The 57671-nt window shown below is 52.2% G+C and carries 52 protein-coding genes (1 of these 52 cut by a window edge); all 52 read left to right on the top strand.

Going from position 1 to position 57671, the window contains the following annotated elements; translation table 11 throughout:
* On the top strand, nt 1-4246 hold the 3' portion of the coding sequence (locus HMPREF1207_RS03425; protein ID WP_016423452.1) for a PolC-type DNA polymerase III. 59 nt of this gene lie to the left of the window's left edge; 4246 of the gene's 4305 nt are visible here — the last part of the coding sequence; its start codon lies beyond the left edge, outside the window; it ends in the stop codon at nt 4244-4246.
* Nucleotides 4247-4449: 203 nt separating this feature from the next.
* Nucleotides 4450-4908 carry a ribosome maturation factor RimP gene (gene rimP / locus HMPREF1207_RS03420; RefSeq protein WP_009672012.1) on the top strand — a complete coding sequence of 153 codons (459 nt, stop codon included), beginning with the start codon at nt 4450-4452 and terminating at the stop codon, nt 4906-4908.
* A gap of 48 nt (nt 4909-4956) precedes the next feature.
* Nucleotides 4957-6054 (top strand): transcription termination factor NusA, encoded by a 1098-nt coding sequence (gene nusA, locus HMPREF1207_RS03415; RefSeq protein WP_009672008.1) that lies wholly within the window; start codon nt 4957-4959, stop codon nt 6052-6054.
* A 26-nt stretch (nt 6055-6080) separates the two neighbouring features.
* Nucleotides 6081-6392 (top strand): RNase P modulator RnpM, encoded by a 312-nt coding sequence (rnpM, locus tag HMPREF1207_RS03410; RefSeq protein ID WP_009672016.1) that lies wholly within the window; start codon nt 6081-6083, stop codon nt 6390-6392.
* Entirely contained in the window at nt 6358-6684 is a 327-nt protein-coding gene (locus HMPREF1207_RS03405; protein WP_016423451.1) for a YlxQ family RNA-binding protein, read from the top strand. Before rnpM ends, HMPREF1207_RS03405 begins: the two co-directional genes overlap by 35 nt.
* A gap of 82 nt (nt 6685-6766) precedes the next feature.
* Entirely contained in the window at nt 6767-9442 is a 2676-nt protein-coding gene (gene infB, locus HMPREF1207_RS03400; RefSeq protein ID WP_442950131.1) for a translation initiation factor IF-2, read from the top strand.
* 6 nt (nt 9443-9448) lie between these two features.
* Complete coding sequence (gene rbfA / locus HMPREF1207_RS03395) at nt 9449-9805, top strand: 30S ribosome-binding factor RbfA (protein ID WP_009672009.1); 357 nt, start codon at nt 9449-9451, stop codon at nt 9803-9805.
* Nucleotides 9802-10815, top strand: coding sequence for a DHH family phosphoesterase (locus HMPREF1207_RS03390; protein WP_009672010.1), 1014 nt, complete (start codon nt 9802-9804; stop codon nt 10813-10815). Before rbfA ends, HMPREF1207_RS03390 begins: the two co-directional genes overlap by 4 nt.
* Nucleotides 10812-11747, top strand: a complete 936-nt coding sequence (gene truB / locus HMPREF1207_RS03385) for a tRNA pseudouridine(55) synthase TruB (RefSeq protein ID WP_009672013.1) — start codon at nt 10812-10814, stop codon at nt 11745-11747. Before HMPREF1207_RS03390 ends, truB begins: the two co-directional genes overlap by 4 nt.
* Nucleotides 11748-11833: 86 nt before the next feature.
* Nucleotides 11834-12778: a bifunctional riboflavin kinase/FAD synthetase gene (locus HMPREF1207_RS03380; protein WP_016423449.1), complete on the top strand. Its 945-nt coding sequence runs from the start codon at nt 11834-11836 to the stop codon at nt 12776-12778.
* 153 nt (nt 12779-12931) lie between these two features.
* Nucleotides 12932-13201 (top strand): 30S ribosomal protein S15, encoded by a 270-nt coding sequence (gene rpsO / locus HMPREF1207_RS03375; protein ID WP_009674959.1) that lies wholly within the window; start codon nt 12932-12934, stop codon nt 13199-13201.
* Between the two features lie 251 nt (nt 13202-13452).
* Entirely contained in the window at nt 13453-15558 is a 2106-nt protein-coding gene (gene pnp / locus HMPREF1207_RS03370) for a polyribonucleotide nucleotidyltransferase (RefSeq protein ID WP_009674966.1), read from the top strand.
* Nucleotides 15559-15717: 159 nt separating this feature from the next.
* Entirely contained in the window at nt 15718-16779 is a 1062-nt protein-coding gene (locus HMPREF1207_RS03365) for a polysaccharide deacetylase family protein (RefSeq protein ID WP_009674937.1), read from the top strand.
* Between the two features lie 90 nt (nt 16780-16869).
* Complete coding sequence (locus HMPREF1207_RS03360) at nt 16870-18126, top strand: M16 family metallopeptidase (protein ID WP_016423448.1); 1257 nt, start codon at nt 16870-16872, stop codon at nt 18124-18126.
* A complete protein-coding gene (gene dut / locus HMPREF1207_RS03355) occupies nt 18116-18595 on the top strand; it encodes a dUTP diphosphatase (RefSeq protein WP_009674949.1) in 480 nt (159 codons plus the stop codon). The genes HMPREF1207_RS03360 and dut overlap by 11 nt, the downstream gene beginning before the upstream one ends.
* A 310-nt stretch (nt 18596-18905) precedes the next feature.
* Complete coding sequence (dpsA, locus tag HMPREF1207_RS03350; RefSeq protein WP_009674976.1) at nt 18906-19805, top strand: dipicolinate synthase subunit DpsA; 900 nt, start codon at nt 18906-18908, stop codon at nt 19803-19805.
* A complete protein-coding gene (locus HMPREF1207_RS03345) occupies nt 19802-20398 on the top strand; it encodes a dipicolinate synthase subunit B (protein WP_009674970.1) in 597 nt (198 codons plus the stop codon). The genes dpsA and HMPREF1207_RS03345 overlap by 4 nt, the downstream gene beginning before the upstream one ends.
* A 35-nt stretch (nt 20399-20433) precedes the next feature.
* Entirely contained in the window at nt 20434-21471 is a 1038-nt protein-coding gene (locus HMPREF1207_RS03340) for an aspartate-semialdehyde dehydrogenase (protein ID WP_009674947.1), read from the top strand.
* A gap of 94 nt (nt 21472-21565) precedes the next feature.
* Nucleotides 21566-22783 (top strand): aspartate kinase, encoded by a 1218-nt coding sequence (gene dapG / locus HMPREF1207_RS03335; RefSeq protein WP_009674950.1) that lies wholly within the window; start codon nt 21566-21568, stop codon nt 22781-22783.
* A gap of 29 nt (nt 22784-22812) precedes the next feature.
* Nucleotides 22813-23673 carry a 4-hydroxy-tetrahydrodipicolinate synthase gene (gene dapA, locus HMPREF1207_RS03330; protein ID WP_009674957.1) on the top strand — a complete coding sequence of 287 codons (861 nt, stop codon included), beginning with the start codon at nt 22813-22815 and terminating at the stop codon, nt 23671-23673.
* Nucleotides 23674-23862: 189 nt separating this feature from the next.
* Nucleotides 23863-25539, top strand: a complete 1677-nt coding sequence (locus tag HMPREF1207_RS03325) for a ribonuclease J (RefSeq protein ID WP_009674953.1) — start codon at nt 23863-23865, stop codon at nt 25537-25539.
* A 528-nt stretch (nt 25540-26067) separates the two neighbouring features.
* Entirely contained in the window at nt 26068-26916 is an 849-nt protein-coding gene (locus HMPREF1207_RS29630) for a ClpP family protease (protein WP_442950130.1), read from the top strand.
* Nucleotides 26913-27143, top strand: coding sequence for a YlzJ-like family protein (locus HMPREF1207_RS03315; protein ID WP_009674972.1), 231 nt, complete (start codon nt 26913-26915; stop codon nt 27141-27143). Before HMPREF1207_RS29630 ends, HMPREF1207_RS03315 begins: the two co-directional genes overlap by 4 nt.
* 64 nt (nt 27144-27207) lie before the next feature.
* Entirely contained in the window at nt 27208-29805 is a 2598-nt protein-coding gene (locus HMPREF1207_RS03310) for an FtsK/SpoIIIE family DNA translocase (protein ID WP_009674952.1), read from the top strand.
* Between the two features lie 135 nt (nt 29806-29940).
* Nucleotides 29941-30729, top strand: a complete 789-nt coding sequence (gene sleB, locus HMPREF1207_RS03305; RefSeq protein ID WP_009674938.1) for a spore cortex-lytic enzyme — start codon at nt 29941-29943, stop codon at nt 30727-30729.
* 135 nt (nt 30730-30864) lie between these two features.
* Complete coding sequence (gene yfmF, locus HMPREF1207_RS03300) at nt 30865-32151, top strand: EF-P 5-aminopentanol modification-associated protein YfmF (RefSeq protein WP_009674967.1); 1287 nt, start codon at nt 30865-30867, stop codon at nt 32149-32151.
* On the top strand, nt 32148-33434 hold the full coding sequence (gene yfmH / locus HMPREF1207_RS03295) for an EF-P 5-aminopentanol modification-associated protein YfmH (protein ID WP_009674944.1): 1287 nt from the start codon (nt 32148-32150) through the stop codon (nt 33432-33434). Before yfmF ends, yfmH begins: the two co-directional genes overlap by 4 nt.
* Nucleotides 33431-34186, top strand: coding sequence for an elongation factor P 5-aminopentanone reductase (gene ymfI / locus HMPREF1207_RS03290; RefSeq protein WP_009674962.1), 756 nt, complete (start codon nt 33431-33433; stop codon nt 34184-34186). Before yfmH ends, ymfI begins: the two co-directional genes overlap by 4 nt.
* Nucleotides 34187-34311: 125 nt before the next feature.
* Nucleotides 34312-34563 (top strand): DUF3243 domain-containing protein, encoded by a 252-nt coding sequence (locus HMPREF1207_RS03285; RefSeq protein ID WP_009674942.1) that lies wholly within the window; start codon nt 34312-34314, stop codon nt 34561-34563.
* An 80-nt stretch (nt 34564-34643) separates the two neighbouring features.
* Complete coding sequence (locus tag HMPREF1207_RS03280) at nt 34644-35510, top strand: hypothetical protein (RefSeq protein ID WP_009674961.1); 867 nt, start codon at nt 34644-34646, stop codon at nt 35508-35510.
* Between the two features lie 91 nt (nt 35511-35601).
* Complete coding sequence (locus tag HMPREF1207_RS03275; RefSeq protein ID WP_009674943.1) at nt 35602-36366, top strand: DUF3388 domain-containing protein; 765 nt, start codon at nt 35602-35604, stop codon at nt 36364-36366.
* Nucleotides 36367-36418: 52 nt separating this feature from the next.
* Nucleotides 36419-37303 carry a helix-turn-helix domain-containing protein gene (locus tag HMPREF1207_RS03270; protein WP_009674965.1) on the top strand — a complete coding sequence of 295 codons (885 nt, stop codon included), beginning with the start codon at nt 36419-36421 and terminating at the stop codon, nt 37301-37303.
* A 45-nt stretch (nt 37304-37348) separates the two neighbouring features.
* Entirely contained in the window at nt 37349-37840 is a 492-nt protein-coding gene (locus HMPREF1207_RS03265) for a YajQ family cyclic di-GMP-binding protein (protein ID WP_009674974.1), read from the top strand.
* 128 nt (nt 37841-37968) lie between these two features.
* Complete coding sequence (rimO, locus tag HMPREF1207_RS03260) at nt 37969-39297, top strand: 30S ribosomal protein S12 methylthiotransferase RimO (protein ID WP_009674951.1); 1329 nt, start codon at nt 37969-37971, stop codon at nt 39295-39297.
* Nucleotides 39297-39884: a CDP-diacylglycerol--glycerol-3-phosphate 3-phosphatidyltransferase gene (gene pgsA / locus HMPREF1207_RS03255; RefSeq protein WP_009674945.1), complete on the top strand. Its 588-nt coding sequence runs from the start codon at nt 39297-39299 to the stop codon at nt 39882-39884. Before rimO ends, pgsA begins: the two co-directional genes overlap by 1 nt.
* Nucleotides 39885-40127: 243 nt before the next feature.
* A complete protein-coding gene (locus tag HMPREF1207_RS03250) occupies nt 40128-41381 on the top strand; it encodes a competence/damage-inducible protein A (RefSeq protein WP_009674935.1) in 1254 nt (417 codons plus the stop codon).
* Nucleotides 41382-41668: 287 nt separating this feature from the next.
* A complete protein-coding gene (recA, locus tag HMPREF1207_RS03245) occupies nt 41669-42730 on the top strand; it encodes a recombinase RecA (RefSeq protein WP_016423447.1) in 1062 nt (353 codons plus the stop codon).
* A 108-nt stretch (nt 42731-42838) separates the two neighbouring features.
* Nucleotides 42839-43498: a RecX family transcriptional regulator gene (locus HMPREF1207_RS03240; protein ID WP_009674954.1), complete on the top strand. Its 660-nt coding sequence runs from the start codon at nt 42839-42841 to the stop codon at nt 43496-43498.
* A gap of 312 nt (nt 43499-43810) precedes the next feature.
* Nucleotides 43811-45355, top strand: a complete 1545-nt coding sequence (gene rny / locus HMPREF1207_RS03235) for a ribonuclease Y (RefSeq protein WP_009674960.1) — start codon at nt 43811-43813, stop codon at nt 45353-45355.
* Between the two features lie 84 nt (nt 45356-45439).
* The gene (locus HMPREF1207_RS03230; protein WP_036739441.1) at nt 45440-46234 is read left to right on the top strand and encodes a TIGR00282 family metallophosphoesterase; all 795 of its coding nucleotides are present in this window, start codon (nt 45440-45442) and stop codon (nt 46232-46234) included.
* A 153-nt stretch (nt 46235-46387) separates the two neighbouring features.
* Nucleotides 46388-46648, top strand: coding sequence for a stage V sporulation protein S (locus tag HMPREF1207_RS03225; protein WP_005550495.1), 261 nt, complete (start codon nt 46388-46390; stop codon nt 46646-46648).
* 120 nt (nt 46649-46768) lie between these two features.
* Complete coding sequence (locus HMPREF1207_RS03220) at nt 46769-47707, top strand: dipeptidase (protein WP_009674973.1); 939 nt, start codon at nt 46769-46771, stop codon at nt 47705-47707.
* A gap of 223 nt (nt 47708-47930) precedes the next feature.
* Nucleotides 47931-49682: a 2-oxoacid:acceptor oxidoreductase subunit alpha gene (locus HMPREF1207_RS03215; RefSeq protein WP_009674955.1), complete on the top strand. Its 1752-nt coding sequence runs from the start codon at nt 47931-47933 to the stop codon at nt 49680-49682.
* Nucleotides 49670-50536: a 2-oxoacid:ferredoxin oxidoreductase subunit beta gene (locus HMPREF1207_RS03210; RefSeq protein WP_009674956.1), complete on the top strand. Its 867-nt coding sequence runs from the start codon at nt 49670-49672 to the stop codon at nt 50534-50536. The genes HMPREF1207_RS03215 and HMPREF1207_RS03210 overlap by 13 nt, the downstream gene beginning before the upstream one ends.
* Nucleotides 50537-50657: 121 nt before the next feature.
* A complete protein-coding gene (gene pduL / locus HMPREF1207_RS03205; protein ID WP_009674971.1) occupies nt 50658-51227 on the top strand; it encodes a phosphate propanoyltransferase in 570 nt (189 codons plus the stop codon).
* 154 nt (nt 51228-51381) lie between these two features.
* Nucleotides 51382-52866 (top strand): tRNA (N6-isopentenyl adenosine(37)-C2)-methylthiotransferase MiaB, encoded by a 1485-nt coding sequence (gene miaB, locus HMPREF1207_RS03200; RefSeq protein WP_009674948.1) that lies wholly within the window; start codon nt 51382-51384, stop codon nt 52864-52866.
* Nucleotides 52867-52898: 32 nt separating this feature from the next.
* On the top strand, nt 52899-53315 hold the full coding sequence (locus HMPREF1207_RS03195) for a RicAFT regulatory complex protein RicA family protein (RefSeq protein WP_009674934.1): 417 nt from the start codon (nt 52899-52901) through the stop codon (nt 53313-53315).
* Nucleotides 53316-53456: 141 nt separating this feature from the next.
* Nucleotides 53457-54227: a DUF2087 domain-containing protein gene (locus HMPREF1207_RS03190; RefSeq protein ID WP_016423445.1), complete on the top strand. Its 771-nt coding sequence runs from the start codon at nt 53457-53459 to the stop codon at nt 54225-54227.
* A gap of 88 nt (nt 54228-54315) precedes the next feature.
* The gene (locus HMPREF1207_RS03185) at nt 54316-54669 is read left to right on the top strand and encodes a four-helix bundle copper-binding protein (protein ID WP_009674940.1); all 354 of its coding nucleotides are present in this window, start codon (nt 54316-54318) and stop codon (nt 54667-54669) included.
* A 289-nt stretch (nt 54670-54958) separates the two neighbouring features.
* Nucleotides 54959-55741: a glycosyltransferase family 2 protein gene (locus HMPREF1207_RS03180; protein ID WP_009674958.1), complete on the top strand. Its 783-nt coding sequence runs from the start codon at nt 54959-54961 to the stop codon at nt 55739-55741.
* A complete protein-coding gene (locus tag HMPREF1207_RS03175; protein WP_009674964.1) occupies nt 55738-56100 on the top strand; it encodes an SMR family transporter in 363 nt (120 codons plus the stop codon). The genes HMPREF1207_RS03180 and HMPREF1207_RS03175 overlap by 4 nt, the downstream gene beginning before the upstream one ends.
* Before the next feature lie 10 nt (nt 56101-56110).
* On the top strand, nt 56111-57538 hold the full coding sequence (locus tag HMPREF1207_RS03170) for an ArnT family glycosyltransferase (protein WP_009674969.1): 1428 nt from the start codon (nt 56111-56113) through the stop codon (nt 57536-57538).
* The last annotated feature ends 133 nt before the right edge of the window (nt 57539-57671 follow it).

The raw sequence follows: 57671 nt of genomic DNA, 5'->3' as shown, positions 1-57671 counted from the left end.
ACCGCACGAGATGTCAACGGTTCATTTTGCGGACGGGTATATCGACAAAGTAGAAATCAGCCGGAAAAACCGGGAGTGGACCTTCCATCTGGTAAAGCAGGAGTTGGTCCCGCAGGACGTGTACCGTTCTTTCTGCCGGAACGTGCAAGAAAAGTTCGCTCATATCGCCAAGACGCGATTTGTCATACACATGGAGAATGCCGAGCCGGGCAGGCTCGTGGAAGAATATTGGAGCCTTTTTCTGGAGTGGGTACAGCGCGAAGCCGTTACGGTAAACGGGTGGCTGAGCAAAGCCAAAACCGAAGTGCAGGGAAATCAGCTGACTTTGATTCTGCTGGATCAGATCGGTTTTGAGCTCGCGAAGAAAAAGAACATGGATAACTGGGTGAAATCCTTCTTCCAGGATTATTTTAAAACCGAGTTTACCGTGAAGTATGCGCTCAACGAGAAAAGCACCGAGGAATTCGAACGGTTTGCCCAGCAGATCGTCGAAGAGGAGAAGCTCGTTACACAGGAGATTATGCAGTCCATCGAGCAGGAGCTCCAGGCTTCGGCGATCCCGGATGCGGATGTCCGGCTCATGGTCGGCTACGATATTAAAGATGCGCCCGTGCCGATTCAGGATATTGTGGAAGAGGAGAAGAAGGTTACCATTCAAGGGGCCGTCTTCAATCTGGAAGTGAAAGAGCTGCGGAACGGCAGCACCCTTTATTCGTTTAACGTTACCGACTACACCGATTCCATTATGCTGAAATCGTTCGGGAAGACGAAGGAAGACGTGCGCATTCTCAATCTGCTCTCCAACGGCTGCTGGATCCGTGCGCGCGGACGCGTGGAATACGATCGTTTCATGATGGTGCCCGAGCTTGTCATGATCCCGTCGGATATCAACGAAGTACTGCCGCCCAAGGGAAGAATGGATGACGCCGAAGAGAAACGCGTGGAATTCCACCTGCATACGACGATGAGTACGATGGACGGAATCACTCCGGTGGACCAGTACATCAAGACGGCTGCAAAATGGGGCCACAAAGCGATCGCCATCACAGATCACAGCGGGGTTCAAAGCTACCCGGATGCGAACAAGGCGGGCAAGAAAAACGGCATCAAGGTGATTTACGGCGTTGAAGCGAATGTGGTGAACGATTCCGTTCCGATCGTCTTAAACCCGATTGATGCGGATTTGAAGCAGGCCACTTACGTCGTGTTTGATATCGAGACCACCGGGCTGTCCGTTCTGAATAATAAAATTATCGAGATTGCCGGCGTGAAGGTACAGGAAGGCAAAGAAATCGACCGTTATTCTACGTTTATCCAGCCGCATGAAAAAATTCCTTATCACATCCAGCAACTCACCAATATCACCGATGAGATGGTAAAAGACGCGCCGGAGCTCGCGGACGAGCTCCCCAAGTTTATCGACTTTATCGGCGATTCCGTGCTTGTCGCTCATAACGCGCGGTTCGATATCGGCTTTATTCAGGCCAACTTGAAAAGATTGGGCCACCCGCAGATGACGAATGCGGTTCTCGATACGCTGGAAATGGCCAGACTGCTTTTCCCTTCCATGAAAAACCACAGGCTGAACACCTTGTCGGACAAATTTAAAGTAAGTCTGGAAAACCATCACAGGGCGATTGACGATACGATTGCGCTGGGACATGTTCTCCAGCATTTGATTAACGAGGCCTACGACCGGAATATCACGAATCTTGGACGTATGAATGATTTTGTCGGGAAAGACTTGTCGAATCAGCGTCCGTTCCACTGCTGCATTTATGCGACGAATGCGATCGGAAAGAAAAATCTGTTCAAACTGATTTCCATTTCCCATACGGAGTACTTCAACAAAGTGGCGACGATTCCGAAAAGCAGGCTCATCGAGCTTAGGGAAGGGCTGCTTATTGCTTCGGGCTGCGAGAAAGGCGAGTTTTTCGAGACGGTTCTTAACAAATCGCAGGAAGAGGCCGAGCAGGTATCCGAGTTTTACGATGTGCTGGAAATCCAGCCCGTCAGTTACAACATGCATCTGGTGGATAGAGGACTGGTCGGCAGCCGAGCGGATCTGGAAGACGCGGTGAAGCGGATTGTCGCCATCGGCGCAAAACAGGGGAAACCCGTTATTGCGACGGGGAACGTCCATTACCTGGAGCCCCGGGACAAAGTCGCGCGGGATATTACGATCAATGGCATCACCGGCTTCAGTCCTCTCAAAGACATGAAGAAGCCGGACGCTCATTTCCGCACGACACGCGAGATGCTGGAAGAATTCCGTTTCCTCGGTCAGGAAAAGGCCCATGAAGTCGTGGTGCGCAATACAAACGATCTGGCCGACCGCTTTGAAGAAATCGAGCTGTTTCCGACCAAGCTGTTCACGCCGATCATTGAAGGAGCGGACGACGAAATCCGCAACAAATGCTATGAGACGGCCCGTCAGATTTACGGGGATGAAGTTCCAGAAATTGTCGTGCAGCGGCTTGAAAAAGAACTGGTGCCGATCATCAAATACGGGTTCTCGGCCAACTATCTCATTTCGGAACGGCTCGTTAAAAAATCCAACGAAGACGGCTATCTCGTCGGTTCCCGGGGATCGGTCGGCTCCTCCGTAGTCGCCACATTCCTGGGCATTTCGGAAGTTAACCCTCTCCCGCCGCATTATATTTGCCGCTCGTGCAAATTCAGCGAATGGTTTACGGACGGAAGCATTCCGAGCGGGTTCGACCTGCCGGATAAGACCTGCCCGACCTGTGGCGACAAGCTTAAAGGCGAGGGCCAGGACATTCCGTTCGAAACGTTCCTCGGATTTAAAGGGGACAAGGTTCCCGATATCGACTTGAACTTTTCCGGGGAGTACCAGCCGGTCGCTCATAACTACACCAAGGTTCTTTTCGGCGAAAAAAGCGTGTTCCGCGCAGGCACCATCGGTACCATTGCGGATAAGACAGCCTTCGGTTATGTGAAAAAGTATGAGGAAGGCCAGGGCAAAAAATGGCGGAACGCCGAAATTGTAAGGCTGGCCTCCGGATGTACCGGCGTTAAGCGAAGTACCGGACAGCATCCCGGCGGTATTGTCGTCGTGCCGGATTATATGGAAGTGGACGATATCACTCCCGTTCAATTCCCGGCCGATGATAAGAATTCCGAGTGGAAAACGACGCATTTCGACTATCACGCGTTTGACGCCAACCTGCTCAAGCTCGATATTCTGGGGCACGACGATCCGACCATGATGCGTATGCTTCAGGATTTGACCGGCATTGATCCGACGACGATTCCGATGAACGATCCTAAAGTGATGAGCATTTTTCATTCGACGGATGCGCTCGGAGTTCCGCCTGAAAAAATCCGGACGCCTGTGGCCACCTATGGAGTTCCCGAGATGGGAACGAAGTTTGTCCGGCAGATGCTTCAGGAAACTCATCCGAGCAGCTTTGCCGATCTGCTGCAAATTTCCGGGCTCTCCCACGGAACCGGCGTATGGCTGGGCAATGCGCAGGAACTGATCAAGAAGGGCATTTGCAACATTAAGACCGTAATCGGCTGCCGGGACGATATTATGCTCTATCTCATTTATAAAGCCGGCATGGATGCGGGCCTGGCCTTCAAAATCACGGAGAGCGTACGTAAAGGGAAAGGCCTTACCGATGAGTGGAAGGAAGACATGAAGAAGCACAATGTGCCTGCCTGGTACATTGAATCCTGCGAGCGGATCGAATATATGTTCCCGAAAGCCCACGCCGCCGCTTACGTTATTTCCGCGGTGCGTACGGCTTACTTCAAGGTTTACCACCCGATCGCGTACTATGCGACCTATTTTACGGTCCGTGCGGAGGACTTTGATCTGGAACTGCTCTGCCAGGGCTACGATGCGATCATGAAAAAGCTGATCGAAATCGAGGAGAAAGGGTTCCAGGCTCTTCCGAAGGAAAAAGCGATGATTTCCATTCTCGAGATGGCGCTGGAAATGACCGCACGCGGATTCAGCTTCAAGCCCATCGACTTATATCGCTCCGACGCCACGAAGTTTATTATTGACGGGGATTCGCTTATTCCGCCGTTCTCGGCCGTACCGGGAATCGGGGAGAATGCGGCCCGAAACATTGCCGCTTCCAAGGAAAGCGGGGACTTTCTTTCGATCGAAGATTTCCAAAATCGTTCGAAGGCTTCGAAGACGGTCGTCGAACTGTTGAACGGCATGGGCTGCTTCCGGGGACTGCCGGAATCCAATCAGCTGTCCTTGTTTTAGCGGGCGCGAAGCGTAGGGGTGACAAGGTGAGTAACTTTTTCTTACTATTGTCAACCTTTAGACGGTTATGGTATAATTTTTCTTGGCAATAATGAGGATATCGACTGTGAACCGGAGAGTGGGGAAACCCACTCTTTACATTTTGCTAAGACTTTTTGGCAGGTTCACCGGGAAGGTCATACAGGAGGGTAGAGAGAAAACATATGAATTCACCAATTAAATCCGTCGTGGAAGATATGCTGCTGGATTATTTCAACGAGCAAGGCTTTGAGCTTGTCGACATCGAATACGTCAAGGAAGGAAGCAACTGGTTTCTCCGTGTATTCGTAGACAAAGAAGGCGGCATTGATATCGACGATTGCGGCCGCATCAGCGAATTCTTAAGCTCGAAACTTGATGAGAACGATCCGATTCCGACGGCTTATTTCCTGGAAGTCTCTTCACCGGGTGCCGAGAGGCCGCTAAAAAAACCGGAAGACATTAAGAAGGCTGTTGGCAAACATGTATTTGTAACTACATACGAGCCAATTGACAATAGCAAGGAATTCGAAGGTGAGCTTCTGTCGTTCGACGACGAGGAGCTTGTTGTGCAAACCCCGAAGAAACGCAGCGCCATTCCATACAGCAAAGTGGCCAGCGCGAGGCTTGCCATCGTATTCTGACGCGGTTAACCGCGTCTGCGAACCATTGAAAGGGGGAACTCGGTTCAAATGAACATGGATTTTATCGAAGCGTTGGCTGAAATCGAAAGAGAGAAAGGCATTTCCAAGGATCTGCTGATTGATGCGATTGAAGCCGCGATGATTTCCAGCTATAAACGCAACTTTAACACAGCACAGAATGTGCGCGTGGATATTAATCGGCAAACCGGCACCATCCGCGTCTACGCACGCAAAACCGTCGTGGAGGATGTGCTGGACCCGAGGCTGGAAATCACGCTGCATGCTGCGCGGGAAATCAACCAGAATTATACGATGGACGATATTGTAGAGATTGAGGTTACACCGCGAGACTTCGGACGCATTGCGGCTCAGACCGCCAAGCAGGTTGTGACGCAGCGTATCCGCGAAGCCGAGCGTGGACTTATTTACAATGCTTTTATCGAGAAAGAAGAAGACATCGTTACGGGCATCGTACAGCGTCAGGATCAGCGCCACTATTATATCGATCTTGGCAAGGTGGAAGCGGTTCTGCCTCTCACCGAGGTCATGCCCAACGAGAAATTCAAGCAAGGCGAGCGTGTTAAAGCGTATATTACCAAAGTGGAAAACACGACAAAAGGTCCTCAAATCATTTTGTCCCGTACACATCCGGGGCTTCTCAAGCGCCTTTTCGAGCTGGAAGTTCCAGAGATCTACGAAGGCGTCGTAGAAATCAAGTCCGTTGCCAGGGAAGCCGGCTTCCGTTCCAAGATCGCCGTGCACTCCCGCAATACCGAAGTGGACCCTGTCGGTTCCTGCGTAGGTCCCAAAGGACTGCGTGTCCAGACGATCGTCGGCGAACTCCGCGGCGAGAAGATCGACATCGTACGCTGGATGGAGAGCGTGGAAGAGTACGTCGCTAACGCGCTCAGCCCTTCGAAGGTATTGGAAGTCAACGTGTTCGAGAATGAGAAGATGGCCCGCGTCATCGTTCCGGATTATCAGCTTTCGCTGGCAATCGGGATCAAGGGTCAGAACGCGCGTTTGGCCGCCAAGCTTACCGGCTGGAAAATCGACATCAAGAGCGAGGCGCAGGCGGAGCAGGAATACGGCCGTCCGAGATCGCAGATCGAGGAAATGCATCAAGATTCCGTCAGCTTTGACTGACGCCGGCGGGGCGAGGTGAGGATGACGTGAAACAGCGGAAAATACCTCTGCGCAAATGTGTGGCCTGCCAGGAAATGATGCCGAAGAAAGAATTGATTCGGGTCGTTCGTACCCCCGAAGGGGAGATCCAAATCGATCTGAAAGGCAAAAAATCGGGCAGAGGCGCTTATTTGTGCGGCAAAGTGGCTTGCTTCAGGCTTGCCAAAAAATCCAAAGCGCTGGACCGTGCGTTGAAGCAATCGGTGGGCGCTCCCATTTATGATCAGCTTGAACAGGATTTTATCCAGGTGGAAGAAGAATTCCATGCGGGCAAAGATGGGATGGACGATGACGAATAAAAATTATTTTTCAAACTTAGGTCTCGCCATGAGAGCAGGCAAGCTTGTCACCGGAGAAGAGAGCGTGCTGAAGGCTATCCGCTCGGGTGATGCGAAGCTGGTCATTATGGCGGAAGATGCGGCTGACAATACAAGCAAGAAGTTTCAGGACAAATGCCGTTCATACGACGTACCTTTGCTGGTCCTGGGCAACCGTGAGGAACTTGGTTCCAGCATAGGGAAGGAAGCTCGAGTCACGATTGCCGTCGTTGACGACGGCTTCGCCAGGATGCTGAAAAAGTATCGGGTATAACCTCCGGAGGTGAATGGGTTTGACAAATAAACAAGATCCTAAGGATAAACTTCGGGTTTATGAATATGCCAAATCTTTGAATATGAGCAGCAAGGAAATTATAACGATCCTGAAGCGTTTGAATATCCCCGTGAACAACCACATGAGCGTTATGGAAAACAATGCGGTCAGCAGCGTAGAAAAGTTTTTCCGTGACATTAAAGCGAATGCGGCTGCCAAACGGGCAGGGTCAGATGGAGGTAACGTGAGTCCAAATTCAAATCAACCCAAACAAGACAATCAGTCCAACCCTAAAGCAGAGGTGAGCGCTAAGCAGCCTGTGCAGCAAGCGGGGTCCGAACAAGCGAAGAAAGAGGAGCGTCCGGCTGCGCAAGCACGTCCGCAAGGCTCCCAGGATAACCGTGCACCGCGTCCGAGCGGTGACGGAAGAACGGGCGCGCCGCGCGGCGACCGTCCGCAAGGCCAAGGCGCACCGCGCAGCGGCGGCCAAGGCGGCGGCCAGCGTCCGCAAGGCGGGCAGGGCGGATACAACCGCGGCCCGCAAAGCGGCGGTCAAGGCCGTCCGCAGGGCGGTCAGCGTCCGCAGGGTCAAGGCGGCGCTCCACGGAGCGGCGGTCAAGGCGGCGGCGGACCACGTCCGCAAGGCGGCCAGGGCGGCGGTTTCAACCGCGGACCTCAAGGCGGCAGCGGCGGTCAGCGTCCTCCGGGCGGCGGCGGTCAAGGCGGCCAGAACCGCGGCGGATCAGCCGGCGCCGGTGCAAGACCGGGCCAAGCTCCGCGCAGAACGGACGGACGTCCGGCTGCGGGCACGGATGCAGGCCGCGGCGGCCAGCGTACGGGCGACAACAGACAGGGCAACCGCGACGACCGCAGCAAATCCAGCCGTTACGACGACGGACGCGGCGGACGCGGCGGCGCAGGCAACCGTGGCGGCAACAACCGCGGCGGACGCAATAACGGCCGCGGACGCGGTCAAGATATGGTTAAGAAAGAAAAGATCGACAACACACCGAAGAAGATTATTGTGCGCGGCGCAATGACGGTCGGTGAACTTGCGAAACTTCTCCACAAGGACGTTTCCGAAGTCATCAAGAAGCTCCTGTTCCTCGGCGTGATGGCTACCATCAACCAGGAACTCGATCTCGATACGATTCAGCTCGTAGCCGGGGAGTATAATGTCGAAGTGGATCTCAAAATCCGTGTCGAAGACGACCGTTTCGAGCTGGAAGAAGAAGTGGACGATGCGGCGGATCTGAAAGAACGTCCTCCGGTCGTTACCATTATGGGTCACGTTGACCATGGTAAAACAACCCTTCTTGACGCAATCCGTCATACAAGCGTGACGGAAGGCGAAGCGGGCGGTATTACCCAGCATATCGGGGCCTACCAGGTTGAAGCGAACGGCAAGAAAATTACGTTCCTCGATACCCCTGGTCACGAAGCTTTCACGACTATGCGTGCACGCGGCGCTCAGGTGACCGACATCACGATTATCGTCGTAGCGGCGGATGACGGCGTTATGCCGCAAACCGTCGAGGCGATTGCCCATGCGAAAGCGGCAGGCGTGCCGATTATCGTGGCGGTCAACAAAATCGATAAGCCGGAAGCCAATGTGGAAAAAATCAAACAAGCTCTTACCGAGTATGAACTCGTACCGGAAGAGTGGGGCGGCGACACGATCTTCTGCGAAGTTTCGGCTAAACAGCGGATCGGCCTGGAAAACCTGCTTGAAATGATTCTTCTCGTGGCTGAGGTTCAGGAATATAAAGCAAATCCGGATAAACGCGCCAGAGGTACGGTAATCGAAGCGGAGCTGGATAAAGGACGCGGTCCTGTAGCCCGCATTCTCGTACAGCACGGTACGCTCAAAGTCGGCGACAGTTTTGTTGCAGGCGTATGTTTCGGCCGTGTCCGCGCAATGGTAAATGATAAAGGCAAACGTCTTAAAGAAGCGGGTCCTTCGACTCCGGTTGAAATCACCGGCCTCACGGAGGTTCCGCAAGCGGGAGATCCGCTGCTTGCCTTCGAAGACGAGCGCAAAGCGCGCGATATTGCCGATAAGCGTGCTATCACGCTCCGCCAGTCCGAGCTTACGGCGAATTCCCGCGTTACGCTGGATGATCTGTATAAGCACATCAAAGACGGTGAAATTAAAGACCTGAACGTTATTATCAAAGCGGACGTTCAAGGCTCTCTCGAAGCGCTGCGCGGTTCCCTCGAGAAAATCGAAGTGGAAGGCGTACGCGTGAAGATGATTCACACGGGCGTAGGCGCCATCACCGAGTCCGACATTATTCTGGCATCGGCTTCCAATGCCATTATTATCGGCTTCAACGTTCGTCCGGAGCCTGCCGCTCAAGTAACGGCGGATCAGGAGAAAGTAGACATTCGTCTGCACCGGATCATCTACAATGTGATTGAAGAAATTGAACAAGCCATGAAGGGTATGCTCGATCCGATTTTCAAAGAAAACATTATCGGGCATGCGGAAGTCCGCAACACCTTCAAAATTACGGGCGTGGGGACCATTGCGGGTTGTATGGTTACCTCCGGCAAAATTGCGCGTAATGCGGAAGTTCGTCTGCTTCGCAGCAACATCGTAGTCTACGAAGGCAAAGTGGACGCGCTGAAACGCTTCAAAGACGACGCCAAAGAAGTGGCGCAAGGTTACGAGTGCGGTATTTCCCTGGAAAAATACAATGATATTAAAGAAGGGGACATCATCGAAGCCTTCGTCATGGAAACAGTAGAGAGGTGATCAGCTATGGCTAGAGTTCGTGTAGGCAGAGTGGGGGAGCAGGTCAAGAAAGAGATCAGCCAAATTTTGCAGAGCGAAATTAAAGACCCCCGCATCGGATTTCTTACGGTAACCGGGGTTGACGTAACGAATGATCTGTCTCAGGCCAAAGTTTATCTCAGTGTGCTGGGTACGGACGAGCAAAAGGAAGGAACTTTGAAAGCCTTAAGCAGTGCGAGCGGGTATATCCGTTCCGAGCTGGGCAAAAGAATCCGATTGCGCAAAGTGCCCGAGCTTATCTTTAAATTCGACACATCGATTGATTACGGAAGCCGGATCGAAAGTCTGCTTCATGATCTTAACGATGGGAAATCCGCTGAATGACGGCGGGCCAGTTTATAGGCGGCGGCGCCTCCGGCAGCTACTTGGAGCAGTTGGAGGCGGCAAAGCAATTCATGCACGATCATAATGATTTCCTGGTGGTATCCCATGTCCAGCCGGACGGGGATGCCATTTCCTCTACTTTAGCCATTGCTTGGCTGCTTGACCGGATGGGAAAGCGCTATACGCTTGCTAACGAGGGAGACATACCGGAGAAATTCAGCAGACTCTGGGGGTTTGACGGCATACGGACTTTGTCCCAACTGCCCGATCACCTGTCCTATGATACGATTATAAGTGTGGATTGCGCCGATTTTTCAAGAATCGGACGGGTCAGCGAGAAATTTACCCCCGATGCCAAGCTGCTCAATATCGATCATCATGCGACTAACGACCGCTTCGGGGAATGTTCCGTTATACAGGCTTCCGCCGCGGCAACCGTTGAAATTATTTATGATTTATCCAAGTGCTTTCAAATGGAAGCGAATATCGATTTCGGGACCTGTATTTATACGGGACTGCTGACCGATACGGGAGGTTTCCGGTATTCCAGCACGACACCCAAAGTGATGCAGACAGCGGCAGACCTTTTGGAATGGGGAGTAAAAGGATCGGAACTCGCCGAAGCTTTTCTGGAGAGAATGACCTTCCAGCAGATTCGTATTCTTCAGCAGGGGCTCGCTACGCTTGATTTTCATAAAAACGGGCGGATATCGACAATTGCGGTATCCACCGAAGTGATCGAAGCGACAGGCGCCACCAACGAAGATATGGACGGGCTGGTCAATTACGCCCGTAATGTCGAGGGAGTCGAAGTCGGGCTCTTGTTCAAACAAAGAAATGCATCGGCGGTTAAAGTGAGCTTGCGCTCCGCAGGTGCGGTAGATGTGGCTCAGATCGCACAGTCGTTCGGAGGCGGGGGCCATGTCCGCGCCGCCGGCTGTACGATTAACGGCTCCATTGAGGAAGCCATCCGACGGGTTGTAGAGGAAGTAGGGAATAAACTGCCATGACGATAGAAGGAATACTTCCAATCCTCAAGCCAAAGGGAATGACTTCCCACGATGTGGTAGCGAAAGCGCGCCGTTTTCTTGGGATTAAGCGGATCGGTCATACCGGTACGCTTGATCCTGAGGTTACCGGCGTGCTGCCGCTTTGTATCGGCCGTGCAACCCGCATGGTCGAATACATCCAGGAGCTGCCGAAACAGTATGAGGCAGCCGTGGTTTTTGGATTGGCCACAGACACGGAAGATCTGAGCGGGAACGTGCTGGAAGAAATTCCGCTCGTTCAGCTTGCGGAGGACAAGGTCCGTTCCGTCATCCAGTCGTTCGTCGGAGAGATCAGCCAGGTTCCCCCGATGTATTCCGCCGTAAAAGTCGACGGAAAACGGTTGTACGAACTGGCGAGAGCGGGCGTGGAAGTCGAGCGTAAAGCCCGGAACGTAACCATTTACGAGATCGAGCTGCTCGAACTGGACCTGAACCGGGATCACCCGGAAGTCCGTTTCCGCGTGCTCTGCTCGAAGGGCACCTATATCCGTACCTTGTGTGTGGATATAGGAAGAGCCTTGGGCGTTCCGGCGGCGATGAAAGAGCTGGTCCGCTCTTCCACCGGACGAATCGGACTGGAGCAATGCGTGGCACTGGAAGACCTCCCTCGTTTGCGCGAGGAGGGTCTTCTGGATACAAAGATCATTCAGGCGGACCAGGCTGTGGATTACTTGCCTTCTCTCGTGTTGAATGAGCAGTTGTCCGTTTTTGCCCTGCAAGGACGCAAAGTCCGGCTCCATGAGGCGCCGGCTCTGCAGGGCAGTCGCGACAGCGAAACCGGAGTAGAACAGACGGGAATTATCCGTGTTTATGATCCTCATAAACGGTTTATCGGTCTCTTTTCCTGGAATGAGACGGAAGGACATCTTGCTCCCGTCAAAGTTTTTAATTAGGATGTAAGTAAGCCGGCCCTCGGCCGGAATCATCTAACCCCTGGCGGTATAAAGCGGTTCAAGGAATAGTAGGTGAACTCGTACCCATGCAAACCATTCATTTGTCTTATCCCATCGAAAATGCGGAACTTCTTCCGCTGGCCGGTAAAAAGGTCATCGCCATCGGCGATTTCGACGGTGTGCATCTCGGACACCGTGAAGTTATCCAGCGCGCTGTCGAGAATGCCCGCGAGCTGGGAGTCCCGGCCGCGATTATGACGTTCGATCCGCATCCGCGGGAGCTGCTCGGCCAGGAGAAGTATGCGCGGCTTCTGACGCCGACCTCCTACAAGATGGAGCTCTTCGAGAAGCTGGGCGTAGACTGCACGTACGTGCTCAAGTTTGATACGGCGCTGATGCAGGCTTCTCCGCAGCAGTTTGTCGATCGTGTCCTGGAGGCGCTTGGCGTTGAAACCGTCGTAGTCGGATTCGACTTTACGTTCGGCTACAAAGGCCGGGGAACGCCCGATACGCTCTGCGAGCTGGGGCATGGCCGTTTTGCGGTGGAGGTGATCCGCCCGTACCGGATGAACGGCGCCAAAGTCAGCTCCACGGCGATCCGCGAGGCGCTGCTCACCGGACACCCGCCGGCGGCTTCCGAACTCCTCGGCAGAGGCTACGGAATACGCGGTGTCGTCGTATCGGGCGATAAGCGCGGGCGTCAGCTCGGATTCCCTACGGCGAATCTGCAGATGTCCGAGAACTTTCTCGTGCCCGCTTCCGGCGTTTACGCCGTCCGTGCGTTTGTGGGAGGAAGCTGGTATCGGGCTGTTATGAACATCGGAACGAAGCCGACCTTCCACAGCGGTGAAGTGATGTCGCTCGAAGTGCATCTGCTTGACTTCGACCAGGACATTTACGGAAGCACCGTGTTTGTCGAATTTGTCGATTATTTGCGCCCCGAGCGCAAGTTTAACGGCATCGATGAGCTGATCACCCAGCTCAAAAGAGATGTAGCGACGGCTGAAGCGAAGTTTGCGCAGATTCTGTAGGCGTTGGCATTTACTTCTGTCCATCATGTATGCTATACTGATTTACGTTGCTTCGGCTTTGCCGTAAGCTTCAATTACGAACCTTGGCGCGGAGCCGCGCTTCACCGACGCACTCTGGGCCATAGGCGATTATATGAATAGGAGGTGATTGGGATGGCATTAACTCAAGAGCGTAAACAGGAACTGATTCAAACGCACAAAACGCATGAAAGCGATACGGGATCTCCCGAAGTGCAAATTGCTATCCTGACGGAAAACATCGTAAACCTTACGAGCCATTTCCGTACACACAAGAAAGACCATCATTCCCGTCGCGGACTTCTTAAAATGGTTGGTCAACGCCGCAAGCTGTTGGCATACCTTAAGAACAAAGACGTTAAACGCTACAGTGCTTTGATTGAAAAGCTCGGTCTGCGTAGATAAAATCCGCATTCAGAAAGCAACCCTGCTGTTCTCTGTGGTGGGCTCCGAGCCGAGCTTCCGCAGCGGCTCCGGGTTGCTTTTTGTGTATTTTAAATCGTTGCAAAGAAGGAAATACTGTACATACGCAGAATTATTAGGTGATGCAGGAGGCATGAGTTCCCGCAAATCCTACCGTTTTTACCAAATCGGAACCATTTTGCGCGGTATAGTTCGATTCCCGCGTGTTTTGAGATAAAATTAGGAGGTTTAGTATGGAAAAACGTGTGCAAATGGACTTGGCCGGACGTCCGCTTATCCTTGAAACCGGTCGTTTAGCCAAGCAAGCCAACGGCGCGGTACTTGCCCGCTATGGCGATACAGTTGTGCTCTGCACCGTGACCGCTTCCAGCGAGCCGAAAGATCTTGATTTCTTCCCGCTGACGGTCAACTATGAAGAGCGCTTATATGCCGCAGGTAAAATTCCGGGCGGGTTTATCAAAAGAGAAGGACGTCCGAGCGAGAAAGCGATTCTCTCCAGCCGTCTGACTGACCGTCCGATCCGTCCTCTGTTCCCGGAAGGATTCCGCAATGACGTACAGATCGTCGCGGTGGTCATGAGCGTGGATCAGGAATGTCCGCCGGAAATTACGGCCATGATCGGTGTATCCGCCGCACTGTCGATCTCCGACGTACCGTTCAGCGGTCCGGTCGGCGGCGTCATTGTAGGCCGCATCGACGGTAACTTCGTCGTGAACCCGACGCCGGCGCAGGAAGACAAGAGCGACGTACATCTCGTTGTGGCAGGTACCAAGGATGCCATTATGATGGTAGAAGCAGGCGCCGCCGAAGTACCGGAAGACGTTATGCTGGAAGCGATTATGTTCGGGCATGACGAGATCAAGAAAGTGATCGCCCTTCAGGAGCAGCTCGTTGCCGAAGCCGGCGTTCCTAAAATGGAAGTGAAGCTTCATACGGTAGACGGCGAAATCAACACAGCCGTGCGCGAGTTTGCCGAAGCCCGTCTCGTTGAAGCGATTAAGGTTCAAGAGAAGCATGCGCGCCAAGAAGCGATCGACGCGGTCAACGCGGATGCCGTTGCGCATTTTACGGCGCTCTATGAAGCAACGCCGGAGAAACTGAAAGACGTCAAAGAAGTGCTTCACGATATCGTGAAAGACGAAGTCCGCCGCCTTATCACGCATGACAAGGTAAGACCGGATGGACGCGCACTGGATGAAATCCGTCCGATCGACGTGGACATTAATCTGCTGCCGCGCACGCACGGTTCCGGACTGTTTACACGCGGTCAAACGCAAGCGTTAAGCGTATGTACGCTCGGGGCGCTCGGCGACGTACAGATTCTCGACGGTTTGGACCTCGAAGAAACCAAACGCTTTATGCACCATTATAACTTCCCGCCGTTCAGCGTAGGGGAAGCAAGACCGCTTCGTCCGCCGGGACGCCGCGAAATCGGACATGGCGCTCTCGGAGAACGCGCGCTTTCGTACGTTATTCCAAGCGAAGCCGAGTTCCCGTATACAATCCGTCTCGTTTCGGAAGTTCTGGAATCCAACGGTTCGAGCTCTCAAGCAAGCATTTGCGCTTCCACGCTGGCTATGATGGATGCGGGTGTTCCGATTAAAGCGCCGGTTGCCGGTATCGCCATGGGTCTTATTAAAGAAGGAGAGCATTTCTCCATTCTGACGGATATTCAAGGGATGGAAGATCATCTCGGGGATATGGACTTTAAAGTGGCAGGCACGTCCAAAGGGGTTACCGCTCTTCAAATGGACATCAAGATTGACGGAATTAATCGCGACATTTTGAAGCAGGCCCTGGATCAGGCTAAGGCAGGCCGTACGTTTATCATGAACAAAATGCTGGAGCGCATCTCGGAACCTAAGAAAGAACTTTCCGCATACGCACCTAAAATTGTCGTGATGCAGATCAACCCGGATAAGATCCGTGACGTGATCGGAGCAGGCGGCAAAATCATCAATAAAATTATTGAAGAAACCGGCGTTAAGATTGACATCGAGCAGGACGGCAAAGTCTTTATCGCTTCGTCGAACGCGGAGATGAACGAACGTGCCAAGCAGATTATCGAAGGTATCGTACGCGACGTCGTTGTCGGCGAAACTTACCTCGGTACGGTAAAACGCGTGGAGAAGTTCGGAGCTTTCGTAGAAGTGCTGCCGGGTAAAGAAGGACTTGTCCACATTTCCCAGCTGTCTACCGAACGGGTTGCCAAAGTGGAGGATGTCGTAAAAGTTGGCGATACGATTACCGTTAAAGTCACGGAAATCGACAATCAAGGACGCGTTAACCTGTCCCGCAAAGCAACGCTCGTGAACAACGAAGTTTCCACTCAATCCTAATAACCGAATCGCACTAAACATACAAAGAGCCAGATCTTTCTGTCTCTTTTTTGCATGTTTAAACCGAATTTTTACGTGCGCGGCTGTATCGTCCAAGTCATAACCCTGTCCGGCTTTGCATAAACTCTGACATAATCTTTACGGAGGAGTCGGAATCTCATGCAAAAAAAGAAGCTGGTGCTGCTTGGCGGTATAACGGCCGGGTGTATATGGGTACTGCTGCAAAGCGAAAGTGTGCATACCTTTGTGGGAGCGATCCAGCAGGGAAAGCAGCCTTCCGTCCAAACACAGACGAAGCTTTCCAATGATGCGGGAGGGCCGAAGGGTAACGGAAAGACCGCACAGCCGGCAGAAGACGCTTTGCTCGCACGGATTAGGGAAGAAGCGAAAGGTCTGTACATCGCCCCCATCGATGCGAAAGTGGACAGAGTATGGAAAGCGGTGCCGGGTTATAACGGGCTGGAAGTCGACATCGATAAAACCTACGAGGCGGCCAAAAAGAATGGGGCGGGAGATAAACTGCCTTTCGTCATGAAGCAAGTTTCGCCTCGAGTCAGCTTGAACGACCTTCCGCCGGAGCCTATTTACAAAGGCAACCCCAAAAAACCGATGGTTTCCTTTATGATCAATGTGGCGTGGGGAGAGGAGTTTCTTCCTTCAATATTGGAGACACTCCGCAAAGAAAATGTTAGAGCCACATTCTTTTTCGATGGAAGCTGGCTTAAGAAGCATGTGGACATTGCCAAAGAAATTCAGAAACAGGGGCACGAATTGTCCAATCATGCGTATTCACACAAAAATATGAGTACGCTCAGCCGCTCCAAGGCGTATGAGGAAATTGTGAAAACCGAGGATCTGCTGAAAAAGGAGCTTGGTGTCACCAATGTTCTCTTTGCTCCCCCCTCGGGAGACTTTGATGCCGAAACGGTGAAAATAGCCGCGGAGCTTAAGTTAAAGACCGTCATGTGGACGCTCGACACAGTTGACTGGAAAAACTCCGGTGCCCCCGCGATTCTTGCCAAAGTCCGCAAAAATATAGAACCGGGCTCGCTCATCCTGATGCATCCGACTCAGTCTTCCAGCAGCGCGCTGCCCGAAATGATTTCGATTATCAAAAGCAGGGGGCTGCAGCTGGGATCGGTAAGCGAAACGCTGTCTCCGCAGCGGATATCGGCCCCTGCTCCGGGAGCGGGCCAAGCGGGCGAAAAGCGGTCAGGTTGAGTCACTTCGACATTTTTGTTAAAATCAAAGTTGAACTTAAGGGCTCCTAAGCGGACCCCATTGTGCGCACATTTGAGGAGGAACAGCTTGGTGAATAAAACCCATTTAAATAACGGGCTCAGAGTCGTGACCGAGAAAATTCCGACCTGCCGTTCGGTAGCGATCGGAATCTGGGTAAAAACCGGTTCCCGGAACGAAACTCAGCTGAATAACGGAATCTCCCATTTTATCGAACACATGCTCTTTAAAGGCACAGAGCGCCACAGCGCGAAAGACATTGCTGAAGTGTTTGACGGAATCGGAGGGAATGTGAATGCTTTCACATCCAAAGAATATACATGCTATTACGCCAAGGTGCTTGACGAGCATCTCGGCATTGCGGTAGATATTTTATCCGATATGTTTTTCAATTCCGTCTTTAATGAAGAAGAGCTCGAGAAAGAAAAGAACGTCATTTTCGAAGAAATCGCCATGTATGAAGATACTCCCGATGATTTGGTTCACGATCTCGTTGCAAAAGCGGCCTACGGTAGCCATCCGCTGGGGTACACCATTTTGGGAACGCAGACGCATTTGTCCGGAATGAAGCCAAACGATCTGCGGGCTTATATGAAAGAATGCTACACCATTGAGAATACCGTCATTGCCGTGGCAGGGAATATCGACAATAGTGTGTTTGAACTGCTGGAGAAGCATTTCGGTCATTTCAACGTTTCGGGTACGCAGAAGAACCAGGAAGAGCCCGCGTTTATGAGCGAGCGCGTTTTCCAAGCCAAGACGACGGAACAGAATCATATCTGCCTGTCGCTCCCGGGTCTTTCTCTTCGTGAAGAAAACCTCTACCCGATGGTGCTGCTCAATAACGCGATCGGCGGGGGCATGAGCTCCAGGTTGTTCCAGGAAATCCGCGAGAAGCGGGGACTGGCCTATTCGGTGTATTCCTATCATTCTTCTCACATTGACAACGGGGTATTTACGATCTATACGGGAACGGCTCCGAAACAAACGGAGGAAGTTCTGAAGGTGACGATCGAAATGCTGAACGATATCGCGGAGAAAGGCATGACGGACGCGGAACTGAGAAAAGGTAAGGAACAGCTGAAAGGCAGCCTGATTCTCAGTCTGGAAAGCACCAACAGCCGGATGAACCGGATCGGCAAAAACGAGCTGATGACCGGAAGGCATTACACGCTCGACGAAATGATCAACCGGATCGAAAGCGTTGAAATGGAGCATATCCACGCCTTGACCCGCAAGCTGTTCTCCAAGCCATTCGCCATTGCGATGGTCGGCAGCCGCGACGAGGCCTTGCAGTCAATCAGAGGAGATGAGCTTCTTGGAAAATAACACACCTGTATTCCCCATCCGCATTAAACGCCTGCCCGGCAGCGAAGGTCTTCCGCTGCCGGAGAAAATGTCCGCCGCGGCAAGCGGCTTCGATCTGCACGCGGCGAATATCGAACCCCTCGACCTGGCGCCCGGTGAGCGGGCGCTCGTTCCGACGGGGTTCGCGCTGGCGATGCCCGTAGAGCTTGAAGCCCAGATCCGCCCTCGGAGCGGATTGGCCTACAAGCACGGCATCACCACGCTGAATTCGCCGGGCACGATCGATGCGGACTACCGCGGCGAAGTCAAAGTACTCCTGATCAATCATGGTCAGGAGACATTCACGATCCGCCGCGGCGAAAGAATCGCGCAGATGGTATTCCAGCTTGTGCCGGCCGTCCTATTGACGGAAGTGGACGAGCTGGATGATACCACGCGCGGCGCCGGCGGCTTCGGGCATACGGGGCTGACCACCGAAGCGCGGAAATGACCTGCGTTTCTGCCGGATTACAGGCGGGAACCAGGAACGGTCCAGGCTCGGGCGCAACAGTTGGCGCACCGTGCATGCTCTTATCCGTCAGATCACTAACCTTGCAAGGCTGAAGTTTTAATGAAGAAGGGCCTCTATCAGTTTGAAGCTGATAAGAGGCCTTTTTTATGTCCGTTTGCCGGAGTCCGCCTTGAAAAAAGGGATAAGCCGTAATGGGCGGATGCCCGGCAAGCGGATGTCACCCTTCGGTAGGCGGCGGCATACTGTATGTTATCGAGACGGATGCACGTAAGGGAGGAACGGAAACAGTATGCTCACCGGAGCGGAAGTGATTTTTATCGGCGGCGATGCCCGTCAGCTTGAAGTGATCGATAAGCTGATCGAGCTCGATGCGTCCGTGACTTTAATCGGATTCGACAATCTGCAGAAGCCATTCGCGGGAGCGGCTAACAAGCAGCTTTCACCCGAAGCGCTGGAGAAAGCCGACGCGCTCGTTTTGCCGGTTGTGGGAACGGATGAACAAGGGCGTGTGGAAAGTATTTTTTCCGGCAATGAACTGACGCTCACGCCGGATCTGCTGGGCGCACTTCCAAAACATGCCGTGATCTATACGGGTATGGCGAAAACTTATTTGAAGCAGCTTTGCGCATCGCAGGGTCTTAAGTTAGTCGAGCTTCTCGAGCGGGATGACGTGGCGATCTACAATTCGATTCCGACGGCGGAAGGCGCTTTGATGTTTGCCATTCAGAATACGGACATTACGATTCACGGTTCGCAATCGATGGTTTTGGGGTTCGGAAGAACCGGTTTAACGATGGCTCGTACCCTTCAGGGACTGGGAGCAAAAGTGAAGGTCGGGGTGCGAAAACCGGAGCATTTTGCCAGAGCTTTGGAGATGGGTTTTACGCCGTTTTATACCCGCGAACTCTATCAGGAAGTGGCGAATATTGACTTGCTTTTTAACACAATTCCGACTATGATAGTCACAGCGCAAATAATAACGAATATCCCGCATCGCGCGGTATTAATCGACTTAGCTTCCAAGCCGGGCGGAATGGACTTCCGTTTTGCCGAGAAGAGGGGGATTAAGGCGATGCTCGCTCCAGGCCTACCCGGGATCGTCGCACCGAAAACAGCTGGTCGGATTTTGGCGAATACGCTGAGTCAGTTGATGGTGGAAGACATCAGGAATGGGAGTGGTCCGGAATGAACTGGAACGGGATAACGGTAGGTTTTGCGTTGACAGGTTCTCACTGCACCTTGGAAGAGATTATGCCGCAGATTCAAAGATTCATAGACGCAGGCGCCGCGGTTGTACCGATCGTCTCCCAATCCGTTTTGACGACGGATACGAGATTCGGCAAGGCCGTCGATTGGCAGAAGCAGCTCAAAGACATGACTGGTAGCGATCCCATTACGACGATTGTCGAAGCGGAACCGCTCGGGCCTTCCAAGAAGCTCGACGTCATGGTAATCGCCCCCTGCACGGGCAATACGACAAGCAAGCTCGCGAATGCAATGACGGAAAGCCCAGTCCTAATGGCCGCTAAAGCACAGATGCGCAATCATCGTCCGCTTGTACTGGCCATTTCTACTAATGACGGGCTCGGACTGAATTCCGCGAATATTGCGAAATTGCTCGTTACGAAGAACATTTATTTTGTCCCGTTCGGCCAGGATGCGCCGGAAGCGAAGCCGAATTCACTTGTCGCCCGAATGGATTTGATTTCGGAAACATGCGAAGCGGCCCTGAACGGCAAACAGCTCCAGCCGATGATTATTGAGCGATTTCAATATTCTTAATTATAGATCATTTAAATAATGGGGGAGCAAACGACATGTCAAATGAAAAAACTTTTAACGTAGCAGTAGTCGGCGCAACCGGCGCCGTCGGAGAACAAATTATCCGCTTACTCGATGAACGCAATTTCCCCATTAAGGAATTAAAATTTCTTTCGTCCCCGCGCTCCGCGGGTACGAAAATTCGTTTCAAAGACAGAGACATCACGGTTGAAGCGGCAACGCCGGACAGCTTCAAAGGGGTAGACATCGCCCTGTTCAGCGCAGGCGGCGACGTGAGTAAAGAACTCGCTCCGATTGCGGCTGCCGGCGGTACGATCTGTATCGACAACACGAATGCCTTCCGCATGGATCCGGAAACACCGCTTGTCGTGCCGGAAGTTAACATTGAAGAGGTTCACAAGCATAAAGGCATTATCGCCAACCCTAACTGCTCCACGATTCAAATGGTGGCTGCCCTGAAACCTCTCTATGATCGTTTCGGTATCTCCAAAATCATCGTATCTACATACCAAGCCGTATCCGGAGCAGGCAGCAAAGCGATTGATGAGATGCTTCGCCAATCCCGTGAAGCGTTGGCGGGCAATCCGGTGAACCCGGACATTTTGCCGGTCGGTTCCCTTCCCGTTAAACATCAAATTGCGTTCAATGCGATTCCGCAGATTGATAAGTTTCTGGATAACGGGTTTACAAATGAAGAAATGAAAATGATTAACGAAACGAAGAAGATTATGAACGACGAATCCCTTGAAGTTACGGCAACCTGCGTACGGATTCCCGTCGTATACGGTCACTCCGAATCGGTTTACGTGGAATTGAAGGAAGACTTCGAGCTAGAAGAAGTGCGCAGCCTTCTTGCGGACGCACCGGGTATCGTACTCCTTGACAATCCGCAGGAGCAGCAGTACCCGCTTGCAACCGAAGCGGCCGGTAAACTGGAAACGTTCGTAGGGCGTGTACGCCGTGATCTTCACAACAAACGCGCGCTTAACCTATGGATCGTATCCGATAACCTGCTGAAGGGCGCTGCCTGGAACGCGGTACAGATCGCGGAATATTTTGCACAGAACAAGTAAACTCACACAATCGGCATCGTCATCAGACGGTGCCGATTGCTCGCATCATGATTAAACATCGACAAGAAAAGCGAATAGGAAAAGAGGGAAGGATATGCGTATTCGAGTTCAAAAATTTGGCGGCACTTCCCTGTCCACGCCTGAAGCCAGAAAACATGTGCTGGAACATATCCAAGCTGCGCGCAGCGAGGATTGTCAGCTTGTCGTGGTTGTATCTGCGATGGGGCGGCAGGGAGAGCCTTATGCTACCGATACTCTGCTCGGTTTGATCCGGCAGAATGGAGATCAGCTCCCTGCAAGGGAGAGGGATTTGTTGATGTGCTGCGGAGAATGGATTTCCGCAGCCAATTTGTGCAGCCTGATTCAAGCGGAGGGTATTCCGGCGGTCGTTATGACAGGCGGCCAGGCGGGGATCGAAACGAATGACGCCTACGGCAATGCCCAGATTGTTTCGGTTCAGCCGAAGCGGATTCTGGAGCATCTGGACCGGGGCGAGGTCGTAATTGTCGCCGGGTTCCAGGGGCAGACGGCCGATCATGAGTTTACGACACTCGGACGAGGAGGAAGCGACACGTCCGCCACGGCGATCGGGGGGGCGCTTAAGGCCGAAGTCGTGGACATTTTTACCGACGTCAACGGAATTCTGACAGCGGATCCGCGCATCGTGGAAGACGCTAGGCCCTTAACGCGCGTAAGTTATGCGGAAATTTGCAACATGGCCCATAACGGCGCCAAAGTGATTCATCCGCGTGCGGTGGAAGTGGCGATGCAGGCGAATGTCCCGGTCCGGGTACGTTCTACTTTCTCCAAAGAGGAAGGCACGCTAGTGACCAATCCCGATTCCTTGTACGGCGCGGAGAAACGGGTTGAAGACCGCCATGTGACAGGGATTGCCCATTTCGGGAACATTACACAAATTCAAGTGCCCGCGGCCGAAGGCCAATACGACCTTCAGCTTCAAGTGTTTAAAACGATGGCGCAGCACAGCATCAGCGTCGATTTTATTAACGTAAATCCTTCGGGGGTTGTTTATACGGTATTTGACCACGTAGCGGAAAAAGCGCTTGAACTTCTGCGCGGGCTCGGCTATAAACCTACTTCACTGAGTGGATGCGCTAAAGTGTCCGTCATCGGGGGCGGTATGAACGGTGTTCCCGGCGTTATGGCCAAGATCGTCGAGGCGCTTACGGAAGAGAACATCCGAATTCTGCAATCCGCGGACTCCAACACCACCATCTGGTGCCTGGTACACGGGGAAGATATGGTTAGCGCGGTAAGAGCACTTCATAAATCGTTCCAATTGCATAAATAGGCAAAAAGCATACGTAGGAGGCGGGAATTTTGGACTTCGGAAGAGTAATTACAGCAATGGTAACTCCCTTAAACGAACAGCTGGAAATCGATTGGGATCAGGTGGGCCCCCTGGTCGATTACCTGATTGACGAGCAGGGCAGCGAAGGGCTGGTTGTTTGCGGAACGACCGGCGAATCGCCGACCCTGACGGACGAAGAGAAGTTGAAGATGATTGAAGCCGTCGTCAAGCATGCGAATGGACGGTGCAAGGTTATTGCGGGAACCGGCAGCAACAACACGAATCACACGATCGAGTTATCGCGGGAAGCGGCCAAGCTGGGCGTCGATGCGATCCTGCTCGTCGCTCCTTACTATAACAAGCCCAGCCAGGAAGGCTTGTACCAGCATTTCAAAGCCGTCGCCGAAGCCGTCGATGTGCCGATTATCTTGTACAACGTTCCTGGCCGCTCCATTGTCAACATTGATGCGGATACGACCATCAGGCTCTCCCGCGTACCGAACATCGTAGCTACCAAAGACTGTTCCGGTACCGACCAGCTGACGATCGTAGCCGCCGGAGCGGCCGAGGGGTTTACGGTATACAGCGGAGACGATAGTATGACACTTCCCGCGCTGGCCGTCGGCTGTCACGGCATAATCAGCGTAGCGAGCCATGTTGTCGGCAAAGAGATGCAGGAGCTTGTTGAAGCGTATACATCGGGTGATGTTAAGCGCGCGGCTCAGCTCAACGCGAAGCTGCTCCCGGTATTTACCGGTTTATTCTGCGCCCCGAGTCCCGCTCCGGTTAAGTACGCCCTTAATCTGAAAGGCGTGAACACAGGCAGCGTCCGTCTTCCTCTTGTCGATTTAAGTGAGCAGGAGCAGGCTTTCGTGGCATCGCTGTTCTAATCCAATCGCAAAAATTTCCTTATTACGACCGGTGCCGCCTGGCATCGGTTTTGTCATTTTAGGAGAGACTACAAATCATATACGCATCAACTTGTAATCGGGTAGATCTTTCCTGTATAATGGTGGCAAGTGACTGGTTCGGTTTCATTATAAAAATCGTCGTCAAATGAATTCAAGGAGGTTACTTTTTTGTCTAAGAAAAATAACGATAAAGTTCTGATTTTTGCCCTTGGCGGCGTGGGCGAAATCGGTAAAAATATGTATGTGGTGCAGTATGCGAATGATATTGTGGTTATCGACAGCGGTTTGAAGTTTCCTGAAGAAGATATGCTTGGAATCGACATTGTCATTCCGGATATCAACTACCTGCTCGAGAATAAGGACAAAGTCCGCGGCATTGTGCTGACTCACGGCCATGAAGACCATATCGGAGGGTTGCCTTACGTACTTCGGCACTTGAATGTGCCTGTTTACGGTACGCGGCTTACCCTTGGGCTTGTGGAAAATAAGCTGAGAGAAGCGAATCTGCTTGGCGAAACCAAGCGGATTCTGATCAATGCGGATTCCGAGCTTAATTTGGGAACGATTACAGCCACGTTCTTCAAAACCAACCACAGCATTCCGGATTCCGTCGGGGTTGCTCTTGAAACTCCCGAAGGAGTCGTCGTGCACACCGGAGACTTTAAATTCGACCAGACACCGGTTAATGATCAATATGCTGACCTGCACCGGATGGCCGAAATCGGAAAGAAAGGCGTACTGGCCCTTCTTTCCGACAGCACAAATGCCGAGAAACCCGGATTTACGGGTTCTGAGAAAAGCGTCGGCGTTACTATCGAAGAAGTATTCCGCAAAGCCAAGCAGCGCGTAGTTATCGCGACTTTCGCTTCGAACATTCACCGTGTTCAGCAGGTTATCGACGCAGCTGAGGCTACCCGCCGTAAAGTTACGGTAATCGGGCGGAGTATGGTTAACGTGGTGTCGATCGCTTCGGAACTCGGATATCTCCGCGTTCCCGACGGCATGCTGATTGAACCTGAAGAGGTAAACCGTATGGCGGCCGACCGCGTGGTCGTTCTCTGTACGGGCAGCCAAGGGGAGCCGATGTCGGCTTTGACCCGTATGGCTCGCTCCACTCATCGTAAAGTGGACATTCTTCCAGGCGATACGGTAATCATTGCAGCTACTCCTATTCCGGGTAACGAGCGCTATGTCGGCCGTACGGTAGACGAACTGTTCCGTTTGGGTGCGGACGTCATCTACGGACCGGGTTCCAAGACAGGCGTACACGTTTCCGGACACGGAAGCCAGGAAGAGCTCAAGCTTATGCTGAACCTCATGAAGCCGAAATATTTTATTCCGATTCACGGGGAATACCGCATGCTTCGTCTTCACGGTCAACTTGCCGAATCCGTCGGAGTGGACCAAGAAGATATCTTCATTCTGGATAACGGAGACACCGTTGAAATCCAGGGTGGTGTAGCTCGTAAGGGTGCAAGAATTCAGGCAGGCAACATTTTGATTGATGGACTGGGTGTCGGAGATGTAGGTAACATCGTCCTGCGCGACAGAAAGCTTCTTTCTCAAGACGGCATTCTGGTCGTTGTCGTGACACTAAGCAAACAGGATGGGACCATTCTTTCCGGTCCGGACATCATTTCCCGCGGCTTTGTATATGTCCGCGAATCCGAAGGTTTATTGGACGAAGCGAATCGTATCGTGACGAGTACGCTGAATAAATTAATGAATGATAACGTAAATGAATGGGCGTCTTTAAAAACACATGTGAAAGACGCGCTTGGACGATTTTTATATGAACAAACCAGAAGAAGACCAATGATCCTTCCGATTATCATGGAAGTTTAGTCTCTCAAACTAGTCACTTAACCCAACCGAAACCAAAGCTCTCTCCATAGCCGGAGAGGGCTTTTTTAAATGCTTCCAGCCTTATTCATCGCTACCTGAGAAGAGGGTGAATAAAGTAATAGCGTTCCTGCCCACACTAACCTCGATGATCAATTAGGAGGAATAGCCATGGGAAACGGAAATCGATATAAAGGACAACAGAATAGACCCGCCTACACGGGAGCAGGTGTATCCTCGGAGCGCTATGCAGGCAGAAACGAATATCCGTTTCAGCAAGCGAACGCGAATGTCTCAGCGGGCAGCGGAGGCTCTTTGAACAGAGGAAACGGATACGGCGGTCAACAGGGGGCCGGACAGAATGCTTTTTCTGAAGCGGGGAATACGAACCACACCTATACAAGCGGTGCTCCAAGAGGCTCTTATGGGCAGGTGACTGCTAATACGTTCAACCCGGCACCCTACGGCCTCAGGCAAAACGATTCCTCCTACACAGCGGAAGAAACGGCTAACGATGCCGATAACGTTACGCTGCAGCAGGTTCATTTTGAAGAGCTAGGAGAGGGTGCGGCTGCGCTTAGAGCCGAAGCTTCCGTTACAAGCGACTACAACCCGCGTCCTCAGGCGCCTTTTCCCGGACCGGCTCCTTTCAACGAGCCGCCCTCTTTCAGAAGCGAAGAGCAGCCCACGGAGGAACAGAAGAAGCTGGCAGCGGTAGAAACAATCCAGCAGCTCGGGCAAATCAACACGCCGGCCGGTGAGTCGAATATCTACTGCATGAGCATCATCGGTCAGGTGGAAGGGCATATCGTACTGCCGCCGCAAAACAAAACGACGAAATACGAGCACCTGATTCCTCAACTCGTAGCTGCCGAACAAAATCCGAAAATCGAGGGAGTCCTCGTGATTCTGAACACGGTTGGCGGCGACGTGGAAGCGGGGCTTGCTATCGCCGAGATGCTTGCAACGATTTCGAAACCTACGGTTACCCTTGTACTGGGCGGCGGGCATAGCATCGGTGTGCCGATCGCGGTAAGCTCGAATCGTTCTTTTATCGCCGAGACGGCTACCATGACGATTCATCCGATCCGCCTGACGGGACTTGTCATCGGTGTGCTGCAGACGTTTGAATACCTGGAGAAAATGCAGGAGAGGGTAACCCGTTTTGTCACGAAGCATTCCAAAATCTCCGAAGAGCAGTTCAAGGAGCTTATGTTCAAAACGGGCGAGCTCACCAGAGACATCGGAACTACGGTTATCGGCCAAGACGCCGTTAAATACGGATTGATCGATGAAGTGGGAGGGATCGGGCAGGCAATCGCCGAACTGAACCGCAGAATCGAAGAGCGCCGAGGTTCCCGGGGAGGCGGAACGGCATGACCCACTACACGATCCTGCCGGATGAAGTCGTTTACGAAGGCTGGGATGAATACGAACCCCGCTTCCGGGATGTTGAAATCAGCGGCATCCTGATGCAGGTGGAAACTGTCGATGAGAGCCGGGTGCGGATTGTGCGGCTTTACAGCCCGGAGCCAAAACATTACTTAAATCCGCTTTTTACGCCAGGAAGTCTGATTAATTACGTGCCCGGCCCGCAGGGGATCTAGGCACTGCCGCCCGTGTTCCGCCTACCGAAACTGTGGTATAATGATTTATCGGAGGTGGAATAGAGTGGCAAAACGCCGTAAGAAAAGCAAGACGGTCAAGACTAATCTCATGTTTGAGCTGTACGGTATTTTAATCCTGATTTTCTCGGTGATTGCGCTGGCCAGAGAAGGTCATGTGGGACGTTCGTTTCATTACGTTTGCCGCTTTTTCATCGGTACGTGGGATTTTCTGATCCCGCTGATCTGTATATACATAGCACTGCATGTTATGGTGAAGCGTTCCTGGCCCTCACGATGGACAACCCGCAAAACCGGGGTTTTGTTAATTGTGACGGGTCTTCTTGTCATGAATCATATTAATTTATTCCAAGCTCTTTTTCTAGAAGGTGACTACGAGGCGACAACGATCCTGTCCGTGACATGGGAAGCTCTGAAGCAGGGCCTGCAGCCCGCAAACGGCAAAATTCTTTTGAACGATGTGGGCGGGGGGATGATCGGAGCGATCGTCTACAGCCTGCTGTATTTTTTGTTCGACAACATGGGTGCGCGACTTGTACAGTTCGCTTTATTTGCCATCGGGCTCATTCTGGTTACGAACTTGTCTTACGTGGAAGCCGTTCAAAAGCTGCGCGCGCGCGTGAAACGCTTTTTTACTTTGCTGGAAAAGAAATTCCAGAATATGCAGCGCGGTAAAGGCCGGTCTTCCTCGGCTGCTAAAACCAAAGGGAAGGCCGCCGTTTCCGCGAGCAAAAGCGAACGAACCTACAAAGAGCCTGACTTTCCGTATGACGATGAATTCGACGAGGAAGTATACCGCCCGGATCCCAAGAGGAAGAAACCCCGTTTCCTTCAACTGTTAAAACAGCCCGGTCCGCAACGGGATGACGATCAGGACGAGGACGATTTGGCGGTTTCCGGAGCCGCCGGCGGTTATCCCGAGGAGAAAGTCGTATACAAGGTCGATTCCGATAGAGATCCGGCAGCGCTGAACATGAACGATGAACCTCAAGCCGACCGGGAGTTTTCCACCGTTTTCCGGGACTTTCAAGAGCAGGTGCAGAAGGAAGAAAAGGTCGTACCCTCCTCTCCGGTAACGGCAGGTACGGTAGGACCCGCAGCTTTGGCTGTGAGCGCTAAAGCGGCCCCTTCCGCAAACGGAGAGCAGATTCCGGCCGATGAGCAGCTTGAAACTGTGGATGACCTTCAACTGGTTGACACAGCCGTACCGCCGGTTCTCCCGCCTTACGACCTGCCGTCTTTGACGCTTCTTTCGAAACCGGCGGCGGGCAAGGGCTCTGAGATGGCGGATTACAAGGCCAACGCCCGCAAGCTCGAAGCCACGCTGGAAAGCTTCGGCGTACGTGCGAAGGTGCTGGAAGTCGTCCGAGGACCTGCGGTGACCCGGTATGAAATTCAGCCCGACGTAGGGGTGAAGGTGAGCCGGATCGTCAGTCTGACGGATGACATCGCGCTGGCCCTGGCCGCCAAAGATATCCGGATGGAAGCGCCGATTCCCGGCAAATCCGCCATCGGTATCGAAGTGCCGAATTCCGAAGTATCCGTCGTTACGATGCGCGAGGTGATGGAAACTTCCGCCTTCCAGGAAGCCAGTTCCAGATTGTCCGTCACTTTGGGCAGGGATATTTCCGGACAGCCGATCGTCGGCAACCTGGCGAAGATGCCCCACCTGCTCGTAGCCGGTGCCACAGGTTCGGGTAAATCCGTCTGTATCAACGGAATTATTACGAGCATCCTTTACAAGGCTAAGCCCAATGAAGTCAAGTTCCTGATGGTCGACCCCAAAATGGTCGAACTCAATGTGTATAACGGCATTCCTCATCTCATGGCTCCGGTCGTCACCGATCCGCGAAGGGCGTCTCTTGCCCTGAAAAAGGTCGTCGTCGAGATGGAGAAGAGGTACGAGCTCTTCTCCAAGAGCGGTACGCGGAATATTGAGGGCTACAATGCCATGCTGATCGAAAACGGTACGGAAGCGCCCCTTCCGTACATTGTGGTCATCGTGGACGAGCTGGCCGATCTGATGATGGTGGCTGCCAACGATGTGGAAGACGCCATCTGCCGGCTGGCTCAGATGGCGCGCGCGGCAGGCATCCATCTGATTATTGCGACCCAGCGCCCGTCCGTGGATGTCATCACCGGCGTTATTAAAGCGAATATTCCTTCGCGGATCGCCTTCGGGGTATCTTCTCAGGTAGACTCCCGGACGATTTTGGACATGGTGGGGGCCGAGAAGCTTCTTGGCCGCGGCGACATGCTATATCTGCCTGTCGGAGCCTCCAAGCCCGTCCGTGTTCAGGGAGCTTTCCTTTCCGATCAGGAGGTCGAGACGGTAGTCAATTTCGTCCGGACTCAGCAGGAAGCGAATTACCGGGAAGATATGGTGCCTCAGGTGGAAGAACAGCCGGAGCAGCAGGACGAGTTCGGGGACGAACTCTACGATCAGGCCGTTCAGATTGTCATCGAAGCCAAGCAGGCTTCGGCGTCTCTGCTTCAAAGGCGGATGCGCATCGGCTATGCGCGGGCGGGACGGCTCATCGATTCGATGGAATCCAATGGAATCGTCGGGCCGCATGAAGGAAGCAAGCCGCGTGAAGTCCTTATTTCACTGGAGCAATTCCAGCACAATCGCATGAGTTCCTGATCCAAGTTCAAGGACGCCCTACCGGGTTTACGGCAGGGTGTTTTTCTTGCATAGAACGTTTCCTCCTTTCTCATAATAATCACTAACAGCCAGTCATCATGAGAGAAAGGTTGATAATGGAGCATGAATAAACGCATGAACAAACGTTTGATCGCCATCACGGTTTGCGTCGTATTTACGCTGTTTGCGGCTCTGCAGATTAAGCAGAACTTCACGACTGAAGCTACATTCAGCAAGAATCTCATCAGTTATGGAGCCAAAGGCTCCGATGTCAATGAGCTGCAGGGAAGGCTCAAGTTTCTCGGATTTTACACGGGGACTGTAGACGGCGATTACGGCTGGAGAACACTCCGGTCCGTAAAATGGTTTCAAAGCGAGTTCGGTTTGAAAGTGGACGGCCATGTGGGCCCCAAAACCAAGCTTAAGCTGTGGGAAGCCACGAAGAACTGGAAGCCGACCGCGCCTGAAGCCGCCAATACAGGCAAAGCGGCAGGCCAGGCTAACCAGGGCAATCAAGGCGGCACGGCCGCTTCCGGATCGAATCTGACGCCGACGACGCACAAAGGATTTTCCAAATCCGACCTCGATCTGATGGCTAACGCCGTTTACGGCGAATCCCGCGGCGAGCCTTACATCGGTCAGGTGGCCGTTGCGGCGGTCATTCTGAACCGGGTGGACTCGGCCAGCTTCCCGAATACCGTATCCGGCGTCATTTTCCAGCCCGGTGCGTTTACCGCTGTTGCGGACGGCCAAATCTGGCTTACGCCAAATGAAACCGCCAAAAAAGCAGTCCGGGATGCCATCAACGGCATGGACCCTACCGGCGGCTGCGAATATTATTTTAACCCCGAAACGGCTACGTCCAAATGGATTTGGACACGCCCGCAGGTGAAAACCATCGGCAAGCATATTTTCTGCAAATAACCTGAACTGAACAGAACGACAGAGGAAGTGACCGCTCGGTTGCTTCTTCTGTTTATGAAGGAATATAATGGGTATAGCCATTTGGAGAACCGAATAGTTTAGACCCAAGACGGTTGTGAAGGGAGAACGACAGCATTGAGCACCCAACAGTTTGAACGGAGTACACTGCGTCAGATAAGGCTGCATGTACTGCCTACAGATCGCTATAAAACATTCGCCATTTCCGCTTACATAGGACGTCCTCTTTCCGAGGAAGACGTAACGCAGACGGCATTGGTCCCTTTTGTTCTGAGAAGAGGAACGGAAAGTTATCCCGAAACGAAGCAGTTCCGAGAGCATCTCGACGATCTCTATGGAGCGGGCTTCGGTTTTGACATTTACAAGCGAGGGGACTACCAGATCGTTCAATTCCGCATGGATGTCATTAACGACCGGTTTGTATCGTCCCCGGAATCTCTTTTGGAGAAAGCCCTTTCGTTTCTGGGTGAAGCCATCACGAAGCCGGCAGCCGAAGGTGACGCTTTCCTCTCCAAATATGTGGAGTCCGAGAAGGAAACGCTGCGCAAACGGATCGAGTCCATTATTAACGATAAAATCCGCTTCGCCGCCGAACGCTGTATGGCCGAAATGTGCAAAGGGGAGCCGTATCGGCTGCATCCGCTGGGTGAGCTGAAGGATATTCCCGCTTCCACCCCTGAATCCCTATTTGCCTATTTCAAAAAATGGCTGGCCGAAGCGCCTATCGACCTGTATGTGGTCGGCAATACGACGCTTCAGGAGGTCGAGAACATCGTGAGCCGTTCTTTCCGGCTGGAGAGGGAAGAGAATCCCGTCTACACGCGCACCGCGCCTCAGCGCCGGACCGGGGAGACCAACGTCGTGGTGGAACGATTCCCCGTCGCGCAGGGCAAGCTGAACATGGGCCTGCGCACTTCGGTTACGTACGGAGACGATGCGTATCCCGCCGCGCTTATGTATAACGGCATTCTGGGCGGATATCCCCATTCCAAGCTGTTCTTGAATGTGCGCGAAAGGGCGAGCCTCGCTTACTATGCTTCTTCCCGTCTTGACGGGCACAAAGGCATCCTGACGATCCAATCGGGCATCGAGATGCAGAATTACGAGAAAGCGGTTGACATTATCCGCAAACAGCTGGAAGACATGAGAACCGGCTTTATCAGCGATATCGAGCTCAGTCAGACAAGAGCGATGATAGCCAACCAGCTGCGGGAAATGCAGGATTCCGCCTTCGAACAGATCGCGTTTGATTTCAATGCCGTTCTTTCGGGCAAAGAGCGCACCGTTCAAGAGCTGATCGACGGAGTGACGAACACAAGCATCGCAGAGATTCAGCAGGCCGCCGAGGGAGTATTCCTGGACACCATCTATTTCTTGAGGGATGAAAAGGAGGAAGCCAAGTGAACGTCATTCCCTATCCTCACTTAAACGAAACTTTGTACGAAGAAAAGCTTCCGAACGGCCTTCACGTATACGTGCTGCCTAAGGAAGGCTTCCAAAAAACGTACGCGACGTTTTCCACCCGCTACGGGTCAATCGATAACCATTTTCAAGTGGAAGGCGGGCCCGAAATCCGCGTGCCGGACGGGATTGCCCATTTTCTGGAGCATAAAATGTTCGAGGAGCCTACCGGCGATGTTTTCGCCACGTTTGCATCCCGAGGAGCTTCCGCAAACGCATTTACGAGCTTCGAGAGGACGGTCTATCTCTTTTCGGCTACGGGCCAGATTATGGAGAACATCACAACCCTGATCGATTTTGTTCAGAATCCTTATTTTACCGAAGAGAACGTTGAGAAGGAAAAGGGCATCATCGGGCAGGAAATCAACATGTACCGAGACAATCCGGACTGGAGAGCGTACTACGGCCTGATCGAGGCTTTGTACAGCAAACACCCGGTGCGGATCGACATCGCGGGCACCATCCCGTCCATTACCGAAATTACCAAGGATATGTTGTACGACTGCTATCACACGTTCTATCACCCGAGCAACATGACGGTCTTTATCGCGGGCGGCGTGAATCCCGAGGAAGTGATTTCGCATATCCGGGCGAATCAGGCGGCCAAAACATTCAAACCTCAGGGGGAAATCCGCCGGTTTTTCGAATCGGAGCCGGAAGCCGTCGAGACGGAACGCAAGGAAACGCTCCTGCCGGTATCGCTGCCTAAATGCCTGTTCGGTTTTAAAGAAAAAGCTCTGCATGAAGAAGGGGACGCGATCCTCAAACGAGAGCTTACGACGAAACTTGTGCTGGAAGTCCTGCTGGGCTCAAGCTCGCCGATTTACCAGAAGCTGTACAATGAAGGTCTCATCTCGGACAATTTCAGTCATGAGTACAACTCGTCTCCGGAGTACGCGTTTTCCGCGATGGGCGGGGATACGAAAGATCCGGATCTGCTGCTGAGCAGAATCCGTGAAGAGCTGGACCGTGCGAAAACGGAAGGGCTGGACGAAGAAGCTTTCGAAAGAAGCCGCAGAAAAAAAATCGGTGGATTTCTGCGGATGCTGAATTCCCCCGAGGCGATCACGAACGAATTTACCCGGTACCTGTTTAAGGGCGCCGATATGTTTGACATTTTAAAAACGTACGAATCCATCACCAAGGATGAGGCAGAGTCCAGACTTCGTGAACATTTTGACTGGAGCCGCTTTGCCGTTTCGCTCGTGCGAAGCGAGCGTCCGTGACGGGGCTCCGGCCGTTTACCGAGCAGACGGTCCTCGTAACGGGCGGCAGCCGCGGAATCGGAGCGGCCATCGCCGAACGGTTCGCCAAGCTGGGCATGAACGTGGTGATCCATTACCTGCAGTCCCACGAATCCGCCAACGAAGTGGCGCGCCGCTGCATGAACCATGGAGCGAAGGTCATGACGGTGTGCGCGGATCTGAATTCGAAGGAACAGATTGTGGCTATGCGCGACAAAATGGAGCAGCGGGGCTTTATGCCCGATGTGCTGGTCAACAATGCGGGGATTTCCCACTACGGCCTGCTTTCCGATGTGACGGAAGAGGAGTGGGACCGTGTTATGAACATTAACCTGAAGGGCACGTTTTTGTGCAGCCAGCTCTTTATGGACGGAATGATCTCCCGGAAATACGGCCGCATTATTAATGTGTCTTCCATCTGGGGAATTTCGGGTGCGTCCTGCGAGGTTATCTATTCGACGGCAAAAGGCGGCATCAACGCGTTTACGAAAGCATTGGCCAAGGAACTGGCTCCTTCGGGCGTCACTGTAAACGCCGTTGCGCCCGGAGCGGTCGATACCGATATGATGTCCGGTTTCGACCACGCGGAGAAAGAAGCGATCGCGAGCGAAATACCGGCCGGCCGTTTTGCGGCGCCCGACGAAATCGCCTCGCTGGTGTATTTTCTGGCTTTGCCCGAGTCCGGCTACATTACCGGCCAGATTATCAGCCCCAACGGGGGCTGGCTGACTTGAAAACGACCTTGGGGTATTCCCTTAATTACCAAGGGTTTGGATAGCTTCCCGGGAATATTTGATTGTTCGGATGCAGATATTACAGGTGTTCCTCTCATCCTAACAAATCAAAGGAGGCCCGACCCATGTCTACGGTACTTACAGTGTTTGACAGATGGAAAGAATTTTTGGCTGAACGGGTGGACCAAGCCGAGAGAGTAGGCCTGAACGACGAGAAAATTTCTAAGCTTGCATTTCAGATCGGTGAGTTTCTGTCCGATAAAGTGGATCCGGAAAATCGCGAAGAGCGCCTGCTCAAAGAACTCTGGGACGCAGGTGACGAGAACGAGCGCAAGGTTATGGCACGTTTAATGGTCAAACTGGTGAATAAAGAGTAGAATAGATGATGTACATGCGAAAAGCCCCACTTCACTGCGGGGCTTTTCCATGCCATCATTTCAGGAAAGGATTCGGTATCATGAGTTTCTCGCGGGTAAAACTTGCACTTTTCCTGCCAGTCATCACGGTCATGCTTTCTTCATGCGGGACTCGCGGGCTTCCGACGATCACCGAACAGCAGCTGGCGTCCAAACATTCGGTTCTGGTCGTAACGGCCCCGGATGTGTCACAGGAAACGAAAACGAGCGTAGCGGCGGCACTCGCAAAATGGAGAAGCGGCAGCGGACTCACTTCGGAATGGAAACAGGACGCGGCCTTTGACAGCGCTCTGGGCAAACAGCTGGAATCGAAACGCTATGATTATGTCGTTGTAATCGGCAGCAGTCTTGTTCCTCAAGCTTCGGCAGAGGCGGTCAGGCTCAAGAATCAGAAATTCGTCGTTCTTGCGGACCGTCTGGAAGATCCCGGTATGCAGGCGGAGAAGACGGCCCCTCCGAATACCGTTCTTCGCGGTGTAGATCATGCAATGATCGAACAGGCGATGAGCGGCTGGGTCAAAGAACAGGCGGACAAAAGAAAATCCATCGAATGGGTAACGAAATCTTCGGTTCCCATACCCTCAGGTTTATCCCCTTCCGGCTTATCCGGTCACACCGTTAATACGGACAGCAATCCCGAATGGTTCGACCAGCTGAAAAAACAGGCCGTCGAGCATCGTTCAAGCTGGATCATCCAGTTTACGTCTCTTCAGAAAACGGATCAGCAGAAAATTAAATCGCTCGGAATTCCCGTCGTGCCGCTGGATCAATCTTTTGCCGTACAAGTGAATTGGGAAGCCGTTATGGCGCAGGAGCAGAACAGGATGATTCAAGGGGATTGGAAGCCGGGTATACAGACCTATTCTGCGGAAGAAATGAACCAAGTCGAATTTCTAAAAAAGTCGTAGTTACAAAGAAGTTGGCAGGACTTTGTCAAACGTTGTAGAATAATAACTCGGAATGTCTAATTCGTGCCATGGCAAATGAGGTGCTTACGTTTTGGAAATTAAAGAATGGTACATGGAATATCGAATACATAAGAACCGTCCGGGGCTTCTGGGGGATATCGCTTCCCTCATGGGGATGCTCGATATTAATATTGTGACGATCAACGGGGTGGAGGACCGCACACGCGGAATGCTTCTTCAAACCAACGATGATGAAAAAATCGAGTTAATGGGTAAAATGTTAAAAAAGGTGGATAATATCACCATAACCGCCTTTAGAACCCCAAAACTGGTTGATATTCTTGCCGTAAGACACGGCCGGTACATAGAACGCGACTCCGATGACCGGAAGACGTTCCGTTTCACAAGAGACGAACTCGGACTCCTGGTCGATTTTCTGGGCGAAGTATTCAAACGCGAGGGCAATCAGGTGATCGGACTCCGCGGAATGCCGCGCGTAGGCAAGACCGAGTCCATCATTGCAGGCAGCGTATGTTCGAACAAGCGCTGGACATTTGTTTCGTCCACTTTGCTAAGACAGACCGTTCGCAGCCAGCTTTCGGAGGATGAGATGTCTATGAACAACGTTTTTATCATTGACGGAATCGTTTCAACTATCCGTTCCAATGAGAAACACTTCTCGCTGCTGCAGGAGATTATGGCTACGCCGTCTACCAAAGTAATCGAACATCCGGATATTTTTATCAAAGAGTCCCACTACACGTATAACGATTTCAATTACATCATCGAACTTCGCAACAGCCCGGACGAAGAAATCAACTATGACAGTTTTACGTATAACACAGAACCATTTTGAGGTTTTGTTCGTCTAAAAGGGAAGGACCCACTGAATTTACGGAGGTGAGAACATGTCGGAACTCGGTCAGCGATTGAAGCAGGCCCGATTGGAAAAGAGAATGTCTCTGGACGATTTACAGGAAGTAACGAAAATCAGAACTAGATACCTCGAAGCAATTGAAGAGGAAAATTATAAAGTTTTGCCCGGCAGTTTTTATGTGAGGGCTTTTATCAAAAGCTATGCGGAAGCGGTCGGTCTCGATCCGAACGAAGTTCTGAACATGTATCAGGGCACGGTTCCGGCAGCTCCGCCGGAGCCGACGGTCGAAACGATCCGCACACCGCGCCGGAGTTCAGCGAGAAGCACGGACAGACTCAGCAAGTGGGCATCCACCATTATGGTCGTTTCGTTCGTGCTGTTGATAGCGGCCATTGTGTATTATTTCGTCGTGGTTAACAACAAGGGAGGCAGCTCGGGCGCGATCAATGAGCCCAACAGGCTGACGGATACGGCGGATCCCAACGCGACGGCCGCTCCGAGTCCTGCCCCGGGCAACGGAGGGGGCACGACAGCCACAACTACGCCGTCTCCTACACCGACGCCTAGCGCGACCCCTACGCCGACTCCGACGCCTGCAGGCGCATTGACGCTTGTGAACAGCAGCAGCAGTCTGGACAATTACACGGCAGTAGGCGGTAAACTCGACATTACCGTGACAGCGGCAGGGACACAGTGCTGGTACAGAGTCGACAGTTTCCCGAACAACAGCAAGAAAATGGAGAAGCAGGGAACTCTGAAACAGGGCGAAACGGAGACGTTCTCCCTGACGACTACCGCACAGATTCGTGTAGGCGCGGCCAACGCCGCTAAAATCACCGTAAACGGGCAAGAGCTCAATGTCGGAGATGCCTCCAACCCTAAAAACATTAAAATCACGCTGCAGCCGCAGCCTTGACCGTGAACTTATCGGTGTAAATACGCAGGAGAGGACGAAGCCAAAATGAGTTCGGAAAGCTCTTTCGATATCGTATCCAAGCTGGATATGCAGGAATTAAACAACGCCATTACGCAGGCCAAGAGAGAAATCGAAACCCGTTTTGATTTCAAAGGCAGCAAGAGCGAGATCACATTGGAGAAAGAAGAACTCGTTCTTCTTTCGGACGATGATTTCAAGCTTCAGAACGTGATTGACATTCTTCACGCCAAGATGGCTAAACGGGGCATTGCCCTTAAAAATCTCGAATACGGCAAAATCGAGTCGGCTTCTTTGGGAACGGTCCGCCAGCGCGTTAAGCTGAAACAAGGAATCGAAGCGGATATCGCCAAGAAGATTAACATCATGATCCGTGATTCGAAGCTGAAGGTAAAGAGCCAGATTCAGGGAGATTCCATCCGGATAACCGGCAAAAGCAGAGACGATTTGCAGAAAGTGATTCAAATGCTGAAAGGCGCCGATCTTCCTATCGATCTGCAGTTTGACAATTTCAGATAAATAAAGGCAGCCCTCCGGAATCCCGGTTTTTCCCTCGGATATCGGAGGGTTTCCCTATTTTGACACTCGGATTAACGTTGTATTATACTTGTAACGATGGCTTTGCTACGACGTTTGGAGGTTTCAGCATGACGGAAAAGGTAAGGGTAGTAACGCTTGGATGTGAGAAAAATTTGGTGGATTCCGAGATCATGTCCGGACTGGTCGATCAGCGAGGGTACAGCGTGGTCGAGAACAACGAAGAAGCTACCGTGATTATTGTAAATACGTGCGGATTTATCGATGCCGCCAAAGAAGAATCGGTTACTACCATTCTGGATATGGCCGATCTTAAAAGAACCGGGAATTTGAAAGCGCTAATCGTTTCGGGGTGTTTGACACAGAGGTACAAAGAAGAACTGATGAAAGAAATGCCTGAGATTGACGGGATCGTGGGAACAGGCGATTTTCACAACATCAACGCCATTATTGACGAAGCCCTGAAAGGCAAAAAGCCGGTCTATGTCGGGAATCCGGTGTTTAACTATGAGCAAGCGCTTCCGCGCAAGGTTTCTACCCCCCGGTATACCGCATACGTCAAAATCGCGGAAGGCTGCGATAACGCCTGTACGTTCTGCTCCATTCCGATTATGAGGGGGAAATTCCGCAGCCGTTCGATGGAGTCCGTTATTTCGGAAGCGCGGCAATTGGCGTCGCAAGGGGTTAAAGAGGTCAGCCTCATCGCCCAGGATTCCACCAATTACGGAACGGATCTGTACGATAAGTTCATGCTTCCCGAGCTGCTCAATCGGGTGAGCGAAGTGGAAGGCATCGAATGGGTCAGGCTGCATTACGCCTATCCCGGATTTTTTACGGATGAGCTGATCGAAACGATGGCGGCCAATCCGAAGGTTTGCAAATACATAGATATGCCGCTCCAGCACAGCTCCGACGCTATTCTCAAGCGGATGAGACGTCCCGGAAGAGATAAGGACGCCCGGGAACTTATTCTCAAAATACGCAAAAGAATGCCGGATGCGGCTTTGCGGACTTCGCTTATCGTCGGATTTCCGGGTGAAACGGAAGAAGATTTCGAACATCTTGTGCAGTTCGTAAAAGATGTCCAGTTCGACCGGCTCGGCGTTTTCACTTATTCGATGGAAGAAGACACACCGGCGTCACGCCTTCCCGGACAGGTGCCGGACGAGGTAAAAGAATACCGCGCGGCCGCTCTGATGGAGCTTCAGCGCGAAATATCCAACCGCCGCGGAGGCCGTAGACTGGGCGAAGCGGTAGATGTGCTTATCGAGCGCTACGACGGCCGCAGCGACGTGTATATCGGCCGTTCCCAATACGATGCGCCGGAAATCGACGGGGAAGTTTTCGTAACCGGTAATAATATCGGAATAGGCGGCGTTGTAAAAGTGCGGGTTACCCACTCCTTTGAATTCGACCTCTCCGGGGAGGTAATCGCATAATGAATTTAGCGAATAAGATTACACTTGCCAGGATTTTCCTGGTGCCGATTATTATGTTTTTCCTTCTTGTGAACATCCAGTTTCCGCATATTAAAATTCAAACGTTTTCCATCACGTACAACCAGATTATCGCGGCGCTAATTTTCATTATTGCGGCGAGCACCGACAGTCTGGACGGATACATTGCCCGCAAAAACAAACTGGTTACGAACCTCGGAAAGCTGCTAGATCCGCTGGCCGATAAATTGCTTGTAACCGCCGTTCTGGTGTCCCTCGTTGAAATGGATAAACTGGGCGCATGGATCGTGATCGTGATCATCAGCCGGGAATGGGCCGTGACCGGACTCAGGCAGATCGCTCTGCTGGAGGGGGCTGTTATTCAGGCGAGCAAATGGGGTAAAGCTAAAACAGCGGCACAAATCACGGCGATTATTGCGCTGCTCATCAACAACTTCCCGTTTGCGTTTATCAACGTTCCGTTCGATTTGATCGCAAGCTGGATTGCCGCGATCATCACGGTGTACTCCGGGCTCGATTACTTCATTAAAAATAAGCATGTGATTGATTTTTCCGAGAAAACACAGTAGATACTGTGTTTTCTTCGTCTCCGGGAACAAGCTGGGTGAGGTTTATGATAAATGCGGCAGTGAATGTAACCGGTATGTTCACGCCAACTATATAATGAGCTGGGCTTTTCGCCGGACAAGCGTACTGAATCGGACAAAAGGACGGATTTGTCCGGCGTTCATTTTTCGGAAGTAAAAAACAACCCGACCGGCAAATGCAGCTCACATCATGCAAGTTTACATAAGCGAAGGAGGATCTACAGCATGAAAGCAGAATTGATTGCGGTCGGAACTGAGCTTCTGCTGGGGCAGATTTTAAATACGAACGCTCAGTACTTGGCGCAGGAATGCGCGATGCTCGGCATCGACTTGTACTTCCAGACCGTCGTAGGCGACAACCCCGCCCGCATCCGGGAAGCGTTGGAACAGGCCGGGAAACGGGCCGATCTGGTTATCACGACGGGAGGACTCGGTCCGACTCTGGACGATCTGACGAAGGATGTATTGGCCGATATGACCGGGCGCCGGCTCTATATCGACGAAATTTCCATGGCCAAGATCCGCGAGCTGTTCGATTCGCAGGGGCTTCATATGGTCGAGAGCAATTCCAGACAAGCGAACATGATCGAAGGAGCGGAGCCGCTTCCGAACGATACGGGATTGGCCGTGGGGCTGGGCCTGGATCACGAGGGGACCCGGTATCTGCTTCTTCCCGGCCCGCCGAAGGAAATGAAGCCGATGTTTGAGCGCTACGCCAAGGACTGGCTGAGCGGCCTTATAACCGATGAGATGCCTTTGTACTCGAAGATGCTCAAGTTTGCCGGGATAGGCGAGTCCTCCCTCGAGCATAAGCTGTTTGACCTCATCGAGAAGCAAACCGATCCGACTATCGCCCCATATGCCAAGGAGGGCGAGGTAACGATACGTCTGGCGACGAAGGCGCACACGGAAGAAGAAGCTCTCCGCAAGATGGAACAGGTAGAGAAGGAAATCCGCAGCCGCGTAGGGGAACACTTATATGCGGAAGAGGATATTCCGATCGAGGAAGCGGTGCTCGCGATACTTCAATCCAGAAATCAGACCCTGACGACGGCTGAGAGCTGTTCCGGCGGGCTCCTGAGTGATTTGATCACATCCATCCCGGGGCGTTCCTCGGTGTTTCTGGGCGGAGTCGTCTCTTATTCCAACGAAATGAAGCACAGTATGCTCGGCGTTCCTACGGAGCTGCTGGAAGGGGAGGACGCTCCCGGAGCGGTGAGCGCCGAAACGGCGGAAGCGATGGTGCGGGGCCTGCTGGAGCGCACACATGCGGATTATGCCGTATCCGTAACGGGAGTTGCCGGACCGACTACCTCCGAAGGCAAACCGATCGGGCTTGTCTATGTCGGAGTCGGCTGCAAGGACGGAGATATTCATGTTCAAAAGCTCCAGCTTCCCGGACTGCGGGAGACGATCAAGTTGCGCGCGGCCAAAACGGCTCTGCACCAGCTTTGGAAACTTGTAAAAGCGGACGGCTGATCGGCGTTTTTTGTTGAAAAACCGCAAATTTTAAGTTATAATGAAAGTATGTTAACGGAAGAACCGTAGCGAAGAATTTGTCTTTGCTGCGGTTTTTATTTTTTGCCGCGCAATGACCGAGAGGAGCGCCGTTCCCTTTAAATAAGAGAAGTTTTCTGTCCGAGTTCCTCACCGGGCGGCGATAGAGGGCTGTCACAAAAAAAACGAATGTATGTTCGAAAAAATACTTGGCAACGGGTGAAAAAGAAGGTATGATATACCTATAACAGTTGAAGGAAGTGAGTGTATTGTCAGATCGTCGTGCCGCATTAGAAATGGCATTGCGCCAAATTGAGAAGCAGTTTGGCAAGGGTTCGATCATGAAACTCGGAGAATCGACACACATGCAGGTGGAGACCATCCCTAGTGGTTCCCTTGCTTTGGATATAGCACTTGGAACCGGAGGTTTTCCTCGCGGTAGAATTATCGAAATCTATGGACCCGAATCTTCCGGTAAAACAACGGTCGCTCTTCACGCAATCGCGGAAGTGCAAAAGTCTGGCGGACAAGCCGCATTTATCGATGCGGAGCATGCTCTTGACCCGCTTTATGCAAGCAAGCTCGGCATTAACATTGACGAATTGCTTCTTTCCCAGCCGGACACAGGCGAGCAGGCGCTTGAAATCGCGGAAGCCCTTGTACGCAGTGGAGCGGTGGATATTATCGTTATCGACTCCGTTGCGGCTTTGGTTCCTAAGGCGGAAATCGAAGGCGAGATGGGGGATTCCCACGTCGGTCTTCAGGCCCGTCTGATGTCGCAAGCGCTGCGTAAGCTTTCCGGCGCCATCAACAAATCGAAGGTTATTGCCATCTTTATTAACCAATTGCGTGAGAAAGTCGGCGTTATGTTCGGTAACCCTGAAACAACTCCGGGCGGCCGCGCGTTGAAATTCTATTCGACCGTGCGTTTGGATGTTCGCCGTGTTGAAACGATTAAGCAGGGCAACGATATGGTCGGTAACCGTACCCGTGTCAAGGTCGTGAAGAACAAAGTTGCGCCTCCGTTCAAACAGGCCGATATTGACATTATGTACGGGGAAGGCATTTCCCGTGAAGGCAGTATCATCGATATCGGAACGGAACTGGATATCGTGAATAAGAGCGGCGCCTGGTACTCCTATAACGGCGACCGTCTCGGCCAAGGACGCGAGAACTCGAAGCAATTCCTCAAGGAAAACAAGGAAATTGCCGATGTTATTGAACAAAAAATCCGGGAAGCGAGCAATCTCACGAATGTAGTTCCTCCGGCAGGTGTGGATGTAGACGATCCGGACGAAGAACTGGCACTCTTTACGGAAGACGAAGAATAAGAACAAGGGCCGCCTCTTACGTACAGCGCAGGATGCGGCCTTGTTTTAGCTCCCTGGGGAGCTTTTCTTTGTTTATGGACCCGTAGGTGTCGAAAGGGGAAAGAGCTTATGAAAGACGAAACAGAAGCTTCCGTCATTACAGGAATAGAACGGCAAAAGCGCAATAAGAAACGATACAATGTTTACGTCAACGATGAATATGCCTGCTCCGTGCATGAAGATATCTTGATCAAGAACCGTCTGCTCAAAGGGGAACAGATAGATGTGCAGCGCTTGCGGCAAGCGCTGGAGGAGGACGAGAAGCATGAAGCCTACATGAAAGCGATCCGTTTCGTGGCGGTCAGGCCGAGATCTGTCCAGGAAGTAAAAATGAAGCTTAAGGACCTAGGCTACGAAGCCGACCTGATTGATTGGACGGTGGGCCGTCTATTGGAACAAAAGTACCTGGATGATGCCGATTTCGCAAAGCTTTGGACGGAACAGCGTATTCAATACCAGCGTAAAGGCCGAAATGCGGTCCGCTACGAGCTCGCCCAGAAAGGGCTTTCCCGGGACGAGATCTCCAAAGCGCTGTCTGCGGTCGACACGGAGGAAGAAATGGAAGGGGCCCTTATTGTGGGCCGCAAGAAATGGAAAACGGTGTCAGGCGAGAGGATGGACCGCAAAAGAAAAACGATGGCTTTTCTGCTTCGGAGGGGGTATCCGTCTTCGCTCGTTAACGATGTGATGCGCCGGCTTTCCGAAGAAGAGCTCGAAAATGAGGAATAGCTTCTCCGTGAAAGCGCACTCAGTCGCGGTTGACGAAGCCAATAGCTTGACAATGTTCTTTGTGAACAGATAAAATACAATTGTATATTTTCATAAAAAATCATCAGATTTTCTATGAGGTAACGGAAGCGATTTCCGCCAAGATTGCTTCTGCTCCATGCTGTTCCGAACAACCCCCGTTGTACGGACAAACAAACCGAACCATTTTCTAGCACGGAATGTGGTCCATACGGCTTGAACAAACGAATATCGGATTAAAAAAACCGAATCATCCCAAGCTAACACCTTGGAGGAACCAACGAGGAGGTGAACATGATGAATCCAATTATCTGGGTCCTGATCATTCTCGTTGTTGGCGTTATTTGCTTAGGGATTGGTTATTTTATCCGCAAGTCTCTTGCAGAAGCGAAAATTTCCAGTGCTGAAACTGCCGCTGCACAAATTGTAGAAAATGCCCGCAAAGAAGCGGAGGCACTGAAAAAAGAAACGGTATTGGAAGCCAAAGATGAAGTTCATAAGCTCCGGGCCGAAGCTGAAAAAGACATTCGTGAACGTCGAAATGAATCTCAACGACATGAAAGACGATTGTTGCAAAAAGAGGAGTCGCTGGATAAAAAATTAGAATCTCTTGAACGCAAAGAAGAGCAAGTCGCCAACAAAGAGAAGAGAATTGAAGAAACGCAGAATCAGATTGATGAGCTCTACCGTAAACAGGTTTCGGAACTCGAACGTATTTCCGGCATGACCATGGAAGAAGCGAAGACCATCATCCTATCCGGCGTTGAACAGGAAGTTCGTCATGAAACCGCACAACTTATTAAAGAAATAGAGCAGCAGGCCAAAGAAGAAGGCGACAAGAAAGCGCGTGAAATCATCACGCTCGCCATTCAGCGCTGCGCTGCCGACCATGTTGCCGAAACGACGGTATCTGTCGTAAGTCTTCCGAATGAAGAAATGAAAGGCCGGATTATCGGTCGTGAAGGCCGTAATATCCGAGCGCTTGAAACCTTGACGGGGATCGATCTTATTATCGACGATACTCCGGAAGCCGTTATTTTGTCCGGCTTCGATCCGATCCGCAGAGAAATCGCGCGGACCTCGCTTGAGAAGCTCGTGGCCGACGGACGTATCCATCCGGCTCGTATCGAAGAGATGGTGGAGAAGTCCCGCAAGGAAGTGGACGAGCGGATTCGCGAATATGGGGAACAAGCTACGTTCGAAGTGGGCGTACACGGTCTGCATCCGGATCTGATCAAAATTCTGGGACGTCTCAAATTCCGTACAAGTTACGGACAGAACGTTCTCAAACACTCGATGGAAGTTGCTTATCTTTCCGGTTTGATGGCTGGAGAACTCGGCGAAGACGTGACATTGGCGAAACGTGCCGGGCTTCTGCATGACATCGGTAAAGCGCTTGACCACGAAGTGGAAGGGTCACACGTTGAAATCGGTGTTGAAATCGCCAAAAAGTACAAGGAACATCCTGTCGTTGTGAACAGTATCGCTTCCCACCACGGAGACGTGGAAGCGACCTCGGTTATCGCCATGCTCGTCGGAGCGGCGGACGCATTGTCTGCGGCCAGACCGGGTGCGCGCCGGGAAACGCTGGAAACCTATATCAAGCGTCTCGAGAAGCTTGAAGGCATCTCCGAATCGTTCGAAGGTGTGGAGAAATCGTACGCCATCCAAGCCGGACGCGAGGTTCGCGTCATGGTTCAACCGGAGAAAATCGACGATGCGGAAGCATTCAGACTTGCCCGTGATATTACGAAGAAGATCGAGAACGAGCTTGACTATCCCGGTCATATCAAAGTTACGGTCATTCGTGAAACCCGCGCGGTTGAATACGCCAAATAAAAGAAGTATACTTGTGAAAAGTGGCTGCGTAAGCCACTTTTCCTTTTTTTAGCCGAAAAGAGAAAGAGGCAGGAGTGATGGGTTATTAAGATCGTATTTATCGGAGATATTGTCGGATCAGTCGGCCGGAATGCAGTAAAAACAATGGTGCCTAAACTGAAATTAAAATATGCGAACGCGGTATTTATCGCGAACGGTGAAAATGCGGCCGGAGGCCGAGGGATTACTTCTCAAATTACGAAAGAGCTCTACCAGCTCGGGATTCATGGAATCACGCTTGGAAACCATACCTGGGACCAGAAAGAGATCTTTGATTTCATCGACGATGAAGTTCAGATGGTGCGTCCCGCGAATTTTCCCGAAGGAGCGCCGGGGCGGGGACATACCGTTTTGAAGGTGCGCAACCAGGAAATCCTGCTTATCAATCTGCAGGGGCGGACTTTTCTGCCTCCGATCGACTGCCCGTTCCGCAAGGTAGACGAGATTCTCGAGGCGGCGAAAGGAAAGTACAAACATATCTTCGTCGATTTTCATGCGGAGACAACGTCGGAGAAAATTGCCATGGGCTGGCATCTCGACGGTCGCGTTTCGGCGGTAGTAGGCACGCATACGCATGTCCAGACGAACGATAACCGCGTGCTGCCGCAGGGAACGGCTTACGTGACGGACGTAGGCATGGTAGGTCCCCGGGACGGCGTACTCGGAATGGAGCGCACAGCCGTTCTGCGTAAGTTTACGACGCAGCTGCCGGTAAGATTCATCGTAGACGAAGGGCAGTGGCATTTCCATGCGACCGTCATCGATCTTGACGATACGACAGGCAAAGCGGGCAAGATCGAACTCATTCGGATCAACGAGGAAGATCTTCTTTTCGAATAAGAGCATGCAGCAATCGGCTTTTTGCCACAGAATTTAACTTGTACCTTCCGGTGATGCCGGTTCAGGAATGTTTGATCACCTGTCCGAATAGGATGGAAAGAGGAAACCTTTATCCTTAATCCTTTATCCATCAACCCAAGGAGGTACTTTTCCATGGAAGTATTAAAAGTTTCAGCAAAATCCAATCCAAACTCCGTAGCAGGGGCGCTTGCAGGCGTGTTACGGGAGCGCGGGGCGGCAGAGCTTCAAGCCATTGGCGCGGGTGCTCTGAATCAGGCAATCAAAGCGGTAGCGATCGCAAGAGGATTTGTGGCGCCCAGTGGAGTCGATTTAATTTGTGTACCCGCCTTTACAGACATCGTCATTGACGGGGAAGACCGCACGGCGATCAAACTCATCGTAGAACCGAGATGATACACGAGCGCTCCTCGGGTTGTACATACATGAACGGACCTGTTTACATACTCTGTAGACAGGTTTTTTTCGCATCGTGCAAAAGAAAGGCAAGGTCCATTAAAGAGCCTGGAGGTAACCATGATTATCGATGCTCACTGTGATGCTCTGATGAAGATGTACCGGAATCCGCTGCTTGATTTTAACGCGGCCGAGCCTGTTTTGGACGTAAGCTACCCGCTTATGAAGCAGGGGGGAGTCAAAATCCAGTTTATGGCGGTCTACCTGCCGGAAGAAATCAAGAATCCGGATGTGGGACACATTCTGGAGTATGTGGACATTTTGTACAGAAGAGTGCTTTGCAATCCGGATATCGTCCTGATCCAGAGCCGCTCGGATCTTCAACACGTGCTGACGACGGGAAAAAGGGGTGTGCTGCTGACTTTGGAAGGAGCGGAAGGGCTTAGGGGCAGCCTGGCTCAACTGCGTATTCTTTACCGGCTGGGGCTCAGAAGCATAGGACCCGCCTGGAATTTCGCCAATTGGGCGGTAGACGGGGCCATGGAGACCCGAAACGGGGGGTTTACCCTGCGGGGGCAGCAGCTGATAAAAGAAAGTAATCAGCTCGGGCTGCTGCTCGATGCCTCTCATCTGTCGGAAAAAGCTTTTTGGGAAGCGGCCGACGTACCCGGCCTGCATCTGTTCGCTTCCCATTCCAATGCCAAATCGGCATGCGACCATCCGCGAAATTTGACCGATGGACAAATCCGCTGCCTTATTGAACGGAAAGGAATGATCGGCATCACCTTCGTTCCCTGGTTTGTGAAGAAGACGGGTTCGGTTTTTATTACCGATCTTTTCCGGCATATCGATCACATCTGTTCGCTGGGCGGTGAAGACTTTATCGGCTTCGGATCTGATTTCGACGGGATAGACAAATATATCCGGGGACTGGAGAACGCCGGCATGTACGCGAACCTGGCGAATGAACTGTACAAGCACTACACGCCCGTCCAAGCCCAGAAATTCCTCTGGCAGAACGGGTACGCCTTTTTGGAACGCAGTCTGCCGGTGTCCTAGAGAGCGATCTCTTTTTGATATAGGTATGATCTAAAAAAGCTATCTGTCCCTTTTACGGAAAACCCTTGCAATTTGCGGGGTCTAGGAATAGAATTTGGATAGCTTGAAAAAATTTTTTTATATCCTACAATCTATCATACAAGCATCGTTCTAAGCAGGGCTCGTTTTGCAAAATGGTTTGCAAGAGGCGGAGCAGCTCACCATCAAAAGGAGTGGACGCAAGGTGATTAGTCAGTTATCGTGGAAGATCGGGGGACAACAAGGGGAGGGTGTAGAAAGTACGGACCGTATTTTCTCGACGGCGCTTAACCGTCTCGGATACTACTTGTACGGCTACCGTCACTTCTCTTCGCGCATCAAGGGAGGACATACGAACAACAAAATCCGTATCAGTACGAAACCGATTCGCTCGATTTCCGATGATTTGGATATTCTGGTTGCTTTCGACCAGGAGACGATTGATTTGAACTCTCATGAGTTGGGAGTCCACGGCGTGATCGTCGCGGACGCGAAGTTTAATCCCACCCTGCCGGAAGGCGTTAACGCGCGTCTGTTCCCGGTGCCGATTACGGCGATTGCGGAAGAGCTTGGAACTTCCCTGTTTAAAAATATGGCGGCTTCCGGCGCTTCCTGGGCGCTGCTGGGGCTGCCTTTAGATGTATTCAACAAAGCGGTCGAAGAGGAATTCGGACGCAAGGGCGCAGCCGTAGTCGAGAAGAATGTCGAAGCGGTGCGCAAAGGCGCGGAATCCGTGCTGGAGCTGGCAGGCGGCCCGATCGCGGAACTGCAGCTGGAGCCTGCGGACGGCGAGCAGAAGCTGTTCATGATCGGCAACGACGCCATCGGTCTCGGTGCTGTAGCTGCCGGCTGCCGCTTCATGCCGGCTTATCCGATCACACCGGCTTCGGAAATTATGGAATACTTGACGAAGGTGCTTCCTAAATTCGGCGGAGCCGTTATCCAGACAGAGGACGAGATATCGGCTTGTACGATGGCAATCGGTGCCAGCTACGGCGGCGTACGCGCCATGACGGCCTCGGCGGGTCCCGGCCTGTCCCTGATGATGGAAGCGATCGGTCTGGCCGGCATGACGGAAACGCCGGTCGTGATCGTGGATACACAGCGCGGCGGCCCGAGTACGGGACTTCCGACCAAACAGGAACAAAGTGACGTAAACGCCATGATTTACGGCACGCACGGCGAGATCCCCAAAGTCGTGCTCGCACCGAGCACGATCGAAGAATGCTTCTACGATACGATCGAAGCGTTTAACATCGCGGAAAAATTGCAGCTTCCGGTCATTCTGCTGACAGATCTCCAGCTTTCGCTAGGCAAGCAGTCTTCGGAAGTGCTGGATTATAATAAAATCGTTATTGAACGCGGCAACCTCGTTGCACAGCCGGAGGAAGTCGAGGACAGCAAACAACTGTTCAAGCGTTACGAGCTTACGGAGAACGGCGTATCGCCGCGCGTGCTGCCGGGCGTGAAGTACGGCCTGCATCATGTGACAGGCGTTGAGCATGACCAAGAAGGCCGCCCGTCCGAGAGTCCGGTAAACCGGAAGAAAATGATGGATAAGCGCCTGGAGAAGCTCAAGCATGTGGAAGTAACCAATCCGATTCTCGTCACTGCGCCTCATGAAGAGCCGGATGTTCTGATCATCGGCATGAGCTCGACGGGCGGAACGATTGAGGAGGCAAGAGGAAGACTGGAGAAGGACGGTCTTGCAACGAACCACGTTCACGTGCGTCTGCTGCATCCTTTCCCTGCCGAAGAGCTGAAGCCTCATCTGGAGAAAGCAAGAAATGTAATTGTCGTCGAAAATAACGCGACTGCACAGCTGGCGAATCTGATCAAGCTGAATGCAGGCAGTGCGGATAAAATCAAAAACATGCTGAAATACGACGGAACCCCGTTCTTGCCGTCCGAAATTTATCAAGAATGCAAGGAGCTGACTGTAGCATGGCAACGTTAAAAGATTTCCGCAACAATGTAAAGCCTAACTGGTGCCCGGGCTGCGGAGATTTCTCCGTTCAGGCCTCCATTCAGCGCGCTGCCGCGAACGTGGGACTGGAACCGGAGCAGCTTGCGATCGTATCCGGTATCGGCTGTTCCGGCCGTATCTCCGGCTATGTGAACTGCTACGGCTTCCACGGAATTCACGGCCGTTCCCTACCTATTGCCCAAGGGCTTAAAATGGCGAACCGCGAGCTGACCGTCCTGGCTTCCGGGGGCGACGGCGACGGATTCGCGATCGGTATGGCTCATACGGTCCATGCGATCCGCCGCAACATCGACATGACTTATATCGTCATGGACAACCAGATTTACGGCCTGACTAAAGGCCAGACGTCTCCGAGAAGCGGCGAAGGCTTCAAAACGAAGAGTACGCCGAGCGGCTCCATCGAAACGCCTCTGGCGCCTCTTGAGATGGCGCTTGCTGCCGGCGCGACTTTCGTGGCGCAGTCTTTCTCCAGCAACTTGAAGCAGCTGACACACATCATCGAAGAAGGCATCAAGCACCAGGGCTTCTCGCTGATTAACGTATTCAGCCCGTGCGTCACGTTCAACAAAGTGAACACGTACGACTGGTTCAAGGAGAATATCGTGGATCTGGAGACGATCCCGGATTACGATCCGAGCAACCGGATCCAGGCTATGACGAAGCTGATGGAAACCGACGGTATGCTGACCGGTATTATTTATCAGAACAAAACGAAGCCGAGCTACGAGAACCTCGTTACAGGCTTCAAAGCAGAAGGTCTTGCCAAGCAGGATATGAAGCTGAACCAAGCTGATTTTGACAAATTGGTTGCAGAATTCAAATAAGCCATACAGAAAGGCGCGCAGAGTACTCTGCGCGCTTTTTTTTTCTCCGCGTAGAGGTTAAACTGAGGGGGAGAACCTGCTATAGAGACAGAGAATGGACACAGGAAGGGATGAAGACACAATGAAACAAATACCTATCGGGATTTCCGCCCGTCACATTCATTTGAAGCCGGAGCACATTACCCGCCTGTTCGGCGAGGGCTATGAGCTGACTGTTCTGAAGGACCTGTCCCAGCCGGGACAATTCGCCGCGGGCGAAACCGTAGCGGTCGTCGGTCCCAAAGGCCGGTTTGACAAGGTCCGCATCCTTGGGCCGGCTCGGAATATTTCCCAGCTGGAAATATCGCGCACGGATGCTTTTGCACTCGGCGTTAATCCGCCGGTACGCGAATCCGGAAATATTGAAGGGACGCCGGGAATCAAGATTGTCGGTCCCAAGGGCGAAGTGGAGCTGGAAGAGGGCGTGATCGTTGCGGCCCGCCACATCCATTTTCATACGGAGGATGCGAAGAAATGGGGCATCGAGGACAAACAGCGCCTGCGTGTCCGCGTGGGGACGGATCGTCCCGTCATTTTCGAGGATGTTATTGCCCGTGTGTCGGACCAGTTCGCCTTGGATATGCATATCGATACGGATGAAGGCAACGCCGCAGGGCTTAAAACCGGCGATGTCGGAATTATTGTAGATTAGGAAGCGGGCCGGGACAAGTTGTCCCATGCACGCAGGGAGCCGGGTACGAGGAGCTGATTTCCTCGGCCCGGCTCTTTCTTCTTTTGTCCGGAGACCAGGCATGGTATAATCAGATTTATGAGTCTAGCATGGAATATTCGGGAGGAATGGCGAAATGACGGTGAAAACCGCTAAATCCGATAAGGATTTTTCGATCTATTTTCAACCTCCTTCTTATAAGGATGCGAAAAAACGCGGCAAGGAAAACATTGAAGTGCTGTATGATTTCAACATTCCGGAAGAGATGAAGGAGTTTGGCCAAGGCAAGCGGTACATGATCCGCACGTACGGCTGTCAAATGAACGAACATGATACCGAAACGATGAAAGGCATGCTCGAGGAGCTGGGCTATACCTCAACGGAAGAGAAGCAGGAAGCGGATGTGATCCTTCTGAACACCTGCGCGATCCGGGAGAACGCGGAGGATAAAGTGTTCGGCGAACTGGGGCATCTGAAGCACCTCAAACTGGAGAAGCCGAATCTGGTGCTCGGAGTCTGCGGCTGCATGTCGCAAGAGGAAGGCGTCGTTAAGCGGATCTTACAAAAACACGGGCATGTCGATCTCATATTCGGCACCCACAACATTCATCGGCTTCCGGCCCTTCTGCAGGATGCTTATTTAAGCAAGGAAATGGTCGTGGAAGTGTGGTCCAAAGAAGGCGACATTATCGAGAACCTGCCCAAGAAGCGGGAAGGCATGCGCGCCTGGGTCAACATTATGTACGGCTGCGACAAGTTCTGCACGTACTGTATCGTGCCGTACACCCGCGGCAAGGAGCGGAGCCGCCGTCCGGAGGACGTATTGGCGGAGGTGCGAGATCTGGCCCGTCAAGGTTTTAAGGAAATTACGCTGCTCGGACAGAACGTCAATGCTTACGGCAAAGATTTCGAGGATATCTCGTATTCCTTCGGTGATCTGATGGCAGATATGCGTAAAATTGATGTGCCGAGAATCCGGTTCACGACTTCGCACCCGCGTGACTTTGACGATCATCTGGTCGAGGTGCTCGCGCACAAAGGCAATTTGATGGAGCATATCCATCTGCCGGTCCAATCGGGAAGCACGGAAGTGCTGAAAAGAATGAGCCGCAAATACAGCCGTGAGCTGTATCTGGATCTTGTGCGCAAAATCAAGACGGCTATACCCGACGTGGTGCTCAGCACGGATATTATCGTCGGTTTCCCGGGAGAAACGGATGAGCAGTTTGAAGAGACGTTGTCTCTCGTCAAGGAAGTCCGGTTCGATTTTGCCTATTCTTTCATTTATTCCCCTCGTGAAGGAACGCCGGCTGCCGCAATGGAGGACAACGTTCCCGAGGACGTGAAGAAAGAACGTCTGTACCGGCTCAATGAGGTGCTCGGAGCTTTCAGTAAGGAGAGTAACGAGAAGCTTCGCGGTGAAGTGGTCGAAGTTCTTGTTGAGGGAGAGAGCAAGAAGAATTCGGAGGTCCTTTCCGGACGGACCCGGACGAATAAGCTCGTTCTTTTTAGAGGATCCAAGAATCTCATCGGATCTTTCGCCCATGTACGCGTGACGGAACCGCAAACCTGGCTGGTAAAAGGCGAGCTTGTCGCGGAGCCTCTGCAAATGTTAAGCTAAGAACGCCATAATGAAGAAGCGGAGTGTGCAGGATGGAGCATTACACGAATACCGAAATGATCGTAAGAGAAGATATTTTGGCGAAAACGAAAGAACTGGCGGAGCTTCTTACCACCTCTTCCGAGGTGCAGTTTTTTCAACAGGCCGAAAAACAGATCAACCAGAACGAGCACATTCAGTCTCTGATTCAAGCCATGAAGAAAAAGCAAAAAGAAATTGTCGCTTTTGAGAAATTCGACAACGAGATTATGGTCAAAAAGATCGAGAAGGAAATCGAGGACCTGCAGGATGAGCTGGACAATATTCCGATCGTCAGTGAATTTCAGCAATCCCAGGCGGATATTAACTACCTGCTTCAACTCGTTATGGGCGTGATCCGGGATACTATCGCGGACAAAATCACGGTGGAGTCCGGTTCGGCACAACCGCCTTCCAGCTGCAGCGAATAAAATGTCCCTAATACAGAAAGGCCGTTTCCGGTTGCGGGAGCGGCTTTTTTGCCGTACATTCCTTTAATGGTTAGTTGACAAAAAACAAACAATCTTATAAATTGTTTATATAAATACAGACGAAGATTGAAGGTGTTTGATTTGAAAGATGTCTCAGAGCTTTTTTGGAATGCGTCGACGGATGAAATCAAACGGGGATACATTTTCTCGGATCAGGAAGATGCTTATGTGTGTCTGGTTTGCGGGAAATCGTTCACTAAAGGGATCATTTACCGCGAAGACGAGACGTTTTACGAAGCCGAAAAGTTTGCGTCCCGGCATATCGCCGCCGAGCATGGGTCCATGTTTCATTACCTGCTCAACTTGAATAAGAAACTGACGGGGCTGACGGATCTGCAGAAGCAGCTGCTCGGTTTTTTTCACGACGGCTTGTCCGACAAAGAGATTGTGGGAGAACTTGGCGGAGGAAGCACCTCAACCATCCGTAATCACCGGTTTACGATGAGGGAGCGGGAGAAGCAGGCTAAAGTGTATTTGGCGCTTATGGGGCTCTTGGATCAGCGGCCGGATGCCGGTAAAGCGCCCTCCTTTATTGCCGTTCCGAAAAGCGCTACGGTGCTTGATGAAAGATTCGCGATTACGGAGCAGGAGAACGAACAGTTTTTGAAGCTGTATTTTTCGGAAGGGATAGACGGGCCGCTCAACAAATTTCCGAAAAAAGAGAAGCGGAAGATCGCTATCTTGCGGCAGCTGGCAACAAGATTTGAAGCGGACCGGAAGTACACGGAAAAAGAAGTGAACGAGGTTCTGAAAGAAGCGTGGCACGATTACGTGACCATACGCAGGTATCTTATCGAATACGGTTTTATGAAGCGCCACGACGACGGAAGCGCGTATTGGGTAACCCGTTAAGACAAACAGGAAGCATGGCTTGGGTCAAATTCACTAAATAAGGTTAATATCCGTATAGCAGCAGCTAGAGACAAAGGAGGATATAACCATGCCCTATGATATGACCCATGAAGGCGTTAACGAAGAAATTCAACGCTGTATCGAAGAATGTATAAATTGTATCAAAACGTGCAATTATTGTTTCGATGCTTGTCTGAAGGAAGACCACGCTTCCCATATGGCCGCATGCATCAGGCTGACCCGTGAATGCGCGGACATTTGTACTTATGCCGCATCGGCCATGACCCGTCAAAGCCCGTTCATTGTGGAAATTTGCAATCTATGCGCGACGGTTTGCGAAATTTGTGCCAAAGAATGTGCGGAACATGAACATGAGCACTGCCAAGAGTGCGCCAAAGTATGCCGCTCCTGCGCGGAAGCTTGCCGCAGAATGGCTGCTTAAGACAGTTTAAAAAGGGAACCCCGCATGGGTTCTTTTTTTAGTTTCCGCAAGAGAGTAAAGAAGCAAAACAAGATGTAAAAACTATTAAGGTATTCTAATAATTGGGTGACCGGAATGGGGCGGTTAAGGTTATAATGAGGGAAAGAATGCCCGAAAGTGCAACCTTCCTTCCCGCATTACGTCTATGACTGAAAGCCTGTTTCAAGCCGTGCTTATTTGGGTAAATGTTGCTGATGTGCCTGTAATCATAGAGAAGACCTAATTTTTGTTGCCTGAGGAGTTATCGTTTATGAAGGAAACTATTATTGTGGGCCTCCCGGCCTACAACGAACAGGATGCCTTGCCTAAACTGCTTCCGAAGCTGGAACAATTGTCGGTGCAGTTTGGGGAGGCTTTTCGCGTGGTCGTGGTCAACGACGGAAGCTCGGACGGAACGGCCGGAGTCTTGAAGGAAGCATGCCGAACCTATGGATGGCTTCAAGTTATCGACCATGAGCGCAACCGCGGACTCGGGGAGGCCATGAACACCCTGGTCCGATTTGTAACAAGCGAGTACCAGCCGAGCGATGTGCTTGTGACGCTGGACGCGGACAATACGCATAATCCGAACCTGATTCCGGCGCTCGTCGCGAAACTGAAGGAGAACAAGCTGGATCTGGTTGTGGCGTCCCGTTTTGCCAGAGGGGGCCAAGAGCTGGGCTTGTCGTTTCTCCGGAGGCTCTACAGCCGCGGGGCGATGGTGTTTTTCAAGTTGTTTTTTCCGATCGAGGGGGTGCACGATTATTCGAGCGGTTTTCGCGCATACCGGATCGGATATCTCAACCAGGCTATGAACCTTTACAAAGAAAGACTGATCACGACCAGCGGTTTCGATTGTATGGCCGAAATGATGGCCCGGTTCAGTAAAATCGGAATTAAAGCGGGGGAGTATCCGCTCGTGCTGGAATACCATTTAAAAGTCGGCCGCAGCAAAATGAACGTAAAGCGGACGATTGCGGGCTATTTCCGCCTGTTGATGAAAGTTAAACCCCCTGTGCAGGGGACGCAAAAGAAAGTGAAGGGTACCGTATGAGCGCACTTTGGGTCATTTTATTATCGGTCGGTATGGGAGCGGTCGGGCAAGTTCTTCTCAAAGCGGGGGCGAACCGTCTGGGCGAACTCTCGCTGGCTCCGGCTACTTTGATTCCGGATGTATTCCGGATGGTCAAAACTCCCGAAATCCTGATCGGACTTATTTTATTCGGAACGAGCTTTCTGCTGTGGGTCAAGGTGCTCACCAAGGTAGAACTGAGCTATGCGTATCCGATGATGAGCTTGAGCTACGTGATCGTGTTCGTCATGTCGTTTCTTTGGTTCCAGGAGACGTTTACGATGCAAAAGCTGGTCGGTATGGCCGTGATTATAATCGGAATCATTATCATTAATAAATAAGGAGAAGCGCATGGAACACAAGACGCGCATTCCTGCGTGGCTCATAACCGCCCTCTTGTTTATTGCGATTGCTGCGCTGAGAATTCCATACATAACCAATTCACCGTATGAAATCGATTCATGGAGACAGTCGGATACGGAATCGATCGCACGCCATTTTGTGGAAACTAAATTTAATCTTTTCTATCCGCAGTTCAATTATCAGGGGCCGCTTCCCAATTATGTGGAGCTGGAATTTCAGATTACCCCGTTTCTGATTGCGATTTTGTACAAACTGTTCGGGTACCAGTACTGGCTGGCCAGGCTCGTGCCTCTGGCATTTTTTATGGGCTCGGCGTGGTTTCTCTACCTGATCGCCCGCACGTTTTATACGAAACGGACAGCCTGGATCGCGGTTTTGCTGTACGGGATCTTACCGGTTGCGGTGACGTATTCCCGGGCCATTATGCCGGAAGCGGCATCGCTGTTTTTTTACCTCGGCGCGTTCTATGCGTTCACGGTGTGGATCCGCAAGGGCGGCACCGCTTTTGTGCTTACCGCGGCGCTGTTTACGGCGCTGGCGATTTCGCTCAAGGTCCCGACGGTCTTCGTCGGCATTCCCATGCTTTTCATGGCGGCGGCGAAGTTTAAGGGGAAAATGGTCCTGAACTGGCGCTTGTGGCTGTTCGCGGCCCTGGCTCTCGGCCTTCCCGCGCTGTATTACGCTTGGGCCTCGTCCGTAGCGGAATTCCAATTCGTATCGGGGATAGCGACGAAGCACATTTTCCCGAAAATGGCGACGGCGCTGTTTACCCCCGAAACCTGGGACTTTTTCCTGCGGGAGCTGCCGAAGGCCTTTACCTGGCCGCTTCTGGCCCTGGCGGCCGCCGGTCTGATTGCCGGCTTCCGGCAGAAGGATATCCCCGTCCGCGTGTGGGGGTGGGCGATGCTTCTGGAGCTGGCCACAATCGTGGCGGTGATCAAATTCGATTATTATTTGATCTTCTTTGCTCCGGTGGCGGCTTTGCTCGCCGCGAAAACGATCGGCCGGCTGACGGAGCTCCGGTTCGGCTGGATTCCCGCCGCAGTCGTCGTTGCGGGAATCGGATGGGCCTGCGTCCTTATGATGAATCCCGATTACGGGAAGGAGAAAACCGTCATTCTGGAGCAGGCCCGGGCGGTCGAACGGCTGACAAAGCCGGGCGATCTCATTGTCGTCGGCACCGACGACCCCTCACTCCTGAACGCCAGTCACCGGGTAGGCTGGAGGGTGCTTAATTCCATCCCGGACGATCCGGTCAAAGAGCTGGAATATTTCCGGGCGGGCGGAGCGGCTTATTTTGTTCCGCTCAAAGGGCAGATTGACGGAGATAAGGCCGGGGAACTGCGCCGCTATCTTAACGAGAAGTTCGAGAAAATTCCCGTAGAGGGCGGCTATGACATATACCGGCTGAACTGAAAAAGAAAGCAGGACCCTGCATGCAGGGTCCTGCTTTCTTTTGGTTTGCCGCTTAACGCAGCCGCTTAACGCAGCCGCTTAACGCAGCCGCTTAACGCAGCCGCTTAACGCAGCCGCTTAACGCAGCCGCTTA

The sequence above is a fragment of the Paenibacillus sp. HGH0039 genome (assembly GCF_000411255.1).
Taxonomy (GTDB): Bacteria; Bacillota; Bacilli; order Paenibacillales; family NBRC-103111; genus Paenibacillus_F.
This window is presented reverse-complemented; position numbering and strand designations above follow the sequence as displayed.

Bases quoted from the DNA above. Each gene is read 5' to 3' on its own strand.
- rimP (WP_009672012.1), top strand. From the start codon at position 4,450: ATGAATTCACCAATTAAATCCGTCGTGGAAGATATGCTGCTGGATTAT.
- nusA (WP_009672008.1), top strand. From the start codon at position 4,957: ATGAACATGGATTTTATCGAAGCGTTGGCTGAAATCGAAAGAGAGAAA.
- HMPREF1207_RS03405 (WP_016423451.1), top strand. From the start codon at position 6,358: ATGCGGGCAAAGATGGGATGGACGATGACGAATAAAAATTATTTTTCA.
- infB (WP_442950131.1), top strand. From the start codon at position 6,767: ATGAGCAGCAAGGAAATTATAACGATCCTGAAGCGTTTGAATATCCCC.
- rbfA (WP_009672009.1), top strand. From the start codon at position 9,449: ATGGCTAGAGTTCGTGTAGGCAGAGTGGGGGAGCAGGTCAAGAAAGAG.
- HMPREF1207_RS03390 (WP_009672010.1), top strand. From the start codon at position 9,802: ATGACGGCGGGCCAGTTTATAGGCGGCGGCGCCTCCGGCAGCTACTTG.
- truB (WP_009672013.1), top strand. From the start codon at position 10,812: ATGACGATAGAAGGAATACTTCCAATCCTCAAGCCAAAGGGAATGACT.
- HMPREF1207_RS03380 (WP_016423449.1), top strand. From the start codon at position 11,834: ATGCAAACCATTCATTTGTCTTATCCCATCGAAAATGCGGAACTTCTT.
- rpsO (WP_009674959.1), top strand. From the start codon at position 12,932: ATGGCATTAACTCAAGAGCGTAAACAGGAACTGATTCAAACGCACAAA.
- pnp (WP_009674966.1), top strand. From the start codon at position 13,453: ATGGAAAAACGTGTGCAAATGGACTTGGCCGGACGTCCGCTTATCCTT.
- HMPREF1207_RS03365 (WP_009674937.1), top strand. From the start codon at position 15,718: ATGCAAAAAAAGAAGCTGGTGCTGCTTGGCGGTATAACGGCCGGGTGT.
- dpsA (WP_009674976.1), top strand. From the start codon at position 18,906: ATGCTCACCGGAGCGGAAGTGATTTTTATCGGCGGCGATGCCCGTCAG.
- HMPREF1207_RS03345 (WP_009674970.1), top strand. From the start codon at position 19,802: ATGAACTGGAACGGGATAACGGTAGGTTTTGCGTTGACAGGTTCTCAC.
- HMPREF1207_RS03340 (WP_009674947.1), top strand. From the start codon at position 20,434: ATGTCAAATGAAAAAACTTTTAACGTAGCAGTAGTCGGCGCAACCGGC.
- dapG (WP_009674950.1), top strand. From the start codon at position 21,566: ATGCGTATTCGAGTTCAAAAATTTGGCGGCACTTCCCTGTCCACGCCT.
- HMPREF1207_RS03315 (WP_009674972.1), top strand. From the start codon at position 26,913: ATGACCCACTACACGATCCTGCCGGATGAAGTCGTTTACGAAGGCTGG.
- sleB (WP_009674938.1), top strand. From the start codon at position 29,941: ATGAACAAACGTTTGATCGCCATCACGGTTTGCGTCGTATTTACGCTG.
- HMPREF1207_RS03285 (WP_009674942.1), top strand. From the start codon at position 34,312: ATGTCTACGGTACTTACAGTGTTTGACAGATGGAAAGAATTTTTGGCT.
- HMPREF1207_RS03280 (WP_009674961.1), top strand. From the start codon at position 34,644: ATGAGTTTCTCGCGGGTAAAACTTGCACTTTTCCTGCCAGTCATCACG.
- HMPREF1207_RS03270 (WP_009674965.1), top strand. From the start codon at position 36,419: ATGTCGGAACTCGGTCAGCGATTGAAGCAGGCCCGATTGGAAAAGAGA.
- HMPREF1207_RS03265 (WP_009674974.1), top strand. From the start codon at position 37,349: ATGAGTTCGGAAAGCTCTTTCGATATCGTATCCAAGCTGGATATGCAG.
- rimO (WP_009674951.1), top strand. From the start codon at position 37,969: ATGACGGAAAAGGTAAGGGTAGTAACGCTTGGATGTGAGAAAAATTTG.
- pgsA (WP_009674945.1), top strand. From the start codon at position 39,297: ATGAATTTAGCGAATAAGATTACACTTGCCAGGATTTTCCTGGTGCCG.
- HMPREF1207_RS03250 (WP_009674935.1), top strand. From the start codon at position 40,128: ATGAAAGCAGAATTGATTGCGGTCGGAACTGAGCTTCTGCTGGGGCAG.
- HMPREF1207_RS03240 (WP_009674954.1), top strand. From the start codon at position 42,839: ATGAAAGACGAAACAGAAGCTTCCGTCATTACAGGAATAGAACGGCAA.
- rny (WP_009674960.1), top strand. From the start codon at position 43,811: ATGATGAATCCAATTATCTGGGTCCTGATCATTCTCGTTGTTGGCGTT.
- HMPREF1207_RS03225 (WP_005550495.1), top strand. From the start codon at position 46,388: ATGGAAGTATTAAAAGTTTCAGCAAAATCCAATCCAAACTCCGTAGCA.
- HMPREF1207_RS03220 (WP_009674973.1), top strand. From the start codon at position 46,769: ATGATTATCGATGCTCACTGTGATGCTCTGATGAAGATGTACCGGAAT.
- HMPREF1207_RS03210 (WP_009674956.1), top strand. From the start codon at position 49,670: ATGGCAACGTTAAAAGATTTCCGCAACAATGTAAAGCCTAACTGGTGC.
- pduL (WP_009674971.1), top strand. From the start codon at position 50,658: ATGAAACAAATACCTATCGGGATTTCCGCCCGTCACATTCATTTGAAG.
- miaB (WP_009674948.1), top strand. From the start codon at position 51,382: ATGACGGTGAAAACCGCTAAATCCGATAAGGATTTTTCGATCTATTTT.
- HMPREF1207_RS03195 (WP_009674934.1), top strand. From the start codon at position 52,899: ATGGAGCATTACACGAATACCGAAATGATCGTAAGAGAAGATATTTTG.
- HMPREF1207_RS03185 (WP_009674940.1), top strand. From the start codon at position 54,316: ATGCCCTATGATATGACCCATGAAGGCGTTAACGAAGAAATTCAACGC.
- HMPREF1207_RS03180 (WP_009674958.1), top strand. From the start codon at position 54,959: ATGAAGGAAACTATTATTGTGGGCCTCCCGGCCTACAACGAACAGGAT.
- HMPREF1207_RS03175 (WP_009674964.1), top strand. From the start codon at position 55,738: ATGAGCGCACTTTGGGTCATTTTATTATCGGTCGGTATGGGAGCGGTC.
- HMPREF1207_RS03170 (WP_009674969.1), top strand. From the start codon at position 56,111: ATGGAACACAAGACGCGCATTCCTGCGTGGCTCATAACCGCCCTCTTG.